The organism is Enterococcus sp., assembly GCF_032555305.1.
Lineage (GTDB): Bacteria > Bacillota > Bacilli > Lactobacillales > Enterococcaceae > Enterococcus_A.
On record NZ_JAWGOQ010000034.1, the window covers coordinates 1 to 54944 of the forward strand.

Annotated in this window: 59 protein-coding genes and 1 pseudogene; 35 read left to right on the forward strand and 25 right to left on the reverse strand. The window is 40.3% G+C overall.

What is annotated here, in order from left to right; translation table 11 throughout:
* Window positions 1–86 precede the first annotated feature (86 nt).
* From E6139_RS19295 to E6139_RS19320, 6 genes are all read right to left on the reverse strand, one after another.
* Window positions 87–497, reverse strand: a complete 411-nt coding sequence (locus E6139_RS19295; RefSeq protein ID WP_316405167.1) for a hypothetical protein — start codon at window positions 495–497, stop codon at window positions 87–89.
* Window positions 498–510: 13 nt separating this feature from the next.
* Window positions 511–1644, reverse strand: coding sequence for a non-hydrolyzing UDP-N-acetylglucosamine 2-epimerase (wecB, locus tag E6139_RS19300; RefSeq protein ID WP_316405168.1), 1134 nt, complete (start codon window positions 1642–1644; stop codon window positions 511–513).
* Between the two features lie 258 nt (window positions 1645–1902).
* Entirely contained in the window at window positions 1903–2556 is a 654-nt protein-coding gene (locus E6139_RS19305) for a YoaK family protein (protein WP_316405169.1), read from the reverse strand.
* A 113-nt stretch (window positions 2557–2669) separates the two neighbouring features.
* Window positions 2670–4313 carry an ABC transporter ATP-binding protein gene (locus E6139_RS19310; RefSeq protein WP_316405170.1) on the reverse strand — a complete coding sequence of 548 codons (1644 nt, stop codon included), beginning with the start codon at window positions 4311–4313 and terminating at the stop codon, window positions 2670–2672.
* Window positions 4303–6033, reverse strand: coding sequence for an ABC transporter ATP-binding protein/permease (locus tag E6139_RS19315; protein ID WP_316405171.1), 1731 nt, complete (start codon window positions 6031–6033; stop codon window positions 4303–4305). The genes E6139_RS19310 and E6139_RS19315 overlap by 11 nt, the downstream gene beginning before the upstream one ends.
* The gene (locus E6139_RS19320) at window positions 6026–6424 is read right to left on the reverse strand and encodes a YbaN family protein (protein WP_316405172.1); all 399 of its coding nucleotides are present in this window, start codon (window positions 6422–6424) and stop codon (window positions 6026–6028) included. The genes E6139_RS19315 and E6139_RS19320 overlap by 8 nt, the downstream gene beginning before the upstream one ends.
* 307 nt (window positions 6425–6731) lie before the next feature.
* Here E6139_RS19320 and E6139_RS19325 point away from each other — a divergent pair, with 307 nt between their 5' ends.
* From E6139_RS19325 to E6139_RS19335, 3 genes are all read left to right on the forward strand, one after another.
* The gene (locus E6139_RS19325) at window positions 6732–7898 is read left to right on the forward strand and encodes a CapA family protein (RefSeq protein ID WP_316405173.1); all 1167 of its coding nucleotides are present in this window, start codon (window positions 6732–6734) and stop codon (window positions 7896–7898) included.
* 76 nt (window positions 7899–7974) lie between these two features.
* Window positions 7975–8940: a helix-turn-helix transcriptional regulator gene (locus E6139_RS19330; protein ID WP_316405174.1), complete on the forward strand. Its 966-nt coding sequence runs from the start codon at window positions 7975–7977 to the stop codon at window positions 8938–8940.
* Between the two features lie 125 nt (window positions 8941–9065).
* Window positions 9066–9422: a bacteriocin immunity protein gene (locus tag E6139_RS19335; RefSeq protein WP_316405175.1), complete on the forward strand. Its 357-nt coding sequence runs from the start codon at window positions 9066–9068 to the stop codon at window positions 9420–9422.
* A 37-nt stretch (window positions 9423–9459) separates the two neighbouring features.
* Here E6139_RS19335 and E6139_RS19340 read toward each other — a convergent pair whose 3' ends face one another.
* Window positions 9460–9828 (reverse strand): helix-turn-helix domain-containing protein, encoded by a 369-nt coding sequence (locus E6139_RS19340; RefSeq protein WP_316405176.1) that lies wholly within the window; start codon window positions 9826–9828, stop codon window positions 9460–9462.
* A 276-nt stretch (window positions 9829–10104) separates the two neighbouring features.
* Here E6139_RS19340 and E6139_RS19345 point away from each other — a divergent pair, with 276 nt between their 5' ends.
* The 3 genes from E6139_RS19345 to E6139_RS19355 are packed head-to-tail and all read left to right on the forward strand — an operon-like array spanning window position 10105 to window position 12922.
* Window positions 10105–11193, forward strand: a complete 1089-nt coding sequence (locus E6139_RS19345) for an L-dopachrome tautomerase-related protein (protein WP_316405177.1) — start codon at window positions 10105–10107, stop codon at window positions 11191–11193.
* 14 nt (window positions 11194–11207) lie between these two features.
* Window positions 11208–11864 carry an NAD(P)H-dependent oxidoreductase gene (locus E6139_RS19350; protein ID WP_316405178.1) on the forward strand — a complete coding sequence of 219 codons (657 nt, stop codon included), beginning with the start codon at window positions 11208–11210 and terminating at the stop codon, window positions 11862–11864.
* Window positions 11865–11890: 26 nt separating this feature from the next.
* Window positions 11891–12922 (forward strand): zinc-binding alcohol dehydrogenase family protein, encoded by a 1032-nt coding sequence (locus E6139_RS19355; RefSeq protein ID WP_316405179.1) that lies wholly within the window; start codon window positions 11891–11893, stop codon window positions 12920–12922.
* A gap of 96 nt (window positions 12923–13018) precedes the next feature.
* Here the strand turns inward: E6139_RS19355 and E6139_RS19360 are convergent, their stop codons facing one another.
* Window positions 13019–13861 (reverse strand): aldo/keto reductase, encoded by an 843-nt coding sequence (locus E6139_RS19360; RefSeq protein WP_316405180.1) that lies wholly within the window; start codon window positions 13859–13861, stop codon window positions 13019–13021.
* Window positions 13862–14036: 175 nt separating this feature from the next.
* Entirely contained in the window at window positions 14037–14879 is an 843-nt protein-coding gene (locus tag E6139_RS19365; RefSeq protein WP_316405181.1) for an aldo/keto reductase, read from the reverse strand.
* A gap of 323 nt (window positions 14880–15202) precedes the next feature.
* On the opposite strand from E6139_RS19365, the gene E6139_RS19370 reads away from it, so the two are divergent.
* Entirely contained in the window at window positions 15203–18022 is a 2820-nt protein-coding gene (locus tag E6139_RS19370; protein WP_316405182.1) for a LysM peptidoglycan-binding domain-containing protein, read from the forward strand.
* Between the two features lie 43 nt (window positions 18023–18065).
* Here the strand turns inward: E6139_RS19370 and E6139_RS19375 are convergent, their stop codons facing one another.
* Together E6139_RS19375 and E6139_RS19380 are read right to left on the reverse strand one after the other, a co-directional pair.
* On the reverse strand, window positions 18066–19091 hold the full coding sequence (locus tag E6139_RS19375; protein WP_316405183.1) for an LLM class flavin-dependent oxidoreductase: 1026 nt from the start codon (window positions 19089–19091) through the stop codon (window positions 18066–18068).
* A 140-nt stretch (window positions 19092–19231) separates the two neighbouring features.
* Entirely contained in the window at window positions 19232–19786 is a 555-nt protein-coding gene (locus E6139_RS19380; RefSeq protein WP_316405184.1) for a hypothetical protein, read from the reverse strand.
* 139 nt (window positions 19787–19925) lie between these two features.
* On the opposite strand from E6139_RS19380, the gene E6139_RS19385 reads away from it, so the two are divergent.
* Entirely contained in the window at window positions 19926–20807 is an 882-nt protein-coding gene (locus E6139_RS19385; RefSeq protein ID WP_316405185.1) for a prenyltransferase/squalene oxidase repeat-containing protein, read from the forward strand.
* Window positions 20808–20957: 150 nt separating this feature from the next.
* Here the strand turns inward: E6139_RS19385 and E6139_RS19390 are convergent.
* Window positions 20958–21168 (reverse strand): annotated as a pseudogene (locus E6139_RS19390) (IS3 family transposase); the annotation flags it as partial.
* A 425-nt stretch (window positions 21169–21593) separates the two neighbouring features.
* Here E6139_RS19390 and E6139_RS19395 point away from each other — a divergent pair.
* The 7 genes from E6139_RS19395 (at window position 21594) to E6139_RS19425 (ending at window position 26741) form a co-directional block, all read left to right on the forward strand.
* On the forward strand, window positions 21594–21785 hold the full coding sequence (locus E6139_RS19395) for a hypothetical protein (protein WP_316405186.1): 192 nt from the start codon (window positions 21594–21596) through the stop codon (window positions 21783–21785).
* Between the two features lie 246 nt (window positions 21786–22031).
* On the forward strand, window positions 22032–22730 hold the full coding sequence (locus E6139_RS19400) for a Crp/Fnr family transcriptional regulator (protein ID WP_316405187.1): 699 nt from the start codon (window positions 22032–22034) through the stop codon (window positions 22728–22730).
* 113 nt (window positions 22731–22843) lie between these two features.
* Window positions 22844–23452, forward strand: a complete 609-nt coding sequence (locus tag E6139_RS19405) for an ECF transporter S component (protein ID WP_316405188.1) — start codon at window positions 22844–22846, stop codon at window positions 23450–23452.
* On the forward strand, window positions 23445–24182 hold the full coding sequence (locus tag E6139_RS19410; RefSeq protein WP_316405189.1) for an energy-coupling factor transporter transmembrane component T: 738 nt from the start codon (window positions 23445–23447) through the stop codon (window positions 24180–24182). Before E6139_RS19405 ends, E6139_RS19410 begins: the two co-directional genes overlap by 8 nt.
* Window positions 24179–25018 (forward strand): ABC transporter ATP-binding protein, encoded by an 840-nt coding sequence (locus E6139_RS19415; RefSeq protein WP_316405190.1) that lies wholly within the window; start codon window positions 24179–24181, stop codon window positions 25016–25018. The genes E6139_RS19410 and E6139_RS19415 overlap by 4 nt, the downstream gene beginning before the upstream one ends.
* Entirely contained in the window at window positions 25015–25812 is a 798-nt protein-coding gene (locus tag E6139_RS19420) for an ABC transporter ATP-binding protein (protein WP_316405191.1), read from the forward strand. Before E6139_RS19415 ends, E6139_RS19420 begins: the two co-directional genes overlap by 4 nt.
* Window positions 25809–26741, forward strand: coding sequence for a nucleoside hydrolase (locus E6139_RS19425; RefSeq protein WP_316405192.1), 933 nt, complete (start codon window positions 25809–25811; stop codon window positions 26739–26741). Before E6139_RS19420 ends, E6139_RS19425 begins: the two co-directional genes overlap by 4 nt.
* Before the next feature lie 83 nt (window positions 26742–26824).
* Here E6139_RS19425 and E6139_RS19430 read toward each other — a convergent pair whose 3' ends face one another.
* From E6139_RS19430 to E6139_RS19465, 8 genes are all read right to left on the reverse strand, one after another.
* Window positions 26825–27157 (reverse strand): hypothetical protein, encoded by a 333-nt coding sequence (locus tag E6139_RS19430; protein WP_316405193.1) that lies wholly within the window; start codon window positions 27155–27157, stop codon window positions 26825–26827.
* A gap of 119 nt (window positions 27158–27276) precedes the next feature.
* Window positions 27277–27819, reverse strand: a complete 543-nt coding sequence (locus E6139_RS19435) for an N-acetyltransferase (RefSeq protein WP_316405194.1) — start codon at window positions 27817–27819, stop codon at window positions 27277–27279.
* Window positions 27820–28056: 237 nt separating this feature from the next.
* Window positions 28057–28407: a phage holin family protein gene (locus E6139_RS19440; protein ID WP_316405195.1), complete on the reverse strand. Its 351-nt coding sequence runs from the start codon at window positions 28405–28407 to the stop codon at window positions 28057–28059.
* A gap of 123 nt (window positions 28408–28530) precedes the next feature.
* Complete coding sequence (locus E6139_RS19445; RefSeq protein ID WP_316405196.1) at window positions 28531–29169, reverse strand: hypothetical protein; 639 nt, start codon at window positions 29167–29169, stop codon at window positions 28531–28533.
* Between the two features lie 59 nt (window positions 29170–29228).
* Window positions 29229–29627: a hypothetical protein gene (locus tag E6139_RS19450; protein WP_316405225.1), complete on the reverse strand. Its 399-nt coding sequence runs from the start codon at window positions 29625–29627 to the stop codon at window positions 29229–29231.
* A gap of 77 nt (window positions 29628–29704) precedes the next feature.
* Window positions 29705–29917 carry a DUF2922 family protein gene (locus tag E6139_RS19455; RefSeq protein WP_316405197.1) on the reverse strand — a complete coding sequence of 71 codons (213 nt, stop codon included), beginning with the start codon at window positions 29915–29917 and terminating at the stop codon, window positions 29705–29707.
* Between the two features lie 18 nt (window positions 29918–29935).
* On the reverse strand, window positions 29936–30139 hold the full coding sequence (locus E6139_RS19460; RefSeq protein WP_316405198.1) for a hypothetical protein: 204 nt from the start codon (window positions 30137–30139) through the stop codon (window positions 29936–29938).
* A gap of 288 nt (window positions 30140–30427) precedes the next feature.
* A complete protein-coding gene (locus E6139_RS19465; protein WP_316405199.1) occupies window positions 30428–31153 on the reverse strand; it encodes a hypothetical protein in 726 nt (241 codons plus the stop codon).
* 547 nt (window positions 31154–31700) lie between these two features.
* Between E6139_RS19465 and E6139_RS19470 the strand changes: the two genes are divergently transcribed.
* From E6139_RS19470 to E6139_RS19550, 17 genes are all read left to right on the forward strand, one after another.
* Window positions 31701–32816, forward strand: a complete 1116-nt coding sequence (locus E6139_RS19470; RefSeq protein ID WP_316405200.1) for a tyrosine-type recombinase/integrase — start codon at window positions 31701–31703, stop codon at window positions 32814–32816.
* A gap of 382 nt (window positions 32817–33198) precedes the next feature.
* Window positions 33199–33978: a WxL domain-containing protein gene (locus E6139_RS19475; RefSeq protein WP_316405201.1), complete on the forward strand. Its 780-nt coding sequence runs from the start codon at window positions 33199–33201 to the stop codon at window positions 33976–33978.
* 67 nt (window positions 33979–34045) lie between these two features.
* Window positions 34046–35116 carry a DUF916 and DUF3324 domain-containing protein gene (locus E6139_RS19480; protein WP_316405202.1) on the forward strand — a complete coding sequence of 357 codons (1071 nt, stop codon included), beginning with the start codon at window positions 34046–34048 and terminating at the stop codon, window positions 35114–35116.
* A gap of 52 nt (window positions 35117–35168) precedes the next feature.
* Window positions 35169–35567, forward strand: a complete 399-nt coding sequence (locus tag E6139_RS19485; RefSeq protein ID WP_316405203.1) for an LPXTG cell wall anchor domain-containing protein — start codon at window positions 35169–35171, stop codon at window positions 35565–35567.
* Window positions 35560–37959, forward strand: coding sequence for a WxL domain-containing protein (locus E6139_RS19490; protein ID WP_316405204.1), 2400 nt, complete (start codon window positions 35560–35562; stop codon window positions 37957–37959). The genes E6139_RS19485 and E6139_RS19490 overlap by 8 nt, the downstream gene beginning before the upstream one ends.
* Window positions 37960–38120: 161 nt before the next feature.
* Complete coding sequence (locus tag E6139_RS19495; protein WP_316405205.1) at window positions 38121–38336, forward strand: hypothetical protein; 216 nt, start codon at window positions 38121–38123, stop codon at window positions 38334–38336.
* Window positions 38337–38396: 60 nt separating this feature from the next.
* Entirely contained in the window at window positions 38397–39194 is a 798-nt protein-coding gene (locus tag E6139_RS19500) for a winged helix-turn-helix domain-containing protein (RefSeq protein WP_316405206.1), read from the forward strand.
* Window positions 39169–39876: a winged helix-turn-helix domain-containing protein gene (locus E6139_RS19505; protein WP_316405207.1), complete on the forward strand. Its 708-nt coding sequence runs from the start codon at window positions 39169–39171 to the stop codon at window positions 39874–39876. The genes E6139_RS19500 and E6139_RS19505 overlap by 26 nt, the downstream gene beginning before the upstream one ends.
* A gap of 333 nt (window positions 39877–40209) precedes the next feature.
* Window positions 40210–40689, forward strand: coding sequence for a glucose PTS transporter subunit IIA (locus tag E6139_RS19510; RefSeq protein ID WP_316405208.1), 480 nt, complete (start codon window positions 40210–40212; stop codon window positions 40687–40689).
* A gap of 13 nt (window positions 40690–40702) precedes the next feature.
* Entirely contained in the window at window positions 40703–41545 is an 843-nt protein-coding gene (locus E6139_RS19515; RefSeq protein WP_316405209.1) for a PRD domain-containing protein, read from the forward strand.
* A 21-nt stretch (window positions 41546–41566) separates the two neighbouring features.
* Window positions 41567–42982, forward strand: a complete 1416-nt coding sequence (locus E6139_RS19520) for a PTS transporter subunit EIIC (RefSeq protein WP_316405210.1) — start codon at window positions 41567–41569, stop codon at window positions 42980–42982.
* Between the two features lie 49 nt (window positions 42983–43031).
* On the forward strand, window positions 43032–43988 hold the full coding sequence (locus tag E6139_RS19525; RefSeq protein ID WP_316405211.1) for an S-methyl-5-thioribose-1-phosphate isomerase: 957 nt from the start codon (window positions 43032–43034) through the stop codon (window positions 43986–43988).
* A 13-nt stretch (window positions 43989–44001) separates the two neighbouring features.
* Window positions 44002–44916, forward strand: a complete 915-nt coding sequence (locus E6139_RS19530; RefSeq protein ID WP_316405212.1) for a pseudouridine-5'-phosphate glycosidase — start codon at window positions 44002–44004, stop codon at window positions 44914–44916.
* Window positions 44917–45006: 90 nt separating this feature from the next.
* On the forward strand, window positions 45007–45633 hold the full coding sequence (locus tag E6139_RS19535) for a hypothetical protein (RefSeq protein WP_316405213.1): 627 nt from the start codon (window positions 45007–45009) through the stop codon (window positions 45631–45633).
* 500 nt (window positions 45634–46133) lie between these two features.
* The gene (locus E6139_RS19540; protein ID WP_316405214.1) at window positions 46134–47066 is read left to right on the forward strand and encodes a cysteine synthase family protein; all 933 of its coding nucleotides are present in this window, start codon (window positions 46134–46136) and stop codon (window positions 47064–47066) included.
* 206 nt (window positions 47067–47272) lie between these two features.
* Complete coding sequence (locus E6139_RS19545; RefSeq protein ID WP_316405215.1) at window positions 47273–47929, forward strand: class I SAM-dependent methyltransferase; 657 nt, start codon at window positions 47273–47275, stop codon at window positions 47927–47929.
* On the forward strand, window positions 47930–48391 hold the full coding sequence (locus E6139_RS19550; RefSeq protein WP_316405216.1) for an S-ribosylhomocysteine lyase: 462 nt from the start codon (window positions 47930–47932) through the stop codon (window positions 48389–48391).
* A 374-nt stretch (window positions 48392–48765) separates the two neighbouring features.
* Here the strand turns inward: E6139_RS19550 and E6139_RS19555 are convergent, their stop codons facing one another.
* A complete protein-coding gene (locus tag E6139_RS19555) occupies window positions 48766–49653 on the reverse strand; it encodes a VOC family protein (protein ID WP_316405217.1) in 888 nt (295 codons plus the stop codon).
* Between the two features lie 333 nt (window positions 49654–49986).
* Here E6139_RS19555 and E6139_RS19560 point away from each other — a divergent pair, with 333 nt between their 5' ends.
* Entirely contained in the window at window positions 49987–50700 is a 714-nt protein-coding gene (locus tag E6139_RS19560; RefSeq protein ID WP_316405218.1) for a type II CAAX endopeptidase family protein, read from the forward strand.
* 126 nt (window positions 50701–50826) lie between these two features.
* Here E6139_RS19560 and E6139_RS19565 read toward each other — a convergent pair whose 3' ends face one another.
* Window positions 50827–51318, reverse strand: a complete 492-nt coding sequence (locus E6139_RS19565; protein ID WP_316405219.1) for a GyrI-like domain-containing protein — start codon at window positions 51316–51318, stop codon at window positions 50827–50829.
* A gap of 29 nt (window positions 51319–51347) precedes the next feature.
* Complete coding sequence (locus E6139_RS19570; protein WP_316405220.1) at window positions 51348–51725, reverse strand: AraC family transcriptional regulator; 378 nt, start codon at window positions 51723–51725, stop codon at window positions 51348–51350.
* Between the two features lie 229 nt (window positions 51726–51954).
* On the opposite strand from E6139_RS19570, the gene E6139_RS19575 reads away from it, so the two are divergent.
* Both E6139_RS19575 and E6139_RS19580 read left to right on the forward strand, forming a co-directional pair.
* Window positions 51955–52815 (forward strand): VOC family protein, encoded by an 861-nt coding sequence (locus E6139_RS19575; protein WP_316405221.1) that lies wholly within the window; start codon window positions 51955–51957, stop codon window positions 52813–52815.
* Between the two features lie 287 nt (window positions 52816–53102).
* A complete protein-coding gene (locus tag E6139_RS19580) occupies window positions 53103–53666 on the forward strand; it encodes a helix-turn-helix transcriptional regulator (protein ID WP_316405222.1) in 564 nt (187 codons plus the stop codon).
* Window positions 53667–53775: 109 nt separating this feature from the next.
* Here the strand turns inward: E6139_RS19580 and E6139_RS19585 are convergent, their stop codons facing one another.
* A complete protein-coding gene (locus E6139_RS19585) occupies window positions 53776–53928 on the reverse strand; it encodes a hypothetical protein (protein ID WP_316405223.1) in 153 nt (50 codons plus the stop codon).
* Window positions 53929–54088: 160 nt separating this feature from the next.
* A complete protein-coding gene (locus E6139_RS19590) occupies window positions 54089–54364 on the reverse strand; it encodes a CD3324 family protein (RefSeq protein ID WP_316405224.1) in 276 nt (91 codons plus the stop codon).
* Between the last annotated feature and the right edge of the window lie 580 nt (window positions 54365–54944).

The window sequence follows — 54944 nt, forward strand, 5'->3', positions numbered from 1 at the left end:
GTTTCGTCAATTTCACGAAAAGACCCTTGCACTTATTATACTAGAAATCCCTCTGAAACACTGAGGTTACAATAAAATTCAATGATTCAGTAGACATTATATAAGCCGGTGGTTTCATCCAAAGTAGTCAGATAGTGCCGCATTCGCGGCTGGAAAGTATTTGTCCGTTGATTGAACAGCACACTGTTTTTTGCGATTAGTCCTAAAACAGCGAAGATCGGAATGACAATAATCAAGTAAATTTTTTCCAGTCTAGGCATAATGATAGGTGTGTAATACAGAAGAAAGGCTCCTGTAGACATCACCATCATGGAAAATACTGCGACCGTAATAGTATTGCCTAAAAAGCCTACAAGCAGTCCCAGAAAGGCTAGAAGCGAAATACTTAATACTGGAACAAAACCAAAGCGTTCATCTAAAATTAAATTTTGAATGAGAAAGACAGCAGCTAGTATGATGGTCATCCACTCAATACGAATTCGTTGAAAATATTTCATATCGTTGTTCTCCTTAATGGCTAAAGTCTTCAGGGCGATCCGCTAATTGGAAATAATGAGCGATCGCTTCTGTAATTCTTGCACTGGCTTTTCCATCACCGTAGGGGTTGCTGGCTTTTGACATGTCTTCATAGGCAGCTGAATTTTCAAACAGTTCTTTGATAGTGGAATAAACCGTTTGAGTATCTGTTCCAACCAAGCGCAATGTACCGGCTGCAACGCCTTCCGGCCGTTCCGTTTGATCACGCAGAACCAATACTGGCACACCTAAGGAAGGAGCCTCCTCCTGAACACCGCCAGAATCAGTTAAGATTAAATAGCTCTGTTTGGCATAGTTATGGAAATCAATCACATCCAAGGGTTCGATTAATGAGACATTCTCCAGATTGCCTAGAGTCTCACTAGCAACCTCCCGGACCGCGGGATTTTTGTGCATCGGAAAAATGAATTGGGTATCTGGATAATCATTGGCCGCTTTGTGAATGGCATTAAAAACGGAATGCATCGGTTCACCCAAATTTTCACGACGGTGCATTGTGACTAAGACGATGCGCTTTTGATTTTTCGAAATTTCAGCTGGAATTTCGTAGTTTTCGTCTAAGGTATTCTTCATTGCGTCAATCGCTGTATTTCCTGTGACGTATATGTTTTTTTCTGAATGATTTTCCTTGATCAGGTTCTCACGGCTCTTCATCGTTGGAGCAAAGTAAAGATCGGTCAGATCGTCCGTTAATTGTCGATTCATCTCTTCTGGAAAAGGGGAGTATTTATCCCAGGTTCTCAATCCAGCCTCGACATGCCCAATTGGGATTTGCTGGTAAAAAGCGCTTAATGCGGCAGAAAAGGTGGTTGTAGTATCTCCGTGAACCAGTAAAATATCCGGTCGCTCTTTTTGTAATATAGCGGTGAGCTTTTCAAGTACCCGGCTAGTGATCTCGCTGAGTGTCTGACCCTGATGCATGATGTTCAAATCATAATCAGGAACGATAGCAAAGGCGTCTAAGACTTGATCCAGCATTTCTCGATGCTGACCTGTAACGACTACTTTCACCTCAAAACGATTATCATCTGCTAATTCTTTAGCTAATGGAGCCATTTTTATCGCTTCCGGTCGTGTGCCAAAGACTAAAAAAACTTTCTTTCTCATGATATTCCTCCTTAAAACCTTTTAAATGTTATGGACGAATTGACTAGACCAAACAAAAATAGAAATTAATAATTATAATTTCGAGTTAATTTAATTAAATCTATTCTTTTATTCGCTTTATTTATACTTAGTACCTAGTATAAGAGAGGATTTTCATTTTGTCTTATTAGAGGCTTTTGTATTCTCATAATTCAACCTAAAAATGAGAATACGAATAGTGAAAAAAGACAAGAAGAGAAATCCCTTCTTGCCCAGTGCTCAGCGAATCCCATGTCGATCTTTACGCAGCAAAACAACTGCGATCATCAAAAAGATCAAGCTAAAGAAAATTGTTCGTTGATGGAAATACTTGACTAAAAAGCCGTTCAATACTGCACCAGCAACAAAGCTGAGCAAAATAATCAATGTATCAAGAAAGGCTGCACGTTTCGCAGGCTCATGCTTGAGATAGCCCTCAAAGAAGTTCGTCGAAAGATTCTTCAAATTTCCCGTCATCATTAACGAGGTAAAAGGCTTCCCCTTCAATTTTTGGAACTCCTGCAATTGAGTTGCGGCCGCGATAGACAACAACGCATTAACAACCAAGTTTGGCAGATATGGAGAGAAAATACCTACGATCAAAAGTAAACTGATTTCAAAGGTCAAAAACCAAAGCTGTTGATTGTTGCTAATCTTAGTTTGCAGATAGCGTGCCAGTAATGCCCCTAAAGCAAAGGATAGAATCGGGATCAAATAATGGATCAGCACTCCCCATTGACCTTGTCCCAAATGAACACCTAATAAAATAAAATTCCCTGTTTGGAGTCCTGCGAATACTTCGCCGTGAACCAAATAAGTATAGGCGTCCAATCCGCCAGCCGTTGCCGCCAAGGCCATCCCGAATTCCAGCCGTTCATGAACTTTTTCTTCCATTGTTTTGCACCTCTTTTTTCTTCATCCGAAGTGTACGCCAAATGAAGAAAAACGACAAAAGAAGTGTCCTACATAAAAAAGCGACTAGGATCATTGATCCCAGCCGCAAAAAATTATTTCAATTGTCCATTCTCCATGTGCAGTTTCTTTTCAGCAATCTTCAACGTGCTTTCACGATGGGAGACAAGGATCATGGTTTTATCTTGCAGTTTTTCCTTGAAGGTCGCAAGAATTGCTTGTTCGTTGACATAATCGAGATTGCTGGTTGGTTCATCCAGTAAAATTAACGGCGCATCGTAAACCAGCAAGCGCGCTAAGCCAATACGTTGTCGTTCGCCATCAGAGATAGTGCGAGAAAGCTTGCTGAGTTGTGTCTCATAGCCTTCTGGCAGCGAGAGTATCCAATCATGGATCGCGGCATCTTTAGCAGCTTCTTCAATCGCAGCCTGTGAGACATCATCACGTTTCAAGGAAATGTTGTTAGCAATTGTGTCTTCAAATAGAAAAGTCGATTGTTCCATGACGCCTTCCAGATGATGAAGGGCGTCCTCTTTAAGAGAAGATAACGGTGAATCGTTGATCATTAATTTCCCGCTGTTGGGATCCCAATAGCGCATCAAGAGTTTTAGCAGCGTACTTTTCCCGCTGCCGCTTTCTCCGCTTATCCCGATACTTTGGCCTTTCTTCAAGTCAAAAGAAATCTGCTCTAAGACCGTTTTTTCTGTATTGGGATAACGGAAAGCCACTTCATTTGCTTGCAGCTTTTCAACTGCATCAACAGAATTTGTACTTTCCTCAAATTCAACAAAGGGCTCTTCGTGAACGAGCTGGTACAAACGTCGCCCACTGGAGAAGGTTGTTAATAAGGCATTGCCCAGATTACCTAATGCCAAGACAGGACCAAATGAACTAAGACTCAGCACCACCGAAACAACGATCGTTTCCATCGAAAGTCCGCGGCTGCTGCCGAAATAAAATACACAAAGCGTGGTTCCGATAACGACCAATTCACTTAAGAGCTGCAAAGAATTACCTTGAAAAATCCGGCGGCGATTCTCATGATTTAAGACTTTACTATCTGCTTTTAATTTCGTCAGACGCGTTTTTTCTAAATGAAATTGAGCGATGTCCTTTAGACTATTGGCATTTTCCATGATCGTCTGACTAACCTGTTCAAAAGCTTTTTTATAATCATCACCAATCTGCAGATTTCTGCGATAACTGATGTAAGGGATAATCACGCCGATCAGAATTTGTCCGATCAGCAGTAGAAAGGCCAAGCCTAAATCAAAGCTTGCTAGAAAAACAAACGTTACCAGAGACGTGCCCAGAGCGATAAAAACAGGTGAGATCGTGTGAGCAAAAAAGACTTCTAAAGCTTCTACATCAGTCGAAATCGATGTGATCAGTTCGCCGCTGTTCTTACCAGTCAGGCGGGCTGGACCGATCGTTCGTAAGGCTGCGAAAATTCGCTCACGAATATGGGCTAATAAAGAAAAGGCAATGTCGTGATTTTGATATTGTTCTAAATATCGTGCGACACCTCGGACGATACCGCAGGCAATCAATACAACTAAAATGAGTATGAGATTTACCTTCGCACCATCGATCAAACGCAACAGGGTGAGTGTACTAATGACGGGGATCGCTACGACAGCAAGATTGCTGATGATTCCCAGCAGGATCGCGAGAGACATTTTTCCCTTGAAGGGTTTCGTGAAAGAAAGCAGCCAGCGAATCAAGATTCTATCCTTCATTACCGATCACTCCCTTCATCTGACGATTTTCTTCCGTAAAGTAGGCATTGAAATAATCCGAGGTTTGCTCCAATTCTTGTGGTGTTCCAGCTTCGACGATTGCGCCGTCTTTAAAGACATAAACGCGATCAGCATCCAGAACATTGTATAAACGATGGGAAACAAAAATCACGATGGCTTCTTTGGCTAAACCCTTCAAAGTCGCTAAAATGATTTCTTCACTTTCAATATCAACACCTGATGTGATCTCATCGAAAATATAAAATTCTGCTGAGGCGGCTAAAGCACGAGCAAGAATCAGCCGTTGTCGTTGTCCGCCAGACAGATTCTTACCGTTTTCTTCTAAGACTGTATCCAGCTGGTTTGGTAATTGCTGCACGAAGGTCGACAACTTCACGCGGTCTAGCAATTGCCACATGTCATCCTCTGTTAGCTGAGGATTTGCCAGCCGCAGATTCTCCCGGATGCTTTCAGCGTAAAGAAAATCCTTTGTGTTTACTAGAATTCCTTTATTCAGCACGGTTGAATTGCTTAGCTCCTTCAAATCGGTTTGATTCCAGCGGATCGCTCCTTGATACTCGTCCAACTGATTCAACAGTAATTGTGCAAAGGTGCTTTTGCCTGAACCGGATTTTCCTACAAAGGCGGTAAAGGTTCCTTTCTGCAATTCCATAGAGACATTTTTGATAGCAGGAGTTTCCTGATTTTCATAGGTGAAATCCAGCTGATTAACAGTGATTGTGTCTAACGGTTCCTGCCAAGAATCGATTGTGCCATCCTTTTTTTCAGGTAATGCTAAATAATCAAAGATTTTCCCGCAAGAGCTGATCCCGTTCATCGCCACGTGGAAGAGGGAACCCAGCTGACGCATCGGTAAGAAAAATTCTGCTCCGACTAAAATGAAGACCAGTACACCATAGACGGTCAATTGTTGCTGCTGAAAAGCTATCAGTGCTAGACCGATCCCAAGCGCTGCCCCGCTATAGGAAAAAATATCCATGATGGTGATCGAATTCAGCTGCATCGACAGCAAACTCATAGTGGCTTTGCGGAATTTTTGTGCGTCTTGTGCTAATTCTTGTTGTTTGGCTTCATCTTGGTCGTAGGCCTTCAGAACGCTCAAAGCACTCAAGCTTTCGTGGAATCGCGACCCTAAGTTTGTGTATTGATCCCAATACTTATTTAAGATCCGCTTAGCAATCTTCATCACTGCCATGATCGTTAGGGGAATAAAAGGCACACAAATCAGCATTGCAATAGCAGGCTGCCAAGCCAACAAAACTAAATAGGCAAATAAGATCAATGAAGCCAGCAGGCAATAAAAAAGCTGCGGCAGAAAATGGGCATAATACATTTCCAGCTGCTCGATTCCATCACCAGAAAGCTGCGCTAACGTTGTGGCCGGCAATTGCCGAGAAGTATTCCCTAAACGAAAGGCCTTTTCCATTACTTTTGTTCGCAGCGCGACCCGCAAATCGGCCGAAGCTTGATCCGTTAGAAAGGCTGACAGGCGGATAAGGACTAGTTTTCCAGCTAAGGCTAGGAGGATTAGAGCAAAAGGCAGACTCAGATTCAGGGAGCGCCCTTGAACAAAATTACTCAATAAGAAGGCCAGTGTCCGCCAGATATATAAGGACAAGCCAAGGCTGATACAGCGAATCACGACTTGCAGGATCAGTGTTTTCTTTTTAGCAATCGCAAAGAGCCGACGATCAATCATTCGGTTCGCCCGCCTTTGCTTTTAATGAAGCTTTTTTGCCTCGCAAATACCATGTCAGTCCAATCACGTGGGCGATATAGACCACAACCAAGCAAATCCTCATGGGGGTATTATCCACCAACAATCCCGGGATCAAAAAGACAATGAGGATCATCAAGAACATCTTCACAATTCCTGCATTGGTGATTTTCTTTTTGACGATCGGCTCTTCCACCGCCCGTTTGTAGAAGGAAGATTGAATGAACTTGTTGTAATATTTATCAGAACTACGTAGCCAAAAGAAGGCTGTCAGCAAGTAGAATACCGTGGTTGGTAAAAAGGGAAGGAATATTCCCAGTGTTCCCAGCGCAAAGGTAATCGCACCAAGAGAAAAATAAATGATTTTTTTCACATGAATGACCTCCAATAATGAAATAAAGTGCTTACCAGTTCATCTTATGCTAAATGAAAATGATTATCAATCTCTTCGGCGAATTCTTTTATTCAAAAAAGAAACAAAGCAATTAATAAGTTAATAAAGCAAATAAGATAAGAAGTGTTTTTTAATGATCATTTTTTTAATAAATATGCTGAAAAAAGATTATTAAAAAATGTTCCTATATCCAACGATTTGACGTAATATTTTAAGTAGAGTAGCTCTGTAACGTTGTTAAGACCAATTGTTTGTTGCACAGGCCAAACTAAAAGGGAGTTCGATTGTGAAAAGATTTTTAAAATTGGGTTTAATCGTTCTGTTATTTCTAGGTGGATGTGGGAATGGTAAGACAGAAAAAGAGACAAAAGAAGCATCCTCAAAGGCAACATCAGAGACATCGAAAGCTGCTGCGAGTTCTACCGTGAAGCTGAATTTCTCAGCTGTGGGAGATAATTTGATCCATGATTATATTTACGATCATCTTAGACAGCTGGATGGCACGTATCGTTTTGATGAAATGTATGAACCAACCAACTATTTGAACAAGGATCGGGATGTTTCCTATATCAATCTGGAAACCATTTGTGCCGGTGAGGAATTAGGTCTCTCCGGTTATCCGACATTCAATGGACCAACACAGGTATTAGATTCCTTACATAAAGCGGGCTACAATTGGCTGTCTGCAGCTAGTAATCACACCATGGACAAAGGCGAAGAGGGAATCGTCAAGCAATTAGAATACCTGGAGAAATATCCAGACATTACGGTTACTGGCTCACAAAAATCAGCGGAGGCTAAGCGGCTGCATGTCAAAAAAATCAAAGGGGTAAACGTCGGATTTATGTCTTACACCTTTGGTTTGAACGGGATTCCGCTGCCTGAAGGCAAAGAATATTTAGTCAATCTGATTGATCCAGAACAAATTAAAAAGGATATGAAGGAACTTAATAAGATGAGTGATGTTCAGATTGTTAGTATGCACTGGGGAGAAGAATACCAGTTTACGCCAAATGAAGAACAGACACAGCTAGCTCAGCTATTAAGTGATGCTGGAGTAGATGTGATCGTTGGCGGGCATCCTCACGTTATTCAGCCGATGGACTATCTAACGGGTAAATCTGGCAATCAAACCTTAGTGATGTATTCTTTAGGAAACTTCATTTCTTCTCAAGCAGAGAATGACCGGATGCTGGGAGGGATGGGTCGCTGGACGATTGATTATGATAAAAAGAAGAAAGACGTCAAAATCGAAGAAGTTGAATTTTGGCCGACGATCACTTATATTGGCGACAATTATCAAACCTATAAAACTTACGCGTTGAAGGATTACACCAATGAGTTAGCGAATCAGCATATGATCCATGTTAATCAGGGACAAGATTTATCCCGTGAATATTTCATTCAACGCACCAATGAGATTATGAATGATAAAATAAAAATCGTTTATTAAGACAGCAAGTCATATCAAGCGGCGCATGTCCGAGCTTTCTATACTAATGATAAGGTAGTCAAAATGGGGTGAAGGAATGTACGAGTGGCAAAGACAAATTCAACAGATCGTTGATGAGATTGATCACTGCATCGAAGGCTATAATGACGAGGCTTTGACGTTGCGCCGATTGGCTCGCAAGATGGGCTATTCCGAATTTTATACGACGCGGAAATTCAAAGAAATCTCCGGTATGTCCTTTCGTGATTATTTACGCCAGCGGAAATTGGCCTTTGCTTTAAAGGAAGTTCGCGACAATCAAAAAAGCTTTCTGGATATCGCTTTTGATTATGGCTTCTCCTCACATGAGGCCTTTACTCGTGCATTTAAAAATATGTATGGGCGCACACCTAGCGAATATCGCAAAGCTCCAAAGCCTGTTGTCCTGCGAACAAGGCTCAGCCCGTTTGACCGCTACTTTTTAGGATTGGGAGAGATGGGCATGGTAAAATCCAGCAAGGATATCAAAACCTATTTTGTGACGATTCCGGCACACAAGTTTTTGTTTATCAAAAATACGGAAAGCAATGGTTACTGGGACTTTTGGGAGAAGCAGAGTCAGATTCCCGGACAGGATTGTGATACCATCAGCGGCTTATTGGATAGTATCAAAGGGAAGTTGGATGACAACGGCGGCAATAAACCGGATAGCAGCAGTGGACAGGCGATGGCCTATATCAGTGATTCGAAAGGTCTGCTTTGTGATTGGGGATTTTTGAGATCGGAATGTTACGGCGCCCGCTTGCCAGCGGATTATCAAGGAGAAGTACCGGAACAAATGCTGCTAATGGATGTTCCCGAAGCAGAATATCTTGTTTTTGAGCATGGGCCTTTTGATTATGAACAGGAAAATCGCAGCGTCGAGGAAAAGGTGGAGCAGGCGATGGCGGACTTTGACTTTTCAAATACGGATTATAGCTACGATACTACACCCGGACGAATTATTTATTTCTATCATGATCCAGAGCGGTTTTGGAAATATGTCCGACCAGTGAAAAAGTAACAGAAGACAGCGGTGTTGGCTATCAAGCGACCCGCTGTTTTTAATGTTCAAAAAATTTCATTAGGTGTAAGATGACAGGGTATTTAATAAGTAAATCAATCCGCGCGTTAAAGGAGTATCATACAATGAAAGCAGAAGCACAAGTTGATTCTAGAGAAAGAGCCCAGCAACTGATCCACGATTTATATAATTGCTTGATTAAGCGTTCCAATCCTACTGAAACGCTGACAGATATTACGGATGTCTTGCTGCAGGTCTATCGAAAGCTGGAGGACATGAAAAATCCGGAAGCATTGGTCAATCGATTGGTGAATTATATCTATCGTGTCGGGTTTGATCATCGAATTCATTTTGACAAAGCCGAGGAATCTTTGCTGATTGAACTCGGTACGATCGCTGGTCGAGCGGGATTCAATGGTGTTTACCGTTCCGATACGGGGAACAAAGCGCAGTTTTATAGCGTATTTGATGGGCAACGGTAATTATAAAGAAGCTAGTCTAAAATTTTAGGCTAGCTTCTTATTTGCATGTTAAGCATTCTTCCTCTAAATTCCCGCTATTTAACTGATTAAACGTGTTTCCCCATTGGTGCAGCATCTGTATAACAGGCTTTAATGAGTGACCGTAGTCGGTAATATGGTAGGAGACCATCAGTGGTTTTTCCTGAATGACATGACGTTCGATCAAACCATCGTTTTCCAAGTCCTTTAGCTGCAGTGAAAGCATTCTACGAGTGATCCCAGGAATTTTTTTCTGAAGTTCATTGTAGCGGTGCTCACCTTCAAAAATCAAGTGGTACAATAAGACACTTTTCCATCTTCCAGAAATGAGCTGGAGGGTAGATTCCACAGAACAACCTTCCTCACAATTATAGATTTTTCGAGCCATATAAGCGCCTCCTTAATATCTTATATCCGCTAATGTTAAATTGATACTCTCTTTTTATCACAGACGAATACAGTCGTCTAATATTTTATCTTGGAAAAGGGAGAATAAAAGAAAGTTAAAAAAAGTTGAAGGTATAAAAAAATTCCCTAATTTACATTTGTAGACATTGGTTTTATGATAGCTTTACAAAACAGATGGCCATCTGTTAATTTGAAAAATTGTTTTTATTTTCCTGTGAATGTATATTGTGTGCAGAATGAAAGGGAGAGGGATATGATGGGAGTACCTAAAGAAAACTATTTCGGTGAGATTGAACAAGTCCATGCGTTTTATGGAGAAATGCCTACAGGAGTGAGTGTTAGTGAGAATGGAAGGATTTTTATTAATTTTCCTGAATGGGGCGATGATGTCCAGGCGACAGTTGTAGAGATTGTTGATGGAAAGCTGGTTCCTTACCCCAGCAAGGAAGCCAATACCTTTGATCCAGCGAATCCAGAAAATGCTTTTTTGAGCGTCCAAAGTATTGTGGCCGATGGTGAAGGAACATTGTGGGTGTTAGATACTGCTGCACCGAATTTTGATGTCCCAATTGAAGGTGGCGCGAAGCTAGTAGCGGTGGATCTTGCGACAAATACGATTCGCCGGGTTTATACTTTCTGCAAAGAAGTTGTCTTGGATTCAACTTATTTGAATGATGTCCGAATCGATCTTCGCCGAGGCAAAGAAGGTGTTGCCTACATTACCGATTCATCAATTACTGGTCCTGGTGCGATCATTGTGGTTGAGCTGGATACTGGAAATGCTTTTCGAATTTTGGATGGCACACCATCGACCGCAGTAGATCCTGATTTTCTACCAAAAGTTGAAGGCGAAATATTAATGAATCGCGGCGAAAATGGTGAGACGTCTCCTTGGCAAGTGGCTGCAGATGGGATTGCCTTGTCACCAGATGGCAAGCAGCTTTATTATAGCCCATTATCAAGTCGTCATCTTTATTCAATCGAGACAGATTTGATTTTTGATCAACAGATAAATGATGATGCGTTGGAGTCTTATGTCAAAGACTGGGGAGAAAAAGGGGCCTCTGATGGGATGATCACTGCAATCGACGGTACGATTTATGCTGGGGATTATGAAAACAATGGTATTCGGGCAATTTATCCCGATGGGACGATGGAAACGATCGCTCATGATCCGCGCATCTTATGGCCGGATACCTTATCAATTGGACCAGATGAGTATTTATATTTCAATAGCAACCAATTACAACGTCAAGCAGGGTTTCATTATGGAAAAGATATGCGTGAGAAGCCATATAGCTTATTCCGCATCTTTATTGGCAAAAAGCCAGCTAAATCAAAGTAGGGAGAGAAAGATACATGAATAAAAGAGCAGAAATTTTAAACGCACACAAACGCCGCTTTGCAACAAAAGCATTCGATAAAACAAAGAAAATCAGCAATGAAGACTGGGAAACAATCATTGAAGCAGGTCGTTTATCCCCAAGTTCCTTTGGCTATGAGCCTTGGAAATTCCTTTTGATTGAAAGCCAACAAGTAAAAGATGAGCTGCAGGACATTGCTTGGGGAGCACGTAACAGTTTGAATGGTGCCAGCCATTTTCTGATCGTGTTAGCTAGAAAGAATCTGACTGGCAATAGTCCACATGTAAAACACATGGTTGAGGATGTTTTCGAAGTACCTTATTCAGAAGAATCACCGCAGACGATCTTCTTCAATAATTTTCAGAAAAATGACTTTGATTTAACTTCAGAGCGTGAGTTGTTTGATTGGGCATCTAAGCAAACCTACATTGCTTTAGCGAATATGATGACAACTGCCGCATACCTAGATATTGATAGCTGCCCAATTGAAGGCTTTAATAAGGATGCAGTGGATCGCTACCTAGTCGAAAAAGGCTATGTTGATCCAGAAGAATTTGGTGTTTCTTATATGGCAGGCTTTGGTTACAGAGATCAAGCAATTCCAGAGAAAAAACGCCAAAAATTAAGTGATGTTTATCAAGTAATTAAATAAGATCAAATCTTAGGAGGCCGATAATGATGTCTGAAAAAGAAATGATGCATGCCGTTGGTTTTTTTGAGGGATTGCCGATTGACGATTCCAACAGTTTTATTGACGCGAAGGAAGAAGTTCCCGTGGCTGTCGGAAGAGATTTGTTAGTCAAGGTTCAAGGGGTGTCCGTCAATCCAGTTGATACGAAACTACGTCAAACTTCGCGAAGGAGCAACGCGTTGCGCATACTCGGATTTGATGCTGTTGGTGAAGTAGTTGCTGTTGGAGATGTGGTTGAGAATTTTAACGTGGGCGATTCTGTCTTTTACGCTGGAACAACGACACGTCATGGGAGCAATCAAGAGTATCAGTTAGTTGACGAACGAATCGTTGCTCTGGCTCCAGAAAAATTAACGAAGGAAGAGGCGGCTTCCTTGCCTTTAACCTCGTTAACTGCTTATGAATTGCTGTTTGACAAATTCAATATCGTGCCCCAAAAAGATTCCGCTAAAGGAAAATCCATCTTAGTCATTAATGGTGCCGGGGGCGTTGGTTCTATTTTGAACCAATTAGCGAAATGGACAGGACTAGAAGTATTTGCTACCTCAAATCCGAATAATTTTGAGTGGCTGAAAAAAGTCGGGGTGGATCATCCGCTTGATTACCATCAGGATCTGAAGCATCAACTCAGAGAAATAGGAACAGAATCCTTTGATTACATTGCTGTATTATTTGATATCACGAAATACTTGGATATCATTAAATCAATGGTTAGTCCCTTTGGCCATGTGGGAACGATCGTTGGAATCAAGGAGCCGTTGGAGCTGGCTGAGTGGAAAAATAAATCGGTTTCCTTTGATTGGGAGTATATGTTCGCGAAGACCGATTTTGGCTATGACCTTGAATCACAAGGAGCCGCGTTGAAAACCATCGCTGAATTAGCAGATGCCGGGATTATTCTTCCGACTGTCAGCAAAATCTATGATACAGGGATCAATGCTGACAATCTGAAACGTGCGACCAAGGATGTGGAATCCGGTCACATGTTAGGAAAAGTGGTTGTCAGCGGTCCATTTTAGAATAAAAAGAAAGGATCGTCTGTTGAAACGGACGATCCTTTCTTTTGTGATAGAAGGTAGCCCTTGTGACAAGACTACGTTTCAATAGACAATAGATTATTCTCTGCTCATAGAATTTTTCAAAAATTCTTCATCGTTTGGATTGCCAGAGCCGCGTTGATTTTTGTCAATTGCAGCAATAAGGCTCATTTCTTCATCCGTCAATGTGAAGTCAAAAACATCGATATTTTGTGCGATTCGTTCTGCGTGAACAGATTTTGGAATGACGATAATATTTCGCTGTAAGTGCCAGCGCAAGATTACTTGAGCCACAGACTTGTTGTGAGCCTCAGCGATTTTTACTAGAGTCGGATCATCTAAAACATCGCTCTTCCCTTGTCCAAGTGGCCCCCAAGCTTCATGAGTGATATCTAAGCTTGTCAAGTATTCGTTTAATTCCTTTTGTTGGAAATAGGGATGAGTTTCGATTTGATCCACGGCGGGTTTGATTTTCGCTGTCGTTAATAATTTGTCTAGATGAGGCTTTTCAAAATTAGATACGCCGATGGATTTAATCAAACCTTCGCTATACAACGTTTCCATTGCCCGCCATTTTTCGTTATAGCCTTCGCTAGGCCAATGAATCAGGTAAAGATCTAAATAGTCTGTTTGCAGCTTCTTCAACGATTCGTGGAAAGCTGCGATCGTATCATCGTAGGTTGTATTATTGTTCCAAACCTTAGAGGTGATGAACAGGTCTTCACGTTTTACATCATTTTCAGCCAGCGCTTCACCCAACCATGCTTCATTATGGTAGATCGTTGCTGTATCAAAGTGACGATACCCGCTTTTCAATGCGGCTGCGACAGCATCTTTTAAGTCTTTGGCATCTTGGACTTTAAAGACACCGAGACCTAATTGGGGGATCATTTGTCCGTTGTTTAATTTCAACTGTTCCATTAATAGAACCTCCTAATATAGTCGTTACATTAAAAGTATAACGCTGTAGCGGGAATATCGTAAAAATTTTGCTTTAGCCAAACGATGATTATTTTGACTCCTCGCATAATTGTTTAGTAGATTTTATGTCTCGACAAAAAACCGCAGCCTGAATAAACAGGCTGCGGTTAATAGGCTAATTCATGCTCAATGATTTCTTCAACCATTCTTCATCTTGAGGATCTGCTGCACCACGTTTGTTTTGATCAATCCCTGCGATCAAGCTCATTTCTTCATCGCTTAGCTTGAAGTCAAAAACATCGATATTTTGCGCGATCCGTTCTGCGTGAACAGATTTTGGAATGACGATGATATCACGTTGCAGGTGCCAACGCAGGATAACTTGAGCGATGGTCTTATTATGCGCTTCTGCGATTTTCGCCAAGGTTGGATCTTCCAGCACATTGCCCTTACCTTGTCCAAGTGGACCCCACGCTTCGTGAGCGATATCCAAGCTTCTCAAGTATTCGTTCAATTCCTTTTGTTGGAAGTATGGATGGGTTTCGATTTGGTCAACGGTCGGAACGATTTTGGCAGTCGTCAATAATTTATCCAAATGTGGTTTTTCAAAGTTAGAGACACCGATCGATTTGATCAAGCCTTCGTTGTAAAGACTTTCCATTGCCCGCCATTTTTCGTTATAGCCCTCACTTGGCCAGTGGATCAAGTACAGATCCAAGTAATCAGTTTGTAATTTCTTCAAGGTTTCTTGGAAGGCGGCAATCGTTTCGTCATAGGTCGTATTACTGTTCCAAACTTTCGAAGTGATGAATAGCTCTTCACGTTTTACATCGCTTTGAGCCAGTGCTTCGCCCAGCCACGCTTCATTGTGATAAATCGCTGCCGTGTCAAAATGACGATAGCCTTCCTTCAATGCATCTGCTACTGAACGTTTTAAATCATCAGCATCTTGGACTTTAAAAACGCCGAGACCTAATTGAGGGATCATTTGACCATTGTTTAGTTTCAACTGTTCCATTTAAGAAAACCTCCTATTATAGTCGTTACTACTAAATTATACTGCTATACCGTCTGGAACGTAACAATTTTGTTTAAATAAGTACGGCTGAGGGTACGGAATTGGGTATTGGCAGTTGAAATGCAACTATTGGTTTTATGAAGGATTCTTGACCAATAACACCTTTTAAACAATAATGCCATTTTTATAAACATTATTCCATCAATAATTCAAAAAGTGAATTATTTTCATTTTTTTTGAAGTCGATACGTCAGTGAAATATAGTATTATAAAATAACTATTAATGTAATTTTTGGGTTAACTAAAAGGATGGGGTATGTACGATGGAAAAAAAGAGGGTCAGTCATTTACTTAAGAGGAACAAACAAAATCATTGTCAGAAGGTCCGCGGTATTCGGAAAAAGGGACTGCTCCTATTTATTCTTTTGTCAGCCCACCTACTAATCGCTAATCCTGAAAATATGCAGGCGAGTGCTTGGCAGGCAAATTCGGTAGCGACCATTACAGCCAAACTAAAAGCCGGTCAGAATTCTTATACCTTTGAAGCGGGTGACACCTTCTACAATATTGGTTTAGCCGTTAACGTGAAATGGCAAGTATTAATGGAGCTGAACGGATTTGAAGCGGGTAGCCAATACAGCGTGCCGGTGGGAACAACGATCAAATTTAATGGCGCTAAGATTACGGTGATTGATCGTAACGGGCATGCGACAAAGGAAAAAGAATTGACCGATGAGGATAAGATTGATCCAGCAAAGCCATTTGCCGATCCGCAATCGGAAGCCTCTCAGCCAGTCGAAACAAGGCAAGCCGTGGCACGAGTTGACGTACAAACGGCTAAGCCCCTCAATAAGGAACAAGCGGAAAAAGAAAAACAAGCAGCAGAGAAGCAACGTGAACAAGTAGAAAAAGAAAAACAGGATGCGGAAAAAGAACGGCAAGAGATAGAACGATTAAAGCAAGAGGCGGAGCAGAAACTAACGGAGGCCTTAAACAAAGAAAACGAAATTACGCATACTGAGCTGCAAGCCAAGCAATCAGCCGCAGCCGCAAAGGTGACGGAGGCACAAGCAAATTATGAAAGCCTGGCTACACAATTAGCAGCAGTAGAACAGGAATTTGCTAGTGCGAAGGTCGCACAGCAAACAGCACAAGAGACTTTGATGACCGCTCAAACCGCCATCAGTGAGGCAACCGCTAATCAGGGGAATGCTCAACAGCGAGTGACTGACGTGGGGGCTCAAATTACGGCTTTGCAAGACCAAGCCGGAGAGGATGCCGCTATTCAAGCTCAATTGGCGCAATTGAATCAGCAGCTAGCCGCGGCCCAAAATGAATTATCTACGTATAGTGTGCAGCTGACAGCGGCGCAGCAAGACTTAAATAATGCGCAATCGACCTATGCTTCAGCAGAAGCCGCATTGAATTCTGCCGCTACTGAAAAAGCATCGCTTGAAGCCGCTATTACGCAGGCACAAACAGCCCTGACTGCAGCGCAGCAAGAGTTAACGCAATTACCAAATGCGTCACCGGCCGCAACCAGCGAAGAAGCCAAAAAGATTCAAACAGAGCTGACAAAATACCAGCAGCAGCTTGCCGCATTGGATCAACAGATCAATGCTTTAACAAGCAAGGCCCAAACCCTCAATGAGCGAATCAAAGAATTGGACAAAGTCATCCAAGGCGCAACCGAAGAAGTCAAGGATGCGGAAACAAAGGGCAAAGAAGCGGGCGATTCAGCAGAGGATAGCGCAGATCATATTGGTAAATCGAATGAAACGGTCAATGAGGTTGAAAATAAGCTGCCGCATGTTCCAACGAATGAAGACAAGTATGTCACGATCATGGTAGATGAAGCAGGAAATAAATTAACGGATACTACGGGTTATGTGAAGGTCTCTGAATCAGAGCCAGTGAAGGTGGTTGAGACACTTCCCAATGGCGATACGATCACAACCTATACCACGACAATCACGTATCGTAAAATAGAAAACACCGAAAAGCATGTAACCATCAATGTCGATGAGGCAGGGACAGTTTTGACCAGTTTAGAAGGCTATTTCAAAATTAACGAGTCCGAAGCCGTAAAAACAGTTGAGACACTTGCCAACGGTGATACGATTACTACCTATACTACGACAGTGACGTATCATAAAATCATTAATACAGATGAAAAGGTGACCATCAATGTTGATGAGGCAGGAACAGTTTTGACCAGCTTGGAAGGCTATTTCAAACTGAATGAATCTGAACCCGTAAAAACAGTTGAAACATTAGCTAATGGTGACACGATTACCACCTATACTACGACGGTGACGTATCACAAAATCATCAATACAGATGAAAAAGTGACCATCAACGTTGATGAAGCAGGCAACAACCTGACGGATCTTACGGGGTATCGAAAAATTGCTGAATCTGAACCAGTTAAAACCGTCAAAACGTTAGCTAATGGCGATACGATCACGACATACACAACGACTATTACCTATAAGAAAATAGATCCAATCATTGCAGCAATCAAACCAGCTGATGACGTTGAGATCAAAACGATCAAAGACCAAGTAATAAAGGACGACACTAGAGTGACGGTTGAGCAGGCGGACAAGCTGGTGAATACAGCCTTTTCTAAAGAGGTAGCGAAGTATTTTGAACAGCTGGTTCAGGAAGAGCAGGAGAAATACGGCGAGAAAAAAGTAAGCAATACAAAGGACGAAGCCGCGTATCGTGAAGTTGCTGAACGAGCAATCGAAGTGATGTACAAGTTTTCTCATACACGACCTGCCAATATTCTCAGTGATGGAACGTATGTTGTTGATCGTGAAATTGGTTCTGAAAAAATGAGGTACTGGACGGAAAATATTTCTCATACCTATATTAAAAAAGTAGAAGTGGATGGAGATTCAACGGTCCTTGCACGATTGATCGCACAGCAAATGTTCTTGCAATACATCGAATATGAACGTGAGGCTGGAAGAGCAGGGGATTACACTAACGGCGGACACTATATCAATATCATCCAGTCAGGCTTTTCCGATATGGCACTGGCAGTGTTTATCGTTGAGGACGAAGAGGATCCAGATGACTATTACAAGGTCTCTACAGCAGTTTGCACCGGACCTGTAACGATTGTAAACGAATAAAAAAGAAGGGAATCTTTTTTTCAGATTCCCTTCTTTTTTTTATTTATCGCCAGCCCAGATCAGGGGCAATATCTTTCACGATGGTTTCAAGTAAATGCATATTGTAATCTACACCCAAAGTATTTGGGATCGTGACTAATACGGTATCCGCTTCTTTGATCGCTTCATCCTCAGCCAATTCTTTGACGATTTTATCTGGTTCACCAGCAAAGGTTTTCCCAAAGATCGTTGGATTTTGATGGTAAGCAAGGAAACCAACTTGATCGTACTTCGCGTCATCGCCTTGATGACCGAATAATTGCCGATCCATATCTGTCGTAATCGGTTGGATGGAACGTGTTACCAATGTGCGTGGTTCAAAGTTATGACCCGCTTCTTTCCAGGCTTCCTTATAAGCTCGTAATTGCTTGGCTTGTTGGATATGGAAAGGCTCATTGGTTTCATAGTTCACCAAAGTCGATGACTGCAAGTTCATTCCGTGTTGAGCTGCCCAAACAGCGGTTTGTGTTGAACCAGCACCCCACCAGATCCGTTGGCGCAAACCTTCGGAATAAGGTTCTAAACGCAATTTTCCTGGTGCTTGTGGGAACATTGGTTGTGGATTTTGTTCAGCGAAACGTCCGCCTTCGATTAATTTCAAGAACTCCAATGTCCGTTCTCGTGTGATATCTTTGATTTCTTCTTCACTGTAGTCGTAGCCGAAATATTTCCAGCCATCAAGGACTTGTTCAGGTGAACCACGGCCCACACCCAATTCCACTCTTCCTTGGGTAATAATATCTGTAAGTCCGGCATTTTCAGCCATCATATAAGGATTTTCGTAACGCATATCGATCAAACCAGTTCCGATTTCAATCTTGCTGGTTTTCGCACCAATTGCTGAAAGCAAAGGAAATGGTGACCCAATTTGATCCGCAAAATGATGCACGCGATAATAGGCACCGTCGATCCCGATCTTTTCTGCTTCGACTGCTAAATCAATCGATTGCAGATACGAATCTTGCGCTGTTTTAACAAGTGAGCCTTGGTCCATCCAATGTCCAAAACTCAAAAAGCCGATTTTTTTCATGATAGTGACCTCCTTGAATCTATGTAAAATCACTTACTTTTAATAAGTTAATATGATTCTACTACGTTCATCTTTAAAAAGCGAATAATTGTTCTCGAAAAAAGACAACACCCAAAAGGAATTGTCTTGCGTACACACATTCAAATAAAACTCTCTAAAAATTCTGTCGCCACGCGTTCAAAGGATTCGTCATAATCAACGATCAATTGCTTCAACGGTTCGACCTGACTGACCTTCTTTCCTTGGCTTTGCACCTCCAATAATATCTCTTCGCCATTCAAGCGAAAATCAACAAACACTTCATCGTCAATATTGGTTTCCAAATAATCAATCATTGTTTCGAAATAGCCTTCCGCCAGCGGATCTGCGACCTCCATCAAAACATGCTCCAACAGATTTTCAACGTCAGTGTTCTTATATAATAGAAAGTGCTTGCTGACAAAGGATGAATTATACACATTCACAATTTGAAAATCTAAAAATTGAAGATATTCTTCGACTTCACCGATTTTTTCTAGTGTATCGAATACTTTGCGCAAGATTCGCAGCAGTGCATCATCAAGTACCGCGCCAAAATGTTTCTTTGGGTAATAAGTTTCGATTTGTTCCTCTTCTTCAAAAAAGCTCGCTTGGATTTTCTCAAAGTAGCAGCCTTCTGGTTGATCTTTGACAAAGAAGCTTATCTGCATGCCCATTTTGTCCACCTCGATGTAATAGTTACCTTGTTTATTAGTTTAACATAGGGGCAGTTGATTCAGGTTATAGAGACTTGCACCTCTTATAAATGGTAAGATGATATGAGAAAAAGATCAATTCAAAGAAGGAGGCATTGATATGGATGATTTCACTACATGGCTATCAGAGCAAGATGTCAGTATTCAATATTTGTACACGAAGTTAGTGAAGCAGCATGCAGATACCAAACTGCAAAAACGCATTGCTTCGGAAGGATACGGAAGTTTTTTGCTATCCCAACAGAATCCCGATGGACATTGGGGAAAATATTATTATCAACCAAAATGGACATCGACACATTACACTCTGCTACAATTGAAGGATTGTGGTATTTCACCTGATCAGCCTGTCTGTCGAGAAATCGTCTTTAGAATGTTTGAGGAGTGTCAGCTGCCTGATGGTGGTTTGAATTTGGCGAAATCTAATATGGCAAGCGACATTTGTGTCGATGGAATGATCCTGAATTATGCCAGTTATTTTATTCCCGAATCTGAAAAGTTGGAGTCACTAGTTGCTTCTATTTTGAAAAAACAAAAATCCGATGGTGGGTTTACTTGGTATGATCAGAGCAAAGGTGATCCACATTCGACGATCTGCGTACTTGAAGGGCTACATAGCTTTCAAGTAAATGCAGAATCTAAGGAATTGCAATTGCAAGTAGAAAGAGCTATTCGAGGCGGACTGGATTATTTCTATCAGCATCATTTATTTTTAGCGGAGAAAAAATATCAGAAATTAATCTATCCATTTCGTTATTTTTATAGTGTGTTTCGCTTCCTTCTGCTGGCGGCTGGGCTAGGTTTCGAAGCGAATAAGGAAATTGGTGAAGCGTTGGATCTGCTTCCCAAGAAAGAGCATAACGGTTTTTATAATTTAGAAAAAGCCTACAAGGGGCAAACGTTTATTGAGTTCTCCAAGATTGGCGAAATCGATCCCTTTCTTACGGTTTATGGGAAATCGATTCTTGCGCGATTAAGATGAAGAAGTTTTATAGTCCTGCTCGTGTCAGCTCTTGGATATACGAACAGCTAGAAAACCACTAAAAATCTCTTATTATGAAGTGCCCCCAAAAAGTTAGACTTATTTCGGAATAGAGAAATCTACTCCGTTTTTTGTTTGTTAAGATGGTAATTATGCCGCTTTCTGTGCAGCTTTTCGAAATTGAACAAGACTTTTCCAGTTCAATTTCTGTTTCATCCGGTGATTGTTGTAGTAATAGATATAGTCATCGATCGCTGTTTTTAGTTCATCAAAACTGTGATAGGTTTCCCCCATGAAAGATTTCTTGTTTCAGAAGACTGAAGAAGTTCTCCATGATTGAATTATCTAAACAATTTCCTTTTTAACCAATCAAGATGCCAATTATTTTTATGGATTGAATGCGCCTTGTCATGTTGCTCCATTGTATGGAAATAACAAAGATTCTATTGATTAAATTGAGATTATATAAAAAATAGAAGAACGAGAATTTCATAACTGGATGCAATTAGTAGCAATTTGATTACATAGATAGACTGCGTAATTTATCTAATCAGCTTCTTCAACAACCACTTAAATATTCAATAGATTAAATAAAAAAACAAAAGGTATTTTAATTTTTAAGTATTTAACACTTAAAATGTGACCGGAAAACGATTATTAACAAATGAAATTGTCATTTTTAACACGTCCTGTTAGCCGATAATTACCATAGAAGCTTTGTTACTTTTGGAAAATAAAGTAGCGAAGTGGAGGGGACACAATAAAAATTATAGGTGGAAAAGGTTGATGGAGTATATGAATTTATGTGTTGGAATGAGAGTCAAAACTTTTAGCGTTGATGGAGAATATGTCGAAGGGGATATATTGAACATTTATAGTCGGACGTTTGTACTGGTCTCAAAAAGTAATGCTCAACGTTATCTCGTAAAGCTAGATTCATTAGACAGTTCTTACTTGATGCAAGAAGAATCAGAATAAGAAGAAATAGCTATTTTTAAATAAATAATGGTCAAACCAAATCCCTGTCATGACTCCTATTCAGACAGGGATTTTCTTATAGGGTTAATTAGTTTGTATCTCTTCTGCTAGCTGGCGGATTACATTTGGTTTCTAGATAGCCGTAAAAAAGATGCTGTGCTTCTGAGATGCATAATTTATAATAGTATGTGGAAGAATGACACGACGTTTTTCAAAAGGAACCGGCTGGAGGTGACTAGCTCTAAAATGAATCGATTGAAAGAAAAGTGGGATCATTATGGTTACGAAAGAATCTTTAATTACAGCAAGATCAGTGAGAAGATAAACGGAGACTATCCAGTTGTTCGGTTTGAAAGTAACGATGCGATTGTGATCAGGGGAGACTTTCCAAAATATATCTATTTTATTCTTAATGGGCTGGCGATGGGCACACGTGACTACGAAAACGGGAATGAATATGATTATTTCCGCTTGGATGAAAGCAATGGGAGCGTAGGCTTGTTAGAGGTCTTGGCTCAAAAAGAAGAAATTATTGCGACGGTCATTTGTGTAAGCGAAGTTGAAGCTGTTCGTGTTCCTTCAGAAATTGTTTATGAATGGATCATGCAGGATTTGGAGCTGCTGAGATTAAGTGCCCGTCTTTTGGCCGATGATCTTTACTACCGTTCTGGCAATGATGGGTTGTTTTACCATCTTGAAGGGGTTGATCGGCTTCGCTATTTTATGATGGCTTACTATGAAGAACAAAAGGTCGATGATACTAGTGTCGTTGAGGTAAAAGAAAGCAGAGAGAAAATAGCGAATAAGTTAGGAACAAGCCTACGTACGGTGGGGCGTTCGTTAAAAACGTTGAGAGATAATCAAGAGCTCATAAGTAAAAATCGCAAAATATATATCGGACCTGCCGAACAGCAGCGCTTGAAACAGAAGCTATCGTCTATTTGAATGATAGGATAATGACCATGAAGGGACATATGACCTTTCGTGGTTTATTATTTTTAAATATACTAAGAGCAAGTAAGTAATCGGTTACAAATAAATTGAAAGAAGGAGAATCCATGAAACGAGGAATAAGATATGATTTTGGTTTACAGGCATTAATGTTGATTCCAGTAGGTGTCTCTTTGAATGTTGTGGGTTATCAGCTCTGTACTATTTTGAAATTACCAGTGTTTATTGATCAAATCGGGACCTATCTAGTCGCTCTAGTTGCGGGACCTTGGGTAGGACTCACGACCGGATTATTAGGAAATGTCGTAAATGGGATGCTGAATCCTGTTGCTATTCCTTATGGACTTGTTTCCATGAGTATCGGATTATTCGCGGGCTATTTTTCTAGGTTTAAGTTCTTTAAAAATATTTTTGAGACCTTGATTGCTTGTGCTGCGCTAACAGTTATTTCTGCTGGATCGGCAGCGATCGTTACGGTCTTCATGTTTGGAGGGATCACAGGAGCAGGGACAGATTTGGTAACGGCAGCTTTTCTTGCAGCAGGCCGCCAGTTATGGGATTCTGTGTTTTCAACAAATATCATCACTGGATCAATCAATACCATTTTGAATTTTGCGATTAGCTTCTTAGTCGTGAAGAAGATTCCACCACGCTTTTTGATCAAGCTGAATTATGGTGCGCCATATATCAAAAAGGAGGCGTTGAAATATGCATAGCATGATTGGCAGATGGTATCCGTCAACGAAATTAATGATTGTTTTGACTGTCATTATCATCAGTATGTTCTCAACGATTCCAACAGTTCAGTATTTTTTATTTGGTTTGGCATTATTACTAAGTCTATTTTCTGGCACCTTCGCCAATTTCTTGAAGACATTCTTCAAATCAATCTTCATTATTGTTTTATTCATTTTTTTAGTACAAGTCTTTATTGTGCAAAATGAAGATAGTCAAAAAATTTGGTGGTTCATCGGCTATTCTCAGATGGGTATGGATACGAGTATTGGACTCTCTTCACGAATAGTAGCGATCAGTTCGATCATTATCTGGTTCTTTCAGGTAACGAGTGTAAAAGACATTATTTCATCTTTAGAGAAAGCTAGAATTCCTAAAAAAGCAACGTTTGTCATTGCTTCTACCATTCAATTGGTTCCGCAAATGACGAAGCTGTCTCAAACGATTACAGATGCACAACGAGCAAGAGGAATAGAAACAGAAGGCTCCGTGATTACCCGGATGAAAGCATTTATTCCTATGATGGGTCCGTTAGTACTTACGTCTATTCAACAAACCGATGAACGTGTACTGACCCTTGAAGCCCGCGGTTTTTCATCACCAGTTAGAAAAACAGCTTTTTACTCAATTAAAAAGACGATGTTCGATTACGTTGTAGTGCTATTATGTCTCGCGATTCTAGTTGCTTACTTCATAGGAGGTCCGTTATGAGCTTAATTGAATTAAAAAATGTTTCCTACAGGTATCCTCTAGAAGCGGAACTAGCGATTGATGGTGTTAGTGTAACCATAGAAAAAGGAAAGGTTTACGGAATGATTGGAAACAATCAATCTGGAAAGACGACCCTATGCAACATTATTCGCGGCTTTATCCCAGAAATGTTTTTAGGAGACCTAACAGGGGATGTTTTCTATAAAGGAAAATCCGTAGCAAGCTATAACATTGGTGCATTTGCTGCTGAAATCGGGTATTCCTCTCAGAATCCATTTACACAGATATCAGGTGTTAAGGACACTGTTGAAGAGGAGATCGCCTATGGGATGGAAAATATCGGCATCCCTCTCGAACGAATGAATGAAACCATTCCTAAATTGATTGAATTGTTCCATTTAGAAGAACTAAAAGCGAAGAATCCCTACGAACTTTCTGGCGGGCAAAAACAACGAGTGGCCTTGGCCTCGATTGTGGCTCTTGATCCAGAAGTCATTATTTTGGATGAGCCCACCTCACAATTAGACCCGCAAAGTACCGAGGAAGTATTTAAGATCATCTCTATGTTAAAAAAACGCGGTAAAACGATTATTGTGGTGGAGCATAAGGTTGATTTGTTAGCTGAATTTTGCGATGAGATTATTCTAATGGAAAAAGGTCAAATCGTGGAGTTCGGTCCAGCACATAAAGTATTAAGTGATCCTAGAATCTTAGCGCATGGCGGTTCGTTACCACAGGTTTCGGAATTTTTTATCACTCATTTACACGAAAAGGGTGCGATCCCGATCACGATGTCTCAGGCAATCAAAAAATTGAAGGGAGCTGAAGCAACGTGAGCTTTTTGACACTGAAGAATGTGAGCTTTAGTTATCCGAATGGATTTGAAGCCACACAAAATGTTTCATTGAAATTTCAATTAGGCGAAGCTGTCGCAATCATCGGACAAAACGGTGCAGGAAAAACGACTACGGTAAAATTGATGAATGGCTTGTTACGACCAACAAAAGGAGAAGTTCTGATTGAAGGCAAGGCAACGAGCTCGCTAACTACCGCGCAAATGTCAAAACGTGTCGGCTATGTTTTTCAAAATCCGGATGATCAGATTTTTCAAGACACCATCGAAAAAGAGATCGCCTTTGGTCCCAAAAGTCAAAAGCTGGAAAAAGCGGTCTTGAATGAAAAAGTCACTGCCGCCGCTGAAATATGCGGGTTGAAGGAGGTTTTGAAAGAGCATCCATATAATCTGCCTTATTCGAAACGCAAATTTATTACGATTGCAGCCATTATTGCGATGGATCCAGAAGTTGTGATCTTAGATGAGCCGACTGCTGGTCAAGATAGAGAGTCCACTGATCTATTAGGAAAGATCATCAGCTATTTGACCGATCAAAATAAAGCAGTGATTACCATCACTCATGACATGGAGTTTGTAGTCAAAGAATTTCAACGAGTGCTTGTTTTTGCGGACAAGCAATTGCGTAAAGAAGGAACTCCGAAAGAAATATTTTGGGATGAAGAGCTGCTGAAATTCAGCGCATTAAAACAACCGTATATTTGCCAAGTGGCAAAATCACTAGGAATCCAAAATATCATGACGATGGATGAGTTGGGGGAGAAGGTTTTGGTATGAGGAACATTTTGATTGATTGTGATCCAGGGCATGATGATGCTTTGGCGATTATTGTAGCACTTGCGAATAAACAAAAGCTGAATTTGTTGGGGGTAACGACAATTGGAGGAAATCAAACCCTAGCTAAGGTAACTAAAAATGCAAAAAATATTTTGAGTTTTTTGCAGGCTGACATTCCTTTAGCTGCCGGGCAAAGTGGGCCTTTGGTCAAACCGTTGAAAACAGCTCCTGAAGCTCATGGAGATAGTGGGATGGATGGTCCCTACTTTGATGGGAGTGATTACCCACTAAGTAATATGAACGGCGTAGATTTTTTATATAAAAAAATGATCGAGTCGAAGGAAAATATCACACTGGTTGCGTTAGGTCCATTAACAAATCTAGCGCTGCTTATTAAAAATCATCCAGAAGTGAAAGAGAAGATCGAATGTATCACATTAATGGGTGGCGGCATTGATCACGGGAACCAAACAGCATTGGCAGAATTTAATATTTATGTTGACCCTGAAGCAGCGGAGATCGTTTTCCAATCAGGACTCCCGATCATTATGGCTGGCCTAGACGTCACGGAAAAGGCAGAAATAACTGTGGCTGAAATCAACAGTCTTCAAGGAAAAGGAAAAGTGAGCCAGCTAGCGTATGACTTACTCTCCTTTTACAATAAATCGGGTCAGCAGTTTGGGTTTATCAATTCGCCGATCCATGATTTGTGTGCTGTCGCTTATCTGCTGGAACCAGATATTTTTAAAGGGAAACTGGCGAACATTCACGTGATCACAGACTATTCTTTAGCTAGAGGATTGACTTACGGTGATTTTCGAAAGATAGCTGCCGAACCAAAAAATACATTGGTTTTGGAAGAAGTTGATCGTCAAAAATTTGTAGAGTTGCTGATAGCTTCTTTAACCTACCTAGACGAAAAAATATAGTCCACTGAATAAGTTAGCATATAGAGAAAGAGTCCATGATCTTTTTGAAAAGACATGAACTCTTTTTCCGTTTATTCTAAGATCTAATTCTCATTCACAATCTTTTGTATCTCTTCCGCCAGCTGACGGATCACATTCGGCGCGCTATTGCGGAAATCATCAATAAAGGAGCCTGATAGGCTATCAACCGTGCCGACCTCTTTGTTCATGATGTCAAAAATAGCAAGGGTCTTATCTTCGGGCTGCCATTTTACTTTCCAATAGGGACCTTCCAGATCGCCATCTAGAATTTGCTGGCTGTTATCTAGTACAGCTTGGCGAATGACTTCTTCTTCTGTGATGCTTTCGCCTTTTTCTTTAAAGTAGTTTAGCTTTTGTTCGACTTCATACATATTTTCGGGAACTAATGAGTACATGGTTTTGACTCCTTTTCTAGCGACGACTTATTTTCTTTAGTTATAATCAAATTCAGCTAAATCTGCAAAGAAAAACCCTTATACTGCAATTTTGGTACAAGGGTTTGCTGGATAAAGTCCTATTCTCGCCAATATTCTGGGCGCATAAATTTATCGGAACAACGCACAGTTCCAGAATAATCTGTAATCGGGAAATCAGGGTGCAACGCTTGGACCATCCAAGCATCCTCTTTGCCCTTTTCCACGGGATAAGGTGCTTGATAACCGAGTGGCAGCGCAGGCTTGAAGCCATGCTTCGGATAATAGTCGATATGGCCCAAGACAAAGACCAGATCGACCTGTTTCATTTTTAAAAGCCGTAAACCCTCTCTGATCAAAAATCCGCCGATTCCTTTCTTTTGATAGTCAGGAATAACGGCTAATGGACCAAGGATCATCACAGAAAGCTGCTCTTGATCCGTGATGGTCGCCTTCGTAAACAGAATGTGTCCAACGGCTTTATCCTCCGCAAATGCCAGCAAGGATAGAAGCGGTTGAGCAGTCGGATCTGCCAGCAGCTTCTCTGTTAAGTCTGCTTCTTCTACTTCGCCAAAAGCCTGTTGTTCCACCTGATAGATCGTTTCGTTGTCTTCTTTGGCTGTTTCTCGAATTGTAAGTTTCATTGTTTTGCTCTCCTTAGAATGAATTTTTCATCTGAATTAAGAGCAAATCACCGATAATAAACACAAGTTAGTCAAACAAAAGCCTCCTTTGTTTTGATACTTTCATTATAGGAGAAAACGCTTGCTACAACAAGAAGAGATAAGTCTCCTGTAGACGGATTTCCATTGAATAACTTATGATTTCTACCGAACATTATTCTCCTGATCATCCTTCTCAGGATACTTCCCGACATCCCGTTAAAAGAGCCGCAACCATTTCTGGAGCCAAGTGATGTTTAACCCAAACTCATGGGCGTTTTCTAAAATGGAGCCAATCTCATACACGATCAGGAGCACCGTCCAGATCAAGGCTACATTAATCGGTAAGGTGATGCCTACGATCGGCGCGACCTTGTCTAATGCAGCGGCGCAGATGATGGTAGAAAAGGTGATAAATTTGGTAAATAACCCAAAGAGATTAATAGAAGAGACCCACGTGTGGCTTTTCAGCGCTTTGATGTAGCCGGTCGTTAAGTCTAAGCCGACCATCGTTAGAAAAACACCCATCAATGGGAGACTTCCGCCGAGTAAGTAGGTAAAAAGATTCATTTAAGCATTCCCCGCTTTCTAATTTTAATTAATCACCACCTGCGAGCAATTCGCAGGCGGAATTGAAGCATGTTCCCTACGCAGTATTCGGTTTTCAAGGATCGGATTTAATCGCGAAAAAGGTTATTCCCGCGGGGTGTCTAGGGGGTCTTCTTTGTTTCGATTCCTTAGTCTGTGAATCCAGCGAAGTAGTCCATTGTGTTCTTTTTTGCTTTGGTTTACTGGTTCAAAATTTGTTAATGCTTCAGAATTTTGTGTTGATTCGTCTTGCTCGCTGATAGTCCTTTTTGGTTTAGGAAGTGACTCTTTTGCCACTTTTATCGGCGACGTGACGATAGTAGTTAATTGTTGAGAGTAGGGGCCACCTGGTGTCGCGGTTAGGGCGGTTTGTTTCGGAATCTCTCTTAAAGGGACGATCGGAGCTGAAAAAATTTTCTGTTCCGCTTTTTTCGGTTCATCCGCGACTTCAAAACAACGCACTTCTTCACAGGTTGATTCTTGATCGGGTTTGCCATAATAAGTAAGTCCCTTTGTTTCATGTTCTGGATCAAATATCAAGGTATCGATGGTCGTTACAACCTTTGCGGTCACGATAGAATCAAATAGGTTTACGCCTTTTTCTGTACAAATATCTAATTTTGTTAGTAGTTCGCAAGCTTCTTTGATCTTTGGTACCGGCAGGTCAGGGTCGAGCCCTTTATATTTCCAGTCATGAGTCCCGCCATCGCCTTTGCCAAAGGTTACGATTAAATCCTCGGTCATTGTTCTATGTCCTTTCTCTTAGTATTTTTGCGTAGGTCAATTATTGAATCCTAATTCTTTCAAGGTTCGTTGGTTTCTTCGGGATGGGCAAGTGAAAATAGGGAACGGACTTTTGACACGACTTTTTCACCGAAGGTTCTTTGTGGTGTGACGCTTTGCGGAACAATTTTCGAACTCAACGTCTGCCACTCAGGTGCCATAAAGTAGTCTTCAAAATAATGAAAGAAGCGCTTCATGGTGCGGGTCGCTTTGGTATTCATAAACAGTTCACGGACGAGATCCTTTAGAAAGTGATCAAACTCCGTCGCCCCCAGCTGGTTGCGGACCTTGAGGGTCAAAATATATTGGATCGTGACACTGCTGTTTTGTGTGGCTTGATAAAAATTCGTGATACGGGTTTCCAGTGTTTTCGGTTTTAAATTGAATAGCTGCCGGAACGACAGGGGTTGAATCTGCATCATAGGTTCTCATCCTCTCTTTTTAGTAGAGGAAGGCGGCAGCGCTACCGCCATTCCTCAATCGTTGATTTGTTGCTTTAGAAAATAATTCGTTCAGTTGTTTCGACGTACTTGGCGGTCTCAACGGTGTGGAACATCTCGGCACCGTCTTTCTGACAAAGCTTCACGTCGGTCATTTGTTCTAGCAGACCTTTAATTTCAGTGTCGGTTTTCAGCGTATTTGGATCTTTAAAGCTCCAAGTGTGATTTTTGCCAAAGCTGTTTTTAAAGGTTGCGACGATTTTTATCATTTAGTTTCTCTCCCTTCGTTATTTGGTATAGCGTGATTGGCTGGTCAAAACCACGCCGTACAACTCACTGCCTTCAACGGCTAAGCCTTTCATGATCTCGCCTAGTTCAAGGACTTCTTCCTCGCTTGGCTCTTCGATCACATTTGGGAAGGTGATCTTCTCGATTTTTTCTCCGCCTGCGTCGATCTCTACTTGTAGTTTGTTTCCGATGTGTTGAATCATTGTAATTCCTCCTGTTTGATATTTTTGTTCCGGCCGGTGACTAAAAGATACAAGATTTCTAAACGCCACACGAACCGCAATTTCGATCAAAATCTTCAATTTCGAACGTTTTGGGCTTGAAAACGTTGAAGGCACGTTTGAGGCACTCGAAATTGGAGCTTTTTGGTGAGCATTCACGGTTGACAGCAAGCAGTGAGAAAGGGTATTGTTAAGAATTTTGGCATTCTTTCTCTAATTGAGGACAAGAAAAATGTCTGGATGATCGTCATCCAGACAAAGAGCAGGCAGCTATTGCCAATTTTCCCAGTGAAGCGTGTGAGGGTTCCCCTCTAACTGATCGTAATAATGGAGAAAACGCGCCTGCTGATACCGGCGGTGAAGTTCACCTTTTCGTGTCACGAATCGTTCCAGTAACGGACGTTTGGCAAGACTACGGGCAAAATCCGTATTTGGCAGCGTCAGATAGTCGATGGGGCGGTTTCCCAATAGCGTAAAATGAAAATTCTCCTGACGAATCGCTGCTAAGATCCCGCAAGCAATCTCTCCCCGTAATAGCGCAGGGTACCGTTTGACCGGACTGATCAGCTTCACGCCGTTCAACAGCTGGATATAATGCAATCCATCAACAGTATAGATATTTTCGATTTTCAGCGGATTAACCCAGACACCGTTTGTTCCGCCCTCCAAAGGGCAGAGGGAAAAGTACGGACATACCCAAGGAATCTTGTACTTGCCGAAGTAACCAGTATCCTTTAGGACAGAGCAAAGTGTGCTGTAATCAGGAAAGTTGTGAGCCAAGGCAAATTGTTGCAACGTAACCGCGGCTGTGTGACGATTGATGAACACCTCATTCTCCGCAATGATCAGCACGCCAAGCTGATCAGGAATTGGAATAATGCAAGAAATCTCCTCCACCATCAATGGATCAAACGTCTCCGCGACAGCAAGAAAATCCTCCCAAGCCCGTGTTCGCGTTCGGTTATCCAACAGTTCTTCAAAACGAATGTTACTCATGTGAACTCCCCCTTATGATTTTTGTGAAGCGCTTACTTTTGTTTCTAATCACACTATAAGGCATTTCATCAACAGTGAATTTCGAGAATTTTGAATTGAAATTAAGGAAAAAGAAAAACGAAAAGGAGGGGTAAATAAGCAAAAACAGAAAAATTTGCATTCTTTCTTATTTTTAATAAATAAAAATATTTTTTTCTTAACTAGAAAAGGCATCCGCTCAATAGATTCGAGGGATGCCTGTGTTTATTTGTATATTTTTCAGGTTGCTATAATTGTTATATCCAGATAGATTATTACATGGTTTGATTAAAACTAGGAATGAAATTCTTTATAAAAAACAATTGTCTCATGAAAAAAGTAAATTGATTTGACTTAATTATAGAATACTAAAAAAGAATAATCAATATATAATTTCGAATTATTAAAAAAAGATATTTATAACAATCCTGTAACAAAACAAGAACTTAAAAAGAAATTATAAAAAAGAGAATATGCTTGAAACGGTGATTTATTTGCCGTCAGTTAAGCCGTCAGGAGGAAAATAACGATGCGCAAAGGCGAAAACATTTACAAACGAAAAGATGGACGATGGGAGGGGCGCTATAAAAAGGGCTATAAGTCTAATGGAAAAATCAAATATGGCTACATCTATGGAAAGACTTTTCAAGAGGTTCGAATAAAATTGTATTCATTAAAAGTACACTATCTCACGCAACAAGAAGTCTACGGAGATGCCTGTATTCCATTTGAAGAATGGGGAAAATGTTGGCTACAAGAAATCCAACAGGAACTAAAACCTTCTACCTATAGCTCCTATCAATACAAACTAACTAAATATGTCTTTCCATTTATTGGAACCCATTACTTGAATGAGCTGACCTCAGAAACAGGGGGGGAATTAGTCATGGAATGGCATAAGAAAGGCTTACAGGCTTCCACAATGCATGTAATTTTACGAATCACAAACAAATGCTTAAACTATGCAAAAGGAAAAAACAAACTCAAAGAAAATCCCTTTTCAGCGATCAAACTACCAAAGGGAAGGACAAAAAAGATTCATGCCTTAACAAAAAAAGAACAACAAAAACTGGAAGAAATCGCTTTGAATGAAAAGAAAGATAGAGGATTGCCGACTTACTTAGCCTTGTATACCGGTCTACGAATTGGCGAAATTGCCGCTTTAAGATGGTCAGATATTGACTTTGAACAGAACCTAATCACAGTATCCCACACCTATCAACGCGTGGCGTTAGAAATGAAAAAGCAAAAGACACAATTAATTCTCGGATCACCCAAAACCGATTCCGGCATCCGTACCATTCCAATCGGAAAAAAACTGCGAAAGGAACTCTTAAAACTAAAACGTAAATCGAACGGTAGCTTTGTCTTTTCCGCTAAGAATCAGCCAATGGAACCGCGGTTATTGACCTATCATTTTCATCGTATTCGGGAAAAATGTGGGCTAGAGAACATCCACTTTCATCAGTTGCGCCATACCTTTGCGACACGGTGTCTTGAAGCCCAAGGAGATATTCTTTCTGTCAGTGCTCTATTGGGTCATGCCTCTACCAAGCTTACACTGGACACCTATGCAGACTCGATGCTGGAGCAACGCATCCAAGTAATCGTCCAGATGGAGCGAACGACTAAAAAAGCTGCATGAAAATCAACCGCTTTCAAAAAAAGCTTTATCTCTCTCCATAATACCTCTTGTTTTGTCTTTGATAAGAAAGCGCTTACCATAGAATTGTTAAGTGAGAATCTATATCCTTTAATAAAAACCCTCAAAAAAGAATCATCGAGAATCTTTTCGTCTCAGGAACTTTTCACAAACTTTCCAAAAACCGTCAGTTACCGTCAACTACTCATTCTAACCCTTGATATACCAGCATTTTTAAGCAGAATCTTTGTTTTAATCAAACATAGAAAGAAATTCTTGCTTCATCATAAAAAAGTTGTTATCGTTCCGTTTCTTTTAGTCTTAAATGTATCATAAGTACATTTTAGATATACAAAAATTAATTTATTTTAAGGAGAGAAAAGAGATGAATAAGAAAAAATTAGTTACAGGATTGTTGAGTGCAGCATTTCTGGGCGGTGTCTTGGTGACGACTGCATTACCGGCAGATGCGGCGACAGATTATAAGGGACAGTCGAACGGGTCAATAAAATTTAAATCAGGAGGATTGGTTACACCTCCAATTACTCCGCCAGTTGTGCCTCCAGTGGATCCACCGGCATCAGATTTCGGGTTGATTTACGTACCTAAAGAGTTCAACTTTGCAGAAACAGCGGTACCAACAACTGTTGTTTCAACAAATACAACAATCCCGATTGATTCAAACTGGGAGGGTAGTCCAGCTAACAATACAGGCGGATCAGGCTTAACAAACCCGACAACGAAACATTTCTTAGTAGGCGATGTTCGTGGGAAACGGGCATCAGGTTGGAAACTGGAAGCAAAATTAACGGATGATTTAAAGGTAAGTGCGGTTAAGAAATTAGATGGTGCAACGATTACTATGTCACAAAGCATCAACGAAATGAATCCGGTTGGTTGGATTGCTACACCAACTAATCAAAGTGCAACTGTTCATACACCGGATACTGTGACATCGGCTGTAACTTTAAGCACAACAAGTACAACAGTAATGAGTGCTTCTGGTGAAACAGCATTAAATGCAGCGGATGGTCGTGGTGAAGGCTACTGGCAAGGGGAGTTTACGAGTATCAACTTAGTTGTTCCACCAGTACCGATGAATAAGGTTTTAGCAGATGAACAGTATGAAGGAACTATCGACTGGACATTAACCGATTCTATCTAAATAGTAAAAAGTAGCAGGCTGAAGTTGCATCGCAGCTTCAACCTGTTCGTGTCTAAAGGAGCCAAACATGAAACGACTACTCTCAATTTTAAGTTTAGTAGCGATGATTCTTTTTCCTCTTACTAGTTATGCGGAAGATACCGAAGAATCAAAGGGGATTACAGAAAATGAGAAACGTGCCGGCTTCACGGTACAAGCGGTTTTGCCTGAGAATCAGATCAATGATCGAATCGGTTATTACCATTTATTAATGACACCCGATCAAAAACAGACCCTCGAAGTGAAGATTATGAATACTTCTGCGGAGAAGCAAACCTATAAAGTAGAAGTCATTAATGCGGCTACCAATCGTAATGGTTTGATCACCTATGATGAACGAGATAAAAAACCGGATGAAAGTATGAAGCTGCCGATTGCGGAAGTCGCAAAACCAAAGGCTAAGGAAGTATCAGTTGACGCTTATTCAGAAGGAAAAACGGAGATTGATATCCAAACACCGAGCGAACCGTTTCAAGGAATTCTTTTAGGCGGCATTCGTATTTCATTGAAGTCTGATGAAACCGAAGAAGAATCAAAGGGCATGTCAGTGAAAAATACTTACGGCTATGCGATTGGTTTGGTATTAACGGAACAGGATTTTGCACCGATCTATGGGGAAACAGAATTAAAACTACAAAAGCTTCAACCAGAGATTGATTATGGCAGTAAAGTCTTGGAAGCCAGCATTCAAAATCCTCATCCAGAAGCGATGGAAAAGTTAGTAGCAGAAGGAAAGATCGTTCGAAAAGGTCAGAAAAAAGCGTTGGCGGACAATAAACTGGAAAACGTCAAAATCGCGCCAAATTCTATCTTTCCTTTCCAAATTGATTGGGGAATGCAGGAAGTCGCAGCAGGCGATTACACCTTTATTGGAAAAGTCAAAGGCGAGTCAAAAACGTGGGATTTCAAACAAGATTTCACGATCACTCGTGAGACGGCGAAGAAGATGAACAAGCAGACGGCTTTTCGGATCTTTATTCCAAGCTGGTGGACAACTTGTTTCTATGTGATGGGGACACTTACCGCAGTCGTGACTGCTTGGCTCGTTATTCGTCTTGTCAAACGAAAGAAAGGAAGGGAGTTGCATGAAGAAGAATAGAATATGGTTTGTGCTTGTTGGGGTGTTCTGTTTAATAACGAGTGGCGCTACGGTGTATGCCGCAAGTTACAATGCACAAAACCATGTAGGGGTTAAATTTTATGATGCCACTAGCACGACAACTTCAACAACATCTACCAGTAGTACAAGTAGTTCAACGACAGATTCAAGTTCATCCAGTTCTTCGAGCTCAAGCAGTGCGATACCAAGCGCCACAACTCAGAGTTCGCCTTCATTACCAGATACTAATCAAAAGAAAGACGGTTTTCTGTGGTTAGGTAATAGTGATGGCGGAGGGACGACTGGTGGAACAACACGATACTATTCAGATGACAAATTACTACCAAGTACGGGTGAACTTGTTCATTTGGCTTTGCCATTTGCAGGTGTGTTCTTATTGATGTTGGTTTTCTTCTATCTTAAGAAAGAGGGGAGAAAGGCGCATGAATAGAATGCTAAAAGTACTAATTTCCTTAGTAGCAATGATGGGGATTGTATTCGGATTAGTGGGATTACCTCAAGTTAGTAGAGCATTTAGCTTTACTTATCCAGCAACTACCGTGTATGTAGAGATGTTGAATAAACAAGGGAAGGAATTTACGAAACAGTTGGATATGGAAGCGAAGAGCGTTACCTTCATGAGGAATTCTTCACCACCATTTGATTATAAAAATGTGGGTGATTCTCCAATAACAATTACAAGAGTTGGTGGGAAGACTAATGTTTTTGCTATTCAAATACCAGCATATAACGGAACTGCTTCAGGTTCTTACGTACATTCAGAGCGCTTAGGGGACGTAAAAATAACTACACCACTGTCTACAATCACGAGTATTGGGAGTGTCACACCTACAAAATCGTTTAGAAGAGCAACCTATTACGAACAAAGTGCTACATGGAGTTCTGGTACTATAGGAGCAACAATTGTATCAGCCTCTCGTAACGGTGATAACACATGGAATATAGGGCTTGGCGACAGTCTAAATGTATCAGGGTACGATACGAGTGAATATGGTCTTAGAGGCACAGCAATTTCATCCGGTTTTGGTAACTTTAACGCATGGGGATTAGACGGCGATTATTTCCCAATAAGGCTTGTTGGTCCGCAAGTTCAGGAAATTTTTGAAGATGAAGCGAAAGCTTTGATTCCTCCACCATCTGGTTATACGAATAATAACTACACTGATGTATTTGAACAGCCTCAAAGCTATCAAATGGATAATGATTCCAATTTACCTAAGACATATATTGACTCAGGCTTTATTTATACCTACAAAGGTTGGTACAAAGGTGCGGGAAACCAGAGTAGTATAGTGACAACGCATCCACCATCAATTAATTTCAATGCTACTTTGAATGACAGCCAAAACGAAGTGCACATTGTCTACAACAAACGAGCTTTGCGAATAGTTGACGAAGAGTATATTGATACTAGTTCTTCTACCATCGATTCTTCATGGAACAATATGGGGCAACAATTTGCTGATGGCGATACCTTTACTCAAACTCCTGCTGCTACGAAAACCGATTCTAGTGGAGTTATTTGGGAGTATCAAGGTTGGAAATTAGGTTCTGAACCGATGAGTGCAATGCGTCCGTCATCAACGCCCGTTTCGGTACTAATTGATGCGAATAAGACGATTCAATATGTGTATAAGAAGAAGCAACATACCATGACTGAAAAATGGGTGGATCAAGCGGATGGGTCAACACTAGTGCCCCTTTCGGTGAATCCGAAAACAAGTACTATTGATGACAACGATCATTTCACAGGTTCAGCCACAGCAGTGATTACAGATACTCATGGAGGAATCTGGGATTTTGTTGGGTGGGAAAATGTGACCGATGCAGCAGGTACAGTAAATTCAGCGCCTGCGTATGCGGTGAATAATATCAAAGGCAGTAAGGAAATTCGTTATCACTATCAAGCGAGAAACACGACAGCGACATTGGATCTGAATCCGACGCCACAGGTTGTAATGAGCGGTGGAAATGTCGCTTGGAGTTCTCGATTAACGAATACGGGAACATCGACCTTGAATAACTTAAAACTCAAAGCGACAAGCAATTGGGCTTCTGGTTTATCTGATCCAGTACAAGTTACGGTGAAACCAGCTGGCGGTTCTGCGCAAAACTTTACTCTTTCACCGGGTGATTGGACGAGTGGATTCAATTTGACTGGGATTAATATTCCGAATGCAGGACCGAATAACTATGCGGATATTACCTTTAGTACAATCGCTACTGGAGCGGTTAATCAAGTGTTACCTGCTGAGATTGAAGTTGATGGGAATATGGCAAATCCATTGAAGGCGGAGAACTTTGTCCGCATTGATGATCCAGATGAACCAAATCTGAAACCGACAGGCAATGCGGGGTTGATTAACATCCCTGATTTTCGTTTTGGAGAAGTAGAAGTCAAACCTTACGCGCACACCAAAGGGCTGGATGCAGCATCTTATCAGTCTGGCTATAATCCTTATGTTCGATTCATGGATAATGAAAGTACGGGGACTTATAGCCTAGCGGTGAAAATGAGTCCATTCACAAGTGGTGCGAAAACTTTACCTACTACAACGGCGATTAGCTTGGATAATGGCGTGCTAAAAGAAGTACAAAATTACAATAAGCATAATGAAAGCCTGTCAGCTGGGACGTATACCGGACCACTTAGGATCCAATCTGACAACACGACTTCTTATATTGCTTTTGGGAATACTCAAGGAGTTTTTCAGTTAGAGTATGCTTTCAATGATGTGGAGTTAGAGCTAATGGGTCATTCGGGAGTAGCCGGTTTGTCGTACGAGGCAAAGCTGGATTGGACATTGACGACTGCACCATAGGAGATGTCAGTCCAACTTTTCGCAGTTTGTTTTTGATATGAATACTTATTTTATCGGAAATCAACGTGTACAGAGTCTTAGTTGGATGGTATACGGCGTGAGAAACAAACTGATTTTTATCAAAAAATCAATTCCTTATTACGAACAAGGAGAGCGTATCTATGTACAATTATGTCTGGCTGTCTGCGGGAATGGGCGTGCTTGCTTTAGTGCTGGCGATCTTTTTCTTAGTCAAAGACCTAAGTTTTTGCGAGCAGACACAACAGAAAAAAGTGACGTATCTGATCGCGAATTGGGGAATGTTTCTCTTAGCGATCATCTGGATTGGATTAAGCATCAGTCTTTATATCCTGATCCAAAATCAATTAAACGGGTAACCAAGGCCGCTCAATTTTTCGGGCGGTTGTACATATTAATCGATAAAAACGAGGTGGAAAATGAATCGAATCGTGATCTTAACAAAGAATATTTCTGTCGAGAGCTACTTGCAGGAGCAGCTGCAGAAATTGAACTACGAAGTGTTGGTGTCTGTCTCTAGTTGGGAGAACTGGGAGATTTCAGGGAAGATCGATCCGTTCTTGAAGTCCTTTCAATGGATCTTTTTGAGCGAAACGATCTCTGATAATCAAGCACGAGAGTTTGGGGAACAATTTCGTTCAGACTGTTTAGTGCGGATCGTTGGGGAAGAACCTGCTGAAGAGGCGGTAGTCGAATGGCACAGTTGGCATATTTCAGACTGGGTATTAGCGGAGGCTTCTTTGGAACGATTGAGAGAGAAGCTGAGCCACAAAACCTTAGTCCATCAAGTCGAGTTTCCCAATGGGAATCTCTTTTATGGCGATCAGTCGTTATCTGATGCTAGGAAAAAAGCTTTTCCCTTATACTTTTCAGATGTTCACTTCACGAGACTTGAAAAAGAAATCATCCATCGGTTAGTCGCGGCGAAGGATTTGACCTTGGCTAGAGACGAGCTTTGTCAAGGTTGGCGATCAAAAAATCAAAATTCTAAATTGAGTCAATTATCCTCCTCCATCACCAGAATCAGGAAAAAAGTGATGGAAGCCTACGGAATTGAAGACGCGGTGAGGACAATGTGGGGGGAAGGTTATCAATTGAATAGCTATTTCTATCACTGCCTGTTAAAAGGGGAGTTTCGAAATCATCAGAAGGTGTCAGTACCTAAGAAGGAATTAGAGAGAAGGAATGTACATGAGTCAGATCCTATTATTTACTAAAAATCCATTGAATGAACAACCATTTGAAGAGCGTTTGCATCAGTTAGGACACGAAGTCTTTACCACAAAAATGATGATCGATCTGTGTCTGCTGGAGAATGCCAATAACGAGTTTATTCGGATTTTCCACCAGATTATTCTAAGCGAAACGATCGCAAATGCGGAAGCCAAAGAACTCGTCAGAACACTAAAAACCTTTTCGATCCCAATCTTTCGAAAATCCGACGAAGTTTTGAAAGAAGCCGATTTACACGAATGGGAAGAACTGGGTATCAGTGATTGGATCGAAAGTCGACCATCTATTGAAGTGTTGAGGGAGAAACTAAGCTGTGACAACGTCCGAAATGAAGGGAAGCTGATCTTCTTACCGAAAACAGAAGACAAGCGATCATTGTCCAGTCTCAATTTGAGCAGTGGTGAACTGAAGCTCTTCCGTATTCTGTACCAGCAGCAAAAACAAACGATCTCACGAGAAGAGCTGTGCCTACGCATGTGGAATAAAGACAAAACCAACTCCAGCATGTCCCAGCTATCTGTGATGGTGAAGCATTTGAAGCAAAAGCTGTCGGATCAACAGGTCAAAGGACCGATCATCGAGACCTGTTGGGGACAAGGGTATCGTTTGGATGATTTAGTTTATGAGCAGGTGTATGTGGATACAAATGAAATAAGAATTATGTAATCTGTGAACTATAGAGAAAAATAGAAATAGCACTCATGTTTTCAAGTTTTTGTGATGCTCATGTTCTTCTGTAAAAAATGCATTTCATCGTTGAAATTACCTATTCAATCAACTTTACGGGGGAGTAAACTGCTTGCCATTAAAAAATATTTTTCCAACGTTACAATAAAAAAGCTTTTGACATCTGATAAATTAGTTGCTAGTATAAGAATATAGTTAAATAGAATATTAGCTTGTAACTAATTTTAGACTGATTAGGCAATGCTTAGAAAAAAACACATCTAGTGTGTTCTTTTCTAAGCATTTTTTGTTTTCTTTGAAGGAGGAAAATGGATGATAAACTTTTTTAAATCTAAAAATCAAGCCGAAATTATTGTGTCCCCTGCTTATGGAAGTGTTTATAAACTACAAGAAGGGAAAGATCCAGTCTTTTCTGAAGGTTTGATGGGACAAGGCTGCTTCATCGTTCCAGATACTGGTGCGTTGTATGCGCCCTGCAATGGAAAAATCCTTTCTGTCTTTCCAACGAAGCATGCTTACGTTTTAGTATCAAACAGTGGGGTAGAAATAATCATTCATATTGGTGTTGATACAGTAAATCTGAATGGAGAATTATTCGATTGTCATGTCAAAAAAGATCAGAAAATCAAGAAAGGAGATTTGCTCGTAACGTTTGATTTATCTGAAATGCTCCATCGTAAAATCGTTCCAGATATTTTTATTGTATTTCCAAAGTATATGGAAAAGGAGATTGGTGTAATTTTTGGACAAATAAGGGCTGGTGATAAGTTAATCGAGATAGTTAAACAGTAGGAGGTGATTGATTATGAACTACAAGGTTATTCGGGTATTAAATAATAGTGTTGTGTTAGCAGAACGAATAAGTGATGGTACTGAAGTTATTTTACATGGAAAAGGAGTAGGGGTCTATGTAAGTAAAAATAAAATTCAAATGTTGCCTCATGAAAAAGTTCAACGGCTATATGAATTGAAAAACGAATCGGAAAATGATTATTTAAAGGATCTCGTCAGCAGTGTTTCACCAGAAATTATCACTATTACATCAGACATTATCAAGAAAGCTGAAGGAATGCTTCAAACAAAGTTTAGACAAAATATATTTTTCTCCGTTTTAGACCATTTATCTTTTGCTGTTGAGAGGAATAAGGAGCAAATTGAAAATCCATACCCTTATTTGGAAGAAATGAAGATTCTTTTAAATGAGGAATATCAGGTATGTGAGCAATTAGTAGACTACATTAACCATTCTCTTGACATTAATCTCAAATCAGATGAAGCGATCCTATTAGCCATACATTTTGCAAACGCTCGACTGGATGTAGACAATTCGGATGAAGAAATCATTGCTGAAATTCTTAACATTATTTCCATGAAATTGAATATCAATTTGAATAAAGAACAAGTTAGATTGCACAGATTAAAGGCTCATTTAAGATTTTTTATTAAAAACAAATCAGTTCGAAATGGGGACTCAGCAAAGAATGGAAGTTTTAAGGAAATCGAACGCTTGTTGTCAAAGGAATATGCGTCAGAATATCAATGCGCACGACTCATTGTAGAATACCTTCGAAAAAAGCATAAATTACATATCTCAAATAATGAGGTTATTTATCTAACAATGCACATCATTCCAATTGTCACAAAATAATTTTTTAGGGAGGTAAAAATTATGGAAATTGAAACTATGGCAAAAAAGATTATTGAAGGTGTTGGTGGGAAGGATAATGTCAGTTCTGTTTCTTATTGTATGACAAGGGTTCGCGTATCTGTTAAAAATCCTGACCATGTAGACAGAGAGCAATTAAACAAAATTACTGGTGTAATGAAAGTTTTAGTTATTGGTAAACAGTTTCAGATTGTTGTTGGCGGTATTGTTAATGAAGTTTATGATGCTGTCATTGAAATTATTGGAGATGATGCCATTCAAAGTGGAAATGTGGATGAATTAATTGAAGAAGACAAAGAACTAATTGAAGGCAAGTCGAATGGAAATGAAAAATTAACTATTAAAGCAGGCTTAGGAATGGTTGTTGAGACCCTTTCCTCTATTGTTTCTCCAATTATACCTGCCATGCTAGCAGCGGGCTTCATTAAAACAATCGCAATGATTATGGTCAATGCTTTGGGTTTTAGCGATACAAATACGACTTATCAATTATTAAATGTTCTAGGAGATACAATTTATGCATTCTTTCCAGTGATCATTGGTTGGTCGGCTGCAAAAAGATTTAATGCAAATATTGGTGTCACTCTGGTGCTTACAGGATTTCTGATTAACCCCGCATTTTCGGGTATTTTTGAAGCTTCAAAAAATGTAACCTTGTTTGGACTCCCAGTTACCAATGTGTATTACGGTAGTTCGGTACTTCCGGCGATATTTAGTGTTTATTTATTGAGTATTTTGGAAAAAAAATTAAGAAAAATTCTTCCGCCTAGCTTGAGAAGTATATTTGTTCCCTTCTTTAGCATAGTGATTGTATTCCCAATTCTAATTTTATTCATTGGTCCGATCGGTGTTTGGGGTGGAGAAGTTTTTGCCTCATTGTTTACCTCTGTATATGAAATTAGTCCAATTGTCGCAGGAGCGATTATTGGTGGAGTTTGGCAAGTACTTATCATTGTAGGAATGCATATTGCAATTCTAGGATTAGTTTCCGGACCGAACATTGCCAAATTTGGTAGAGACAATGTGATTATGACTCATGCCCCAAGTCTAATCTGTCAAATGGCAGCAGGATTAGCAGTGAGCATCAAAGCGAAAAATAAAAAATTGAAACGCGAGGCCTTTACACTTAGTATTTCCTCTCTTATTTCAGGTAGTGTGATTGAACCAGTTATGTATGGTGTGAATTTAAAACTGAAGAAACCATTTATCGCAGTACTGATTGGAGGAGCAGTGGGAGGCGCAATTACTGGAGCTTCTGGTGCTGGAACAACTGCAGCTGTTGCGTTTGGTATTTATACTTTTCCTGCTTATGTTGGGCCAGGCTTCGGTGGTTTGCTAATTGGCTGTTTAGTTGGTGCGAGTGTGACGTTCTTATTAACATTCCTATTTGGTTTCGATGAGAGCTTGTATGACCAGTAGGTAATGAATGAGAACGATAAACTAAAAAAGAAATTAGGAGGAAATTTTTATGTTAAAGGTTTTAGACTTAGAGTTTAAAAATGCTAATCATGTACTTGAAGAGATTGAAAACATGAATGTAAAAGGAGGTTCTCCTTTTGGGCGAGCAGCTGCATGGGCTTTCAAATTAGCTTGTGAGCAGGAAACACTCAATGATTATGATACTTTAGAAAGTCGTATTGCAGAGCTTGCGAATGAAATGAATGCGCTCAAACCAACTATGGCGACTATTAATAATACCTGCGTTTTTGTTCAGAAAGTACTTAAAAATCATAGCTCAGAAGAACAGCTAGAGAACATGAAGCAAAAAATTATCAAGATTTGCGATCAAATTATTAAAAACTCTTTTGATGCTGTAGATAAGGTAGCTAAGTTTGGATCTGTCAGGATTTCCGATGGTGACACGATCATGATGCACAGCTATAGCAGTACGCTGATGGGAATTTTTATTGCTGCAAAAAATGCTGGGAAGAATTTTAAGGTCATTTGTACAGAATCCAGACCACTTCGAGAATCAAGAAAAGCCATTGGATATTTTCAAGAAATGGGGATACCAGTAACGTTAATTACAGATGCATCAGTATATGAATTTTTACCTCAATGTGACTACGTAATAATAGGAGCGGATTCATTGGATGTAGATGGCTCAGTAGGAAACAAAATGGGGACTGCTCAAATAGCTAAATTGGCAAAAGCGTGTAAGAAGGATGTGTATATTGCCTCTGAACTTTACAAGTTAGATATGAGAACGCAGTTTGGCTACAAAATTGTTTTGGAGCGCAGAACTAAAGATGAAATTGTTTTTGAAGGAGATTATGAAACCACAGAAGGACTTGAGGTTATCAATCAATTCTTTGATATTACACCAGCTTCTGATATTAAGGCAATTATCTGTGAATATGGCCTAATTAATCCTTCTCAGATGCTATCATTCTGGGCTAATTTAGAAAAAGAAATCAATAAGTAATGGGGGAACTTAAATGAACGAATATTTAGAATTCTCAAAAGAAGTGCAGGAAGCCATAAAAAATGAATTACCTATTGTGGCTTTGGAATCAACAATCATTTCTCATGGGATGCCTTATCCACAAAACATTGAGATGGCTGAAAGATGTGAAGACATCGTGAGAGAAAATGGGGCGGTTCCTGCTACAATTGCCATTATGGATGGAAAGATAAAAATTGGTTTATGTAAAGAAGATCTGAAAATACTAGCAACTGCCAAAAATGTAGCTAAAGTATCGCGACGCGATTTTGCAGCAGTTATCGCTGAAGGAGAAATAGGAGCAACAACTGTCGCGTCTACAATGATTTGTGCGGAAATGGCGGGAATCAAATTCTTTGTAACCGGTGGAATCGGCGGTGTCCATAGAGGATTTGAAGAAACTATGGATGTTTCTGCTGATTTGGAAGAGTTATGCAAAACGAATGTAAATGTTATATGCGCAGGAGCAAAATCTATTTTGGATATTCCAAGAACTTTAGAATATTTAGAAACAAAAGGTGTACCGGTAATTGGATATAAAACAGATCAATTACCTGCTTTTTTTACAAGGGAAAGTGGATTGAAATTAGCTATTAGAAAAGATAGTTTGAATGAGATTGCTCAATTAATAAATGCTAAGGATGCCTTGGAGTTGTCTGGAGGCACTGTCATAGCAAATCCGATTTCAGAAGATGACCAGTTGGATAAAGACTATATTGATTCCATTATTAACGAAGCCATTGAATCAGCTAATGAAGAGGGGATTTCTGGAAAAGAAATGACCCCATTCCTACTATCAAAGATTGTAGATAAAACGAATGGAAAAAGTTTAGAAGCAAATATTAGTTTAGTTTTTAATAATGCTGATATAGGTTCAAAGCTTGCGGTTGAGTTAAGCAAATTGTTTTAGTTATCAATTTAGAGAATGATAAAAGAGCGTTCAGGCATTCGCTTTGAATGCTCTTGCATTTTTAATTAGTTTTTATAAAGGTGTGGATGGATGAAAAGTAAACTTACTTTATATTCGTTGTTGGGTGTTTTTTCAGTATGTATAGGAATTGCTTTTCTAAATAATACATTACTGGGAAATGATCCGATTGGTGTTTTCTATGATGGAATTAGGGAGTTTAGCGGTTTTTCTCAACCTGAATTAGGAAAGGTCTCAAATTATATTAACATTATTCTTCTGGTATTTTTATTTGTCTGTGGAAGAAACTATTTTAGTGTGGGGACGTTTTTATATTTAATTCCATATGGAAGTTTTGTATCAATTGGCAGTAGGGTTTATGCTTGGCTTTTTGTCAATATAGATAGTTCCTTTAGGATTATTATTAGTATATTGGGGTGTTTACTCTATTATTTTGGTATCAGTTTATTTATTGCATGTAATATAGGGACAGATCCTTTTAATGGCTTTGTATTTACCATACAAGATAAAATAGGTTGGAGTCTAAGGAAAATAAAAATTAGTTTAGACATATTATTAGTGATAATTGGTGTTATATTGGGAGGGAAAGCGGGAGTCTTTACAATTGTCACCGCATTATCTACAGGGCCAGTTGTACAATGTTTAAGCGGATATTTTTCAAAGCAACTTCATTCATCAGAAAGTCAGGAGCTCGAGTGACGAACATCAGTCGATTACTACTAGATAAAAAAATGTCGAGATTTTTAAGGCAATCGTAAGAAGTTTTTTCTAGCAACATGAATTATGTTAAAAAGAACTGAGGAGCTTTTTTATAGGAAACCTAACTTTAGACTACTCTCTCGATTAAAAAACCATGAGTCTTTCCTTTGACAGTAATCGCTATCTATGGTAATTTTTTAACTATTCTAAATGGTCTAAAAATTTTTGGAGGTATAGTCATGACATTCAGCAAACAGTTCGCAACTGAATCTTGCTGTTGTTGTATGGTGCTAAAAAGCAGCATACCATTTTGTCATGTCTATTAACTGCCCAATTTTCGATTATTTTGGATACCTGTATACCCGTTGAACGGGGATTGATAGGATCAATATGGTGGAATCTCAAGGTGCTGATTAATAGTCGGCGCCTTTTTTTGTTACCTAAAATTGAACGACAACATGCGAGAAAAAATAAATTACCTAAATACGAGGAGAGCAATGATGATTATTAATTCTATCCAGGCGGCGATCGGACATACTCCGTTGCTGCGATTCACTCACCATCAATTTGAAGAAATTCCCGAAGGTTCAGCGATTTATGCGAAGCTGGAATATTTGAATCCGGGGGGAAGTATCAAAGATCGGCTAGGTGTCTATGTAATTGAGGAAGGCTTCAAGCAGGGCAGGATCAAAGAAGGGACGACTATTATTGAGCCAACCGCTGGAAATACGGGGATTGGTGTGGCCCTTGCGGCATTGGAGGCGGGCTTACCGACGATTTTTGTAGTTCCGGAAAAGTTCAGTTTGGAGAAGCAGGCGTTGATGCGAGCTTTAGGGGCGGATATTGTCCATACGCCGACTGCGGAAGGAATCAGCGGTGCGATCAAAGAAGCGAAAAGACTGCATGAGGAACTTGCTGACAGTTATCTGCCCTTGCAGTTTGAAAATCCTGCCAATCCAGAAGCGTATTATCGCTCGTTGGCGCCGGAATTAGTTGAGGATCTTGGAGAAGAAATCACCAGCTTTGTAGCAGGAATCGGTAGTGGCGGGACCTTTAGCGGAGTAGCGCGGTATCTATTAGAACGAAATTCCGCGATTCGCTTGATTGGTGTGGAACCTGAAGGCTCGATTCTGAACGGTGGGGAGAGTCATGGGCATGAGATTGAAGGGATCGGTGTTGAATTTATTCCGGCATTTTTTAACGAGTTACCGATCAGTGGTTTTGCTACGATTAGTGATGATGAAGGCTTTGCGATGACCCGAAAGCTAGCGAAAGAGCATGGGACTTTGGTTGGCAGTTCATCGGGAGCCGCGATGGTGGCTGCCTTGGCGGAGGTTACTAGCTTGTCTGCGGGAAGTCAGGTGGTGACGATTTTTCCTGATGCGGGGGATCGTTACTTATCAAAGGAGATTTATTTGAGGGAGATTTATTAAGGATTATCCAGTAGTCTAATTTGCCAAGTCATGGCTATTATGAGTTGGCAAAAATGCGTGAGAGCAACAGCGAGGAAACTAGCTGCTGGCGCAGGATTACTACATGACAGAAGGTTATTATGTAAAAGAGCAAAAGGCTTTGGAGGTGTGGCGGATAAAGCCTAAAGGTTGAGCGATAGAAATAAAAATAGAGAGAGGTTTACAATATGGGATTGGAATTTATGCCGATCTTTGAGGAGTGGGCAGTGGCTTACGACGATGAGGTGAATGGCGGAAATCCGGAATATCAGGAAGTCTTCGCTAATTACTGGCAGATACTGGATGAAATCACTGCTGCTTCAGGGGAGGTAGTATTAGAGTTCGGTAGTGGAACAGGCAACTTAACGGAAAAACTAATCACTGCTGGTAAGACCGTTTACCCAGTCGAGCCATCACCAGAAATGCGAAACATCGCAGCGGAAAAAGCAGCATTACGCGAGACTACCTTTTTCGCAGGGGACATGGAGAACTTTCCCATGCCAGCTGAATCAATAGATACGATCGCTTCAAATCTGGTCTTTCACCATTTGACCACCGAGGAAAAAGCGCGTGCGATTCAACGTTACAGCCAGTTATTGACCGCTGGCGGGAAAATCATCTTTGGAGATACGATGTTCCTATCGCAGAAGGCGTATACGGAAATCTTGGCAACAGAAAAAGCAGCGGGGCGAGACAGCTTAGCGGCAGATCTCGAACGGGAATACTATCCCGTAATGAGTGAGCTGGAAGAACTATTCCGAATGAATGGCTTCCAAACAAGGTATCAACAAATGAATCGCTTTGTTTGGCTAGTCATCGCAGAAAAAATAATGGAGGCAGAATAAATGAAAATGAATGTTGAGAGCTTTAATTTGGATCACACAAAGGTAAAGGCGCCCTATATTCGGGTGGCAGATAAGAAAACAGGAGCGAATGGCGATTTGATCGTCAAATATGATGTCCGCCTAAAGCAGCCCAACCAAGCCTATATGGATATGGCGGCGCTGCATTCGTTGGAGCATTTAACGGCCGAGCTGATTCGTAACCACGCGGATTATATCGTGGACTGGTCGCCGATGGGCTGCCAAACAGGGTTTTACTTAACCGTCTTGAACCATGATGATATTGATGCAATCATGGATGTGGTAGAAATGACGATGAAGGATGTATTGACCGCTACCGAAGTTCCCGCAAGCAATCCAGTGCAATGCGGCTGGGCAGCGAACCATACGTTGGAAGGCGCGCAGGACTTAGCGAAAGAATTTCTAAGTAAGCGTGGGGAATGGCGTATTGTGTTTGTGGATTAGTCAAAACAATATTGAAAAGCAGCTTATGAAGTATCATAGAAAAGCCAAAGACGACATTTCTTGAATAGGAATGTCGTCTTTTTCAGCGATTCCAAGTCTTCTTAAAAGATCACTTCCTTTCAATTGTTTTTGTCACCTATATATATATATAGCAAGATTGGGTTTGTTGAGGGAAGAATGATTCGTTCTATGAATAGTTCTTAGGAATCGGAAATATCTTTTTGATAGATAAAATGGTAAATATTTTGCGCAATAAAGTGATAGATAAATTGAACGAGAAAGAGATAGCATTTTTCAAAAAGTTTTATCTTTACAAGAAAAGCATGAAATGACGAAAAATCACGTCATCCCATGCTTATTTACTGCGCCATACATCAGTTTTCTGGATAGATATTCGCTTCAATCTCTTCTCGTTGACCAGCCAAAAATGGCGGCAGAGCCAAGCTTTCGCCCAAGTGTTCCAAGGGCTCATCGATTGTAAAACCAGGAGTCAGAGTCGCGAACTCCATTCGATTTCCGCCAGGTTCACGGATGTAAAGACTCTTGAAATAGCCGCGAGAAACCAGCTTTTCGATCTGCCAGCCTTGCTGTTCTGCTCGGTGATACAACTCGTCTAGTGCTGCATCATCAGCGATCGCAAAGGCGATATGATCGGCACTGCCTCGTCCCATGTGACTGGGTTTGTCAGATTCAGTAGGCAAGATTTCAAGAAAATCGGTCGCGTTCAATTGGATGTGCTGTTCGACGGTTGGCCAACCAAGAAATGTCTCAAAAAAAGCGCTCGTCGCTTGCGGATCGTTAACGTGAATCTGACTAGAATGCAAGCCTAAGATTTGTTTGTCTGCTGGAACATCATTGTCGACTTGCTGATCCAATGCCAACGGCGGCAAATCGGTTTCAGTCAAAATGATTTCTACCTGATCAGAGTCGAAGAGGCGTATTTGTCGATCATTCACGGTATAGTTGATCGAATAATGGGTTAGCCGTTCTTGCCAGTAAACCAAACTATTTTGCGGAAGCTTCAAGCCAATCGTGGCGATAAAGTTTCGATTCTCATAGCGATGACCTAGATGCGGGACGATAAAAAAGGTTACGACACTGCCGGGCGCACCTTGATAATCGCCATAGTAATAATGAAGCATCCGCTGATTGTCCTGATTGACGGTATTCTTCACAAAGCGCATCCCGAGAACTTCCGTGTAAAAGCGGACGTTTTCGTGGCTGTCTTTGGTTAGTAGTGAGATATGATGAAATGCTGACATAGGAACACCTTCTCTTTTTGCTTACTTTTAATAAGTATAGTGAAAGAGGAGGTATTAGACAAGCAAAGCGCCTTTTTACTTAACATACTGGCTAAAATCATAATCATGTTAACGATGTTTTTTTAACTTATGGATTTACACTTTAAATGCAATACAAAAAAGACTCGTAAGCTTCTTTGGAAGACTCTTTCTCGGCTAGAATCGTTTCAGATGGTGAATCGTATAATGGTTCTGTGGGCATATTAATAGTTAATCTGTACAACTATTGATATGCTAGATATACGATGAAGAGAAGATATGAATCTTTTTTTCATTGAAGTAGGAGGGATTCAATTGAATGAAAAACCACGTTTTAGTTGGAAAGACATCATCATTGCATTAATTATACCGTTCGAATTATTAATGGGCGAAGTTATCAATAAACTTGCGATAACAAATAACCCAATTTTAGGATCAGTCGTCACGCTTTTGATCTTCTTTAGTGGATTTTTAGTTGCGGTACTTTTTCGCAAAGATGTCTTAAAAGCCGATTTTCGTATGTATAAGAAGCACTTTTTCAAAAACTTTGGGATTAGTCTGCTTGGGGCACTGCTATTCGGATTAATCGTCATGGGCGGACGCTATTTATTAGATCAGAGTCAGGCGGCGAGTTCTTTATCAGTGGACTATGCTGCGGTGGGGTGGAATAATGTTGCAGTATTGGCGGTTCCGTTACTTGTTTCAGGGATGATTCCATTAATGGCGGCATTTACTGAAGAAATCATTTTTAGATACACCTTTTTCTATAAATGGTCAAATAATAAAGGACTTCGTTTTCTCATGTGGGGAGTATCTTCTATCTTGTTTGGCTTAGCGCACTACAATAATTATAGTACGACTCCTCTTTATATGATTCCGTTAATGATCGCTGGATTCATGTTAGCGGGGCTCTATTATTGGAAAAAAAATATCTGGATTCCTATTTTCGCCCATTTCATCTATAACGGCGCATTGTCTACCATCCCAGCCATATTTGTATTAGTCGTACAATTGATGCAAGGCACATAGTAAGCGTTCATAGCATCCTAATTAGTCGATCAAGCTACAATACGAAACTGCGCAAGTTAAGAGAGCGAACTTGCGCGTTTTTTTGTCAAAATAGAATACTTTTGATAAGATTTGGCTTTCCATTTTTCAATTTATCGGAATATAAATATCCGTCAAACTTTTATCCTTTGAATTTCTAGGCGGTTCAGTTACGTACAATTCAAACGGAACGGCATCGCGAACTTTTCGTTCATCCTTGAACAGCCATTCTTGATACATATACTGCCAAGCATCCCCATATTCCTTCGCGGATAGCTCAAAATGACCAACGCCGAATTTTCCTGAAATACTCGATAAACAAATATGGCCGGTTTCCTGAAGGGTTCGCTCGTTTGGAATCGTCATGGCGACGCTGGTTCGTAGATTTTTCGCATCGGTAATAAATGGATTGTCATCGTAAATGGTTAATACCTTGGTCTCATTTTCAACGATCAGCTCATTCTTTGTCGCAAACTCAAATAGTTCGTTGAACATTTTGCGGCTCTGTTTTCTAAAGGCGGCATAGCTTCCTCTGAAACGAAGGTAGATGATGGTCAAGTCCTCTAAATTTTCTATGGTAATGCTTTTTGGTTCGATCATTTTAATGTCCTCCTTTTTGGATAACTTCATTATTCCATGTTTCTATCAGAAGCTCTTGTCATTTCTTGCTGTTTCCGATAGCAGGAGGGGCTGACGCCAAAATGTTTTTTAAAGGCTCTGCTAAAGGAACTCGCATCATTATAGCCGTAGCTTAAGGCAATGTCGGTTAATGAAATAGAAGAAGCAACGCATAGAAAAATAGCCGCACGTTCCAACTTAAATCTAGTCACAAATTCCTTCAATGTCTCTGAAGAATATTTTTTAAAAACTCGATGGAAATGAAATTCTGAAAAGTGAGCATTTTTGGTTAGATCACTTAAAGAGATGGGCTCTGCAAGATGCTGTTCGATGTAGTCTTCGGTTTTATTGATTAAACGCAGGTAGTTTTGTTCCGTTGAGTCCGCCATGTCTTCTTGCTCCTTTTATGTTATATATCATTCTGCTAAAATACCTCGGAACTTGTCTTTGTTTCTTTAGTTTATTATAGAAGACCGTCTGCCTTTTTACGAACGCTCTAGTTAGTATTACAGAAAAGACAAGCATGAAATTTTACTTACTATTAGTAAGATGATAAGGTTATATCAAGAAACGAATAACGGCACTTGCTGGCGTTGTTCCTTACAGGAGGTTTTAACCATGACAGTAATTATTCCCACATTTCAATTAAGCGCCACCGCACACATTGGCCGCGTGGCATTGAAAGTAGCTAATTTAGAAAAAATGACCCGCTTTTATCAAGAAGTAATTGGGCTGCAGGTCTTAGAACAAAACGAAAAACAAAGTACTTTAGGTGTTGATAATACAGTATTACTAGAATTACATAAGGTGCAGAACCCCTTGCCTATAACACCAAAAACCGGTTTGTATCACGTAGCCTTTTTATTACCAACTCGAAAAGATTTAGGAAATGCGCTGCGTCACTATTTGACGATCGAGGCGCCTTTGATCGGTGCTAGTGATCACGGCTATAGCGAAGCCCTTTATTTAAATGATCCCGAAGGTAATGGAATCGAAGTTTATCGTGACAAGCCGCAAAGTGAATGGGATGTTCGTGCCGATGGTGAGATTGTTGGCGTGACCCTTGAGATGGATGCCGAAGCGGTTATTGCTGCGAGCGATGGTGCAGGGAATGGATTTCCAGCAGGAACGACAGTTGGTCATGTGCATTTAAAGGTAGCGGATTTGATGCAAACAGAAAAATTTTATACAGAAGTTTTAGGACTATCCTTGAAGAATAATTTTGGCAATCAAGCCAAATTCTTTGCCGCGGGGGATTATCATCACCATATCGGATCCAACATCTGGTTAGGAAAAAATATTCCTGCCATGTCTGAACAGGATTTAGGCTTGGATTATTTTAGCTTCGTCGTACCCGATCAAGCAGAGTTGGATCGTTTAGAAGAACATTGGAAAAATCAGATCGATTATTCCAAAGACGAAATCGGCAGTTTGACCGTCGTTGACCCAAATGGTATTACCATGAAGTTTGAAAAATAGAAACAAAAGAACGATCGACGAAGAGCAGAAAGCTGATTTGAAAAAACAAAAAAGAAGTGGTTGCAGAGACATTTGCGACCACTTTTTTGTCTAGCTTTCGAGTTAAGGGTGTGTTTTGATTGCCTTTAACGATATAATTCTTACGAAGGGTTTAGAGCATTCAATAACTGAAAACATTGATCTAATCACGATGCTTGTCATTCGAGCTTGTCTTTTTCAGAGTGCTTTGGTATCTTGCTTGTAAGTTGTCTGATCAACAGGTAATTTTGATTTAGGGGGATGAAGTATTGCTAGGCGAAAAATTAAAAAAACAACGACAATCACTGGGATTGACTCAACAGGAGGTGGCAGATCATCTGCACGTCTCACGACAAACAATCTCCAATTGGGAAGTCGGACGGAATTTTCCAGACATTCCGATGATCATTTCAATTAGTGAGTACTACCAAATCTCCTTAGACGAACTGTTGAAAGGTGATGAACAATTAATGGATAAAATGAAGAAAGACGCAGAGCTCATCAAACGAATCAAGCGAAGAAAAATCTTTGACGCAGCCTTTGTGGTGATTTTGCTGCTGACGGTGCTTTTTGCTTTTATAATGAGCCGGATACCGGAGCTTGCGAACCAAAGGATAGTGCCAATGCTTGTTGTAGGCGCCGTATTTATCTTTTCAATCGTACGCTTCTTTATGATTATTCCCAAAGACGATAAAGTCAGCGGAAAATACGCACCGATAATCATTCCAAAAACATTTGGTGTCGGCTGGGCGATCAATCCTTATCATCCGTTGGGGTTAGCGCTGTTGATCGGGTTACTTGTAGTTATTGAGTTGATGATCTTTTTTGGGTGAAGAATTAATCAAACTAAACGAGAAATAAGAACCTAAACACTGGATATAATTCGGTGTTTAGGTTCTTATTCTTTTATGTGGTCATTTTCCAATGAGGACTTCATGTCAATTATTTCGATAATGGACGACCACGTCTATTTTGAACCGGATGGGCGTTTTGTTTGCCCTTCACTTTATTTTTAGATTGTTGCTGCGAGTTCTCAAAGGCTTTCTTTTTCTTCTGATGCAGAAAATCCTCCAGCTTCGCCTTAGGTTGTGTCATGAATGCTCCTCCTTTCAGCAAAAATTGCAGTTAGCAGTCAGCAATTAATTTGATAGAAATCAAATCCTTTCGTTGTTCTATCTTTAGTATAAAGGAGCGATGCATAGACGGAGGAACGAGTTTTATTATAAAAAAAGAAAGAGCCTGAATTCGCTCTTTCTTAACATTGTTTTTTGATTGTGCGAATGATACGTTGGATACTTTTAATATCCATGTAATAGCTGCCAGCGAGCTCACGGGTACTTCTCCCGAGCTGATACTCCTGATAAATCTGTTGATTCCTTTGTCGAAGCAGCTCCTTACTAGCAGTCTTGCTGCCCCAAGGCAAGCGATCCTTTGTTTTCTTTGGTATATAAAGGATTGTACCATTCACATATTTTTGGATCTCTTTTACGATCTCCTCTGGTAGAAGTTCGAATGCGTTTTGATAAGCCATCTTTTAGCCTCCTAATAATATAAAATTTAGGATTCAGCAAAAGCTCTTCAAGCATTCCTGCCAAGCTTTTGCTAGGCTTTAATAATAATTACTCCCATTGTAATGCTCCTTTCGGGTACTAGGTTTAGTATAGCATATTAGGTGTGTTGATAAGGAAACATGATATGAGGACTACTATCCCGGAAGAAAATGGAGGCTTCTTCAATGCAATACCATCTTTTAATTGAAGAGAAAATTGATAATGAGTGAAGTGAAGAAAGATACATGCCAATTAAGCGAATCAATCAGATATAAATCTTTGATGTGATGATGTTTTTTGATGAAATGATTGAGGCTTTGTGAAGGTGTTTAATGACAAGTTCGCAAAGCCTTTTCTGTTAGAGGATTGTTCGAAATAACGTAATCAAAACCATTTTGGTAGAATCTAAGTATTGCAATTTGTAATAGTTAAAATTAATATAAAAATTCATACTGATAAAACCCTAAATAATTCATACTTCCAAATCACACCCACAAAAGCTTGATATTATCACTATTTTGCAGAATAGTCATTTTTCACCTATTGGGTACACAAAAAGAG

Coding starts and splice junctions, on each gene's coding strand:
- E6139_RS19295 (WP_316405167.1), bottom strand. CDS start 497: ATGAAATATTTTCAACGAATTCGTATTGAGTGGATGACCATCATACTA.
- wecB (WP_316405168.1), bottom strand. CDS start 1,644: ATGAGAAAGAAAGTTTTTTTAGTCTTTGGCACACGACCGGAAGCGATA.
- E6139_RS19305 (WP_316405169.1), bottom strand. CDS start 2,556: ATGGAAGAAAAAGTTCATGAACGGCTGGAATTCGGGATGGCCTTGGCG.
- E6139_RS19310 (WP_316405170.1), bottom strand. CDS start 4,313: ATGAAGGATAGAATCTTGATTCGCTGGCTGCTTTCTTTCACGAAACCC.
- E6139_RS19315 (WP_316405171.1), bottom strand. CDS start 6,033: ATGATTGATCGTCGGCTCTTTGCGATTGCTAAAAAGAAAACACTGATC.
- E6139_RS19330 (WP_316405174.1), top strand. CDS start 7,975: ATGTACGAGTGGCAAAGACAAATTCAACAGATCGTTGATGAGATTGAT.
- E6139_RS19335 (WP_316405175.1), top strand. CDS start 9,066: ATGAAAGCAGAAGCACAAGTTGATTCTAGAGAAAGAGCCCAGCAACTG.
- E6139_RS19340 (WP_316405176.1), bottom strand. CDS start 9,828: ATGGCTCGAAAAATCTATAATTGTGAGGAAGGTTGTTCTGTGGAATCT.
- E6139_RS19345 (WP_316405177.1), top strand. CDS start 10,105: ATGGGAGTACCTAAAGAAAACTATTTCGGTGAGATTGAACAAGTCCAT.
- E6139_RS19350 (WP_316405178.1), top strand. CDS start 11,208: ATGAATAAAAGAGCAGAAATTTTAAACGCACACAAACGCCGCTTTGCA.
- E6139_RS19355 (WP_316405179.1), top strand. CDS start 11,891: ATGTCTGAAAAAGAAATGATGCATGCCGTTGGTTTTTTTGAGGGATTG.
- E6139_RS19360 (WP_316405180.1), bottom strand. CDS start 13,861: ATGGAACAGTTGAAATTAAACAACGGACAAATGATCCCCCAATTAGGT.
- E6139_RS19365 (WP_316405181.1), bottom strand. CDS start 14,879: ATGGAACAGTTGAAACTAAACAATGGTCAAATGATCCCTCAATTAGGT.
- E6139_RS19370 (WP_316405182.1), top strand. CDS start 15,203: ATGGAAAAAAAGAGGGTCAGTCATTTACTTAAGAGGAACAAACAAAAT.
- E6139_RS19375 (WP_316405183.1), bottom strand. CDS start 19,091: ATGAAAAAAATCGGCTTTTTGAGTTTTGGACATTGGATGGACCAAGGC.
- E6139_RS19380 (WP_316405184.1), bottom strand. CDS start 19,786: ATGGGCATGCAGATAAGCTTCTTTGTCAAAGATCAACCAGAAGGCTGC.
- E6139_RS19385 (WP_316405185.1), top strand. CDS start 19,926: ATGGATGATTTCACTACATGGCTATCAGAGCAAGATGTCAGTATTCAA.
- E6139_RS19395 (WP_316405186.1), top strand. CDS start 21,594: ATGGAGTATATGAATTTATGTGTTGGAATGAGAGTCAAAACTTTTAGC.
- E6139_RS19400 (WP_316405187.1), top strand. CDS start 22,032: ATGAATCGATTGAAAGAAAAGTGGGATCATTATGGTTACGAAAGAATC.
- E6139_RS19405 (WP_316405188.1), top strand. CDS start 22,844: ATGAAACGAGGAATAAGATATGATTTTGGTTTACAGGCATTAATGTTG.
- E6139_RS19410 (WP_316405189.1), top strand. CDS start 23,445: ATGCATAGCATGATTGGCAGATGGTATCCGTCAACGAAATTAATGATT.
- E6139_RS19415 (WP_316405190.1), top strand. CDS start 24,179: ATGAGCTTAATTGAATTAAAAAATGTTTCCTACAGGTATCCTCTAGAA.
- E6139_RS19425 (WP_316405192.1), top strand. CDS start 25,809: ATGAGGAACATTTTGATTGATTGTGATCCAGGGCATGATGATGCTTTG.
- E6139_RS19430 (WP_316405193.1), bottom strand. CDS start 27,157: ATGTACTCATTAGTTCCCGAAAATATGTATGAAGTCGAACAAAAGCTA.
- E6139_RS19435 (WP_316405194.1), bottom strand. CDS start 27,819: ATGAAACTTACAATTCGAGAAACAGCCAAAGAAGACAACGAAACGATC.
- E6139_RS19440 (WP_316405195.1), bottom strand. CDS start 28,407: ATGAATCTTTTTACCTACTTACTCGGCGGAAGTCTCCCATTGATGGGT.
- E6139_RS19445 (WP_316405196.1), bottom strand. CDS start 29,169: ATGACCGAGGATTTAATCGTAACCTTTGGCAAAGGCGATGGCGGGACT.
- E6139_RS19450 (WP_316405225.1), bottom strand. CDS start 29,627: ATGCAGATTCAACCCCTGTCGTTCCGGCAGCTATTCAATTTAAAACCG.
- E6139_RS19455 (WP_316405197.1), bottom strand. CDS start 29,917: ATGATAAAAATCGTCGCAACCTTTAAAAACAGCTTTGGCAAAAATCAC.
- E6139_RS19460 (WP_316405198.1), bottom strand. CDS start 30,139: ATGATTCAACACATCGGAAACAAACTACAAGTAGAGATCGACGCAGGC.
- E6139_RS19465 (WP_316405199.1), bottom strand. CDS start 31,153: ATGAGTAACATTCGTTTTGAAGAACTGTTGGATAACCGAACGCGAACA.
- E6139_RS19470 (WP_316405200.1), top strand. CDS start 31,701: ATGCGCAAAGGCGAAAACATTTACAAACGAAAAGATGGACGATGGGAG.
- E6139_RS19475 (WP_316405201.1), top strand. CDS start 33,199: ATGAATAAGAAAAAATTAGTTACAGGATTGTTGAGTGCAGCATTTCTG.
- E6139_RS19480 (WP_316405202.1), top strand. CDS start 34,046: ATGAAACGACTACTCTCAATTTTAAGTTTAGTAGCGATGATTCTTTTT.
- E6139_RS19490 (WP_316405204.1), top strand. CDS start 35,560: ATGAATAGAATGCTAAAAGTACTAATTTCCTTAGTAGCAATGATGGGG.
- E6139_RS19495 (WP_316405205.1), top strand. CDS start 38,121: ATGTACAATTATGTCTGGCTGTCTGCGGGAATGGGCGTGCTTGCTTTA.
- E6139_RS19500 (WP_316405206.1), top strand. CDS start 38,397: ATGAATCGAATCGTGATCTTAACAAAGAATATTTCTGTCGAGAGCTAC.
- E6139_RS19505 (WP_316405207.1), top strand. CDS start 39,169: ATGAGTCAGATCCTATTATTTACTAAAAATCCATTGAATGAACAACCA.
- E6139_RS19510 (WP_316405208.1), top strand. CDS start 40,210: ATGATAAACTTTTTTAAATCTAAAAATCAAGCCGAAATTATTGTGTCC.
- E6139_RS19515 (WP_316405209.1), top strand. CDS start 40,703: ATGAACTACAAGGTTATTCGGGTATTAAATAATAGTGTTGTGTTAGCA.
- E6139_RS19520 (WP_316405210.1), top strand. CDS start 41,567: ATGGAAATTGAAACTATGGCAAAAAAGATTATTGAAGGTGTTGGTGGG.
- E6139_RS19525 (WP_316405211.1), top strand. CDS start 43,032: ATGTTAAAGGTTTTAGACTTAGAGTTTAAAAATGCTAATCATGTACTT.
- E6139_RS19530 (WP_316405212.1), top strand. CDS start 44,002: ATGAACGAATATTTAGAATTCTCAAAAGAAGTGCAGGAAGCCATAAAA.
- E6139_RS19535 (WP_316405213.1), top strand. CDS start 45,007: ATGAAAAGTAAACTTACTTTATATTCGTTGTTGGGTGTTTTTTCAGTA.
- E6139_RS19540 (WP_316405214.1), top strand. CDS start 46,134: ATGATTATTAATTCTATCCAGGCGGCGATCGGACATACTCCGTTGCTG.
- E6139_RS19545 (WP_316405215.1), top strand. CDS start 47,273: ATGGGATTGGAATTTATGCCGATCTTTGAGGAGTGGGCAGTGGCTTAC.
- E6139_RS19550 (WP_316405216.1), top strand. CDS start 47,930: ATGAAAATGAATGTTGAGAGCTTTAATTTGGATCACACAAAGGTAAAG.
- E6139_RS19555 (WP_316405217.1), bottom strand. CDS start 49,653: ATGTCAGCATTTCATCATATCTCACTACTAACCAAAGACAGCCACGAA.
- E6139_RS19565 (WP_316405219.1), bottom strand. CDS start 51,318: ATGATCGAACCAAAAAGCATTACCATAGAAAATTTAGAGGACTTGACC.
- E6139_RS19570 (WP_316405220.1), bottom strand. CDS start 51,725: ATGGCGGACTCAACGGAACAAAACTACCTGCGTTTAATCAATAAAACC.
- E6139_RS19575 (WP_316405221.1), top strand. CDS start 51,955: ATGACAGTAATTATTCCCACATTTCAATTAAGCGCCACCGCACACATT.
- E6139_RS19585 (WP_316405223.1), bottom strand. CDS start 53,928: ATGACACAACCTAAGGCGAAGCTGGAGGATTTTCTGCATCAGAAGAAA.
- E6139_RS19590 (WP_316405224.1), bottom strand. CDS start 54,364: ATGGCTTATCAAAACGCATTCGAACTTCTACCAGAGGAGATCGTAAAA.